The 56,340-nt window shown below is 61.6% G+C and carries 57 protein-coding genes (2 of these 57 only partly in view); 28 read left to right on the top strand and 29 right to left on the bottom strand.

Annotated features, from left to right (window positions below; translation table 11 throughout):
* From NCS03_RS20735 to NCS03_RS20745, 3 genes are all read right to left on the bottom strand, one after another.
* A protein-coding gene (locus NCS03_RS20735; RefSeq protein ID WP_250503623.1) for a peroxidase-related enzyme crosses the window boundary here: on the bottom strand, positions 1-106 show its 5' end (the start). The gene continues 482 nt to the left of window position 1, outside the view; only the first 106 of its 588 coding nucleotides appear in the window; the start codon lies at positions 104-106; its stop codon lies beyond the left edge, outside the window.
* A gap of 48 nt (positions 107-154) precedes the next feature.
* Entirely contained in the window at positions 155-2,764 is a 2,610-nt protein-coding gene (locus NCS03_RS20740; RefSeq protein ID WP_175980743.1) for a PAS domain-containing hybrid sensor histidine kinase/response regulator, read from the bottom strand.
* 230 nt (positions 2,765-2,994) lie between these two features.
* Entirely contained in the window at positions 2,995-3,180 is a 186-nt protein-coding gene (locus NCS03_RS20745) for a hypothetical protein (protein ID WP_175980745.1), read from the bottom strand.
* A gap of 178 nt (positions 3,181-3,358) precedes the next feature.
* Here NCS03_RS20745 and NCS03_RS20750 point away from each other — a divergent pair, with 178 nt between their 5' ends.
* The gene (locus NCS03_RS20750) at positions 3,359-4,465 is read left to right on the top strand and encodes an aldose epimerase family protein (protein ID WP_250529695.1); all 1,107 of its coding nucleotides are present in this window, start codon (positions 3,359-3,361) and stop codon (positions 4,463-4,465) included.
* 205 nt (positions 4,466-4,670) lie between these two features.
* Here the strand turns inward: NCS03_RS20750 and NCS03_RS20755 are convergent, their stop codons facing one another.
* Positions 4,671-4,967 (bottom strand): hypothetical protein, encoded by a 297-nt coding sequence (locus NCS03_RS20755; protein ID WP_008347927.1) that lies wholly within the window; start codon positions 4,965-4,967, stop codon positions 4,671-4,673.
* A gap of 272 nt (positions 4,968-5,239) precedes the next feature.
* Between NCS03_RS20755 and NCS03_RS20760 the strand changes: the two genes are divergently transcribed.
* On the top strand, positions 5,240-6,292 hold the full coding sequence (locus tag NCS03_RS20760; protein WP_250529696.1) for a helix-turn-helix transcriptional regulator: 1,053 nt from the start codon (positions 5,240-5,242) through the stop codon (positions 6,290-6,292).
* Here the strand turns inward: NCS03_RS20760 and NCS03_RS20765 are convergent.
* Positions 6,243-7,532 (bottom strand): MFS transporter, encoded by a 1,290-nt coding sequence (locus tag NCS03_RS20765; protein ID WP_250529697.1) that lies wholly within the window; start codon positions 7,530-7,532, stop codon positions 6,243-6,245. The genes NCS03_RS20760 and NCS03_RS20765 overlap by 50 nt on opposite strands.
* A gap of 145 nt (positions 7,533-7,677) precedes the next feature.
* Here NCS03_RS20765 and NCS03_RS20770 point away from each other — a divergent pair, with 145 nt between their 5' ends.
* From NCS03_RS20770 to NCS03_RS20795, 6 genes are all read left to right on the top strand, one after another.
* Positions 7,678-8,559 (top strand): RNA polymerase sigma-70 factor, encoded by an 882-nt coding sequence (locus tag NCS03_RS20770; protein ID WP_175980751.1) that lies wholly within the window; start codon positions 7,678-7,680, stop codon positions 8,557-8,559.
* A 117-nt stretch (positions 8,560-8,676) separates the two neighbouring features.
* Positions 8,677-9,156, top strand: a complete 480-nt coding sequence (locus NCS03_RS20775; RefSeq protein WP_008347936.1) for a carboxymuconolactone decarboxylase family protein — start codon at positions 8,677-8,679, stop codon at positions 9,154-9,156.
* 38 nt (positions 9,157-9,194) lie between these two features.
* Positions 9,195-9,602, top strand: coding sequence for a cupin domain-containing protein (locus tag NCS03_RS20780; RefSeq protein WP_250529698.1), 408 nt, complete (start codon positions 9,195-9,197; stop codon positions 9,600-9,602).
* Positions 9,603-9,678: 76 nt separating this feature from the next.
* Positions 9,679-10,692, top strand: a complete 1,014-nt coding sequence (locus NCS03_RS20785) for a LysR family transcriptional regulator (protein ID WP_250529699.1) — start codon at positions 9,679-9,681, stop codon at positions 10,690-10,692.
* A 117-nt stretch (positions 10,693-10,809) separates the two neighbouring features.
* Positions 10,810-10,983, top strand: coding sequence for an NAD-dependent epimerase/dehydratase family protein (locus NCS03_RS20790; RefSeq protein WP_250529700.1), 174 nt, complete (start codon positions 10,810-10,812; stop codon positions 10,981-10,983).
* A 39-nt stretch (positions 10,984-11,022) separates the two neighbouring features.
* Positions 11,023-11,556, top strand: a complete 534-nt coding sequence (locus NCS03_RS20795; RefSeq protein WP_250457311.1) for an Ohr family peroxiredoxin — start codon at positions 11,023-11,025, stop codon at positions 11,554-11,556.
* Here NCS03_RS20795 and NCS03_RS20800 read toward each other — a convergent pair.
* The 4 genes from NCS03_RS20800 to NCS03_RS20815 form a co-directional block, all read right to left on the bottom strand.
* Complete coding sequence (locus tag NCS03_RS20800; protein ID WP_250529701.1) at positions 11,538-12,902, bottom strand: MFS transporter; 1,365 nt, start codon at positions 12,900-12,902, stop codon at positions 11,538-11,540. The genes NCS03_RS20795 and NCS03_RS20800 overlap by 19 nt on opposite strands.
* Positions 12,903-12,973: 71 nt before the next feature.
* Positions 12,974-13,309, bottom strand: coding sequence for an NIPSNAP family protein (locus NCS03_RS20805; RefSeq protein WP_008347947.1), 336 nt, complete (start codon positions 13,307-13,309; stop codon positions 12,974-12,976).
* Positions 13,306-15,051: an FAD-dependent oxidoreductase gene (locus NCS03_RS20810; RefSeq protein WP_250529702.1), complete on the bottom strand. Its 1,746-nt coding sequence runs from the start codon at positions 15,049-15,051 to the stop codon at positions 13,306-13,308. The genes NCS03_RS20805 and NCS03_RS20810 overlap by 4 nt, the downstream gene beginning before the upstream one ends.
* A gap of 60 nt (positions 15,052-15,111) precedes the next feature.
* Positions 15,112-15,951 carry an SDR family NAD(P)-dependent oxidoreductase gene (locus NCS03_RS20815; RefSeq protein WP_250436487.1) on the bottom strand — a complete coding sequence of 280 codons (840 nt, stop codon included), beginning with the start codon at positions 15,949-15,951 and terminating at the stop codon, positions 15,112-15,114.
* Between the two features lie 136 nt (positions 15,952-16,087).
* On the opposite strand from NCS03_RS20815, the gene NCS03_RS20820 reads away from it, so the two are divergent.
* Positions 16,088-16,981, top strand: coding sequence for a helix-turn-helix domain-containing protein (locus tag NCS03_RS20820; protein WP_250529703.1), 894 nt, complete (start codon positions 16,088-16,090; stop codon positions 16,979-16,981).
* Positions 16,982-17,114: 133 nt separating this feature from the next.
* Positions 17,115-18,764: an alpha,alpha-trehalase TreA gene (treA, locus tag NCS03_RS20825; protein WP_175980770.1), complete on the top strand. Its 1,650-nt coding sequence runs from the start codon at positions 17,115-17,117 to the stop codon at positions 18,762-18,764.
* 60 nt (positions 18,765-18,824) lie between these two features.
* Here treA and NCS03_RS20830 read toward each other — a convergent pair whose 3' ends face one another.
* A complete protein-coding gene (locus tag NCS03_RS20830) occupies positions 18,825-19,061 on the bottom strand; it encodes a tautomerase family protein (RefSeq protein ID WP_008347957.1) in 237 nt (78 codons plus the stop codon).
* A gap of 69 nt (positions 19,062-19,130) precedes the next feature.
* Positions 19,131-19,841, bottom strand: a complete 711-nt coding sequence (locus tag NCS03_RS20835) for an SDR family NAD(P)-dependent oxidoreductase (protein ID WP_175980772.1) — start codon at positions 19,839-19,841, stop codon at positions 19,131-19,133.
* 186 nt (positions 19,842-20,027) lie between these two features.
* Between NCS03_RS20835 and NCS03_RS20840 the strand changes: the two genes are divergently transcribed.
* Complete coding sequence (locus NCS03_RS20840) at positions 20,028-20,750, top strand: haloacid dehalogenase type II (RefSeq protein ID WP_008347961.1); 723 nt, start codon at positions 20,028-20,030, stop codon at positions 20,748-20,750.
* A 33-nt stretch (positions 20,751-20,783) separates the two neighbouring features.
* On the opposite strand, the gene NCS03_RS20845 is transcribed toward NCS03_RS20840, so the two are convergent.
* Positions 20,784-21,077, bottom strand: a complete 294-nt coding sequence (locus NCS03_RS20845) for a DUF1330 domain-containing protein (RefSeq protein WP_008347963.1) — start codon at positions 21,075-21,077, stop codon at positions 20,784-20,786.
* Positions 21,078-21,305: 228 nt separating this feature from the next.
* Here NCS03_RS20845 and NCS03_RS20850 point away from each other — a divergent pair, with 228 nt between their 5' ends.
* Positions 21,306-21,605, top strand: a complete 300-nt coding sequence (locus NCS03_RS20850) for a DUF4148 domain-containing protein (protein ID WP_250457273.1) — start codon at positions 21,306-21,308, stop codon at positions 21,603-21,605.
* A gap of 48 nt (positions 21,606-21,653) precedes the next feature.
* On the opposite strand, the gene NCS03_RS20855 is transcribed toward NCS03_RS20850, so the two are convergent.
* The 3 genes from NCS03_RS20855 to NCS03_RS20865 form a co-directional block, all read right to left on the bottom strand.
* Positions 21,654-22,535 carry an isocitrate lyase/PEP mutase family protein gene (locus tag NCS03_RS20855; protein ID WP_008347967.1) on the bottom strand — a complete coding sequence of 294 codons (882 nt, stop codon included), beginning with the start codon at positions 22,533-22,535 and terminating at the stop codon, positions 21,654-21,656.
* A gap of 97 nt (positions 22,536-22,632) precedes the next feature.
* The gene (locus NCS03_RS20860) at positions 22,633-23,502 is read right to left on the bottom strand and encodes an amidohydrolase family protein (protein WP_250436492.1); all 870 of its coding nucleotides are present in this window, start codon (positions 23,500-23,502) and stop codon (positions 22,633-22,635) included.
* Positions 23,503-23,509: 7 nt separating this feature from the next.
* Entirely contained in the window at positions 23,510-24,793 is a 1,284-nt protein-coding gene (locus NCS03_RS20865) for an MFS transporter (protein ID WP_008347969.1), read from the bottom strand.
* Between the two features lie 126 nt (positions 24,794-24,919).
* Here NCS03_RS20865 and NCS03_RS20870 point away from each other — a divergent pair, with 126 nt between their 5' ends.
* The 4 genes from NCS03_RS20870 to NCS03_RS20885 all read left to right on the top strand — a co-directional run bounded on the left by NCS03_RS20870 (position 24,920) and on the right by NCS03_RS20885 (position 29,063).
* Entirely contained in the window at positions 24,920-25,801 is an 882-nt protein-coding gene (locus NCS03_RS20870) for a LysR family transcriptional regulator (protein ID WP_008347970.1), read from the top strand.
* A gap of 29 nt (positions 25,802-25,830) precedes the next feature.
* Entirely contained in the window at positions 25,831-27,003 is a 1,173-nt protein-coding gene (locus tag NCS03_RS20875; RefSeq protein WP_250529704.1) for an alpha/beta hydrolase, read from the top strand.
* Between the two features lie 144 nt (positions 27,004-27,147).
* A complete protein-coding gene (locus tag NCS03_RS20880) occupies positions 27,148-28,344 on the top strand; it encodes an acyltransferase family protein (protein ID WP_008347972.1) in 1,197 nt (398 codons plus the stop codon).
* A 14-nt stretch (positions 28,345-28,358) separates the two neighbouring features.
* Positions 28,359-29,063 (top strand): class I SAM-dependent methyltransferase, encoded by a 705-nt coding sequence (locus NCS03_RS20885; RefSeq protein ID WP_008347973.1) that lies wholly within the window; start codon positions 28,359-28,361, stop codon positions 29,061-29,063.
* Here NCS03_RS20885 and NCS03_RS20890 read toward each other — a convergent pair.
* On the bottom strand, positions 29,048-30,355 hold the full coding sequence (locus NCS03_RS20890; protein ID WP_235366221.1) for an MATE family efflux transporter: 1,308 nt from the start codon (positions 30,353-30,355) through the stop codon (positions 29,048-29,050). The two genes, NCS03_RS20885 and NCS03_RS20890, sit on opposite strands and share 16 nt — an antisense overlap.
* Before the next feature lie 357 nt (positions 30,356-30,712).
* Positions 30,713-32,086 (bottom strand): sigma-54 dependent transcriptional regulator, encoded by a 1,374-nt coding sequence (locus NCS03_RS20895; RefSeq protein WP_008347976.1) that lies wholly within the window; start codon positions 32,084-32,086, stop codon positions 30,713-30,715.
* Positions 32,087-32,492: 406 nt separating this feature from the next.
* Between NCS03_RS20895 and NCS03_RS20900 the strand changes: the two genes are divergently transcribed.
* Positions 32,493-33,404, top strand: a complete 912-nt coding sequence (locus NCS03_RS20900) for a response regulator (RefSeq protein ID WP_033536196.1) — start codon at positions 32,493-32,495, stop codon at positions 33,402-33,404.
* A 21-nt stretch (positions 33,405-33,425) separates the two neighbouring features.
* Here the strand turns inward: NCS03_RS20900 and NCS03_RS20905 are convergent, their stop codons facing one another.
* Positions 33,426-37,373, bottom strand: a complete 3,948-nt coding sequence (locus NCS03_RS20905) for a response regulator (protein ID WP_250529705.1) — start codon at positions 37,371-37,373, stop codon at positions 33,426-33,428.
* Positions 37,374-37,847: 474 nt separating this feature from the next.
* Between NCS03_RS20905 and NCS03_RS20910 the strand changes: the two genes are divergently transcribed.
* Together NCS03_RS20910 and NCS03_RS20915 are read left to right on the top strand one after the other, a co-directional pair.
* Positions 37,848-38,021, top strand: a complete 174-nt coding sequence (locus NCS03_RS20910; protein ID WP_235366224.1) for a DUF3563 family protein — start codon at positions 37,848-37,850, stop codon at positions 38,019-38,021.
* A gap of 25 nt (positions 38,022-38,046) precedes the next feature.
* Positions 38,047-38,871: an alpha/beta fold hydrolase gene (locus NCS03_RS20915; protein WP_081851823.1), complete on the top strand. Its 825-nt coding sequence runs from the start codon at positions 38,047-38,049 to the stop codon at positions 38,869-38,871.
* On the opposite strand, the gene NCS03_RS20920 is transcribed toward NCS03_RS20915, so the two are convergent.
* Positions 38,872-39,519 (bottom strand): VC0807 family protein, encoded by a 648-nt coding sequence (locus tag NCS03_RS20920; protein ID WP_250529706.1) that lies wholly within the window; start codon positions 39,517-39,519, stop codon positions 38,872-38,874.
* Between the two features lie 148 nt (positions 39,520-39,667).
* Positions 39,668-39,979: a hypothetical protein gene (locus tag NCS03_RS20925; RefSeq protein WP_250529707.1), complete on the bottom strand. Its 312-nt coding sequence runs from the start codon at positions 39,977-39,979 to the stop codon at positions 39,668-39,670.
* A 222-nt stretch (positions 39,980-40,201) separates the two neighbouring features.
* On the opposite strand from NCS03_RS20925, the gene NCS03_RS20930 reads away from it, so the two are divergent.
* Both NCS03_RS20930 and ppk2 read left to right on the top strand, forming a co-directional pair.
* The gene (locus tag NCS03_RS20930) at positions 40,202-40,423 is read left to right on the top strand and encodes an HP1242/YdcH family protein (RefSeq protein WP_008347983.1); all 222 of its coding nucleotides are present in this window, start codon (positions 40,202-40,204) and stop codon (positions 40,421-40,423) included.
* Between the two features lie 52 nt (positions 40,424-40,475).
* On the top strand, positions 40,476-41,567 hold the full coding sequence (ppk2, locus tag NCS03_RS20935; RefSeq protein ID WP_008347984.1) for a polyphosphate kinase 2: 1,092 nt from the start codon (positions 40,476-40,478) through the stop codon (positions 41,565-41,567).
* On the opposite strand, the gene NCS03_RS20940 is transcribed toward ppk2, so the two are convergent.
* The gene (locus NCS03_RS20940; protein ID WP_175980791.1) at positions 41,564-42,454 is read right to left on the bottom strand and encodes a LysR substrate-binding domain-containing protein; all 891 of its coding nucleotides are present in this window, start codon (positions 42,452-42,454) and stop codon (positions 41,564-41,566) included. The genes ppk2 and NCS03_RS20940 overlap by 4 nt on opposite strands.
* 82 nt (positions 42,455-42,536) lie before the next feature.
* On the opposite strand from NCS03_RS20940, the gene NCS03_RS20945 reads away from it, so the two are divergent.
* Positions 42,537-43,304 carry a sulfite exporter TauE/SafE family protein gene (locus NCS03_RS20945; RefSeq protein ID WP_008347988.1) on the top strand — a complete coding sequence of 256 codons (768 nt, stop codon included), beginning with the start codon at positions 42,537-42,539 and terminating at the stop codon, positions 43,302-43,304.
* A 223-nt stretch (positions 43,305-43,527) separates the two neighbouring features.
* Here the strand turns inward: NCS03_RS20945 and NCS03_RS20950 are convergent, their stop codons facing one another.
* On the bottom strand, positions 43,528-43,878 hold the full coding sequence (locus NCS03_RS20950) for a hypothetical protein (RefSeq protein WP_250503644.1): 351 nt from the start codon (positions 43,876-43,878) through the stop codon (positions 43,528-43,530).
* Positions 43,879-44,247: 369 nt separating this feature from the next.
* Positions 44,248-44,451 carry a cold-shock protein gene (locus NCS03_RS20955; protein ID WP_008347993.1) on the bottom strand — a complete coding sequence of 68 codons (204 nt, stop codon included), beginning with the start codon at positions 44,449-44,451 and terminating at the stop codon, positions 44,248-44,250.
* Positions 44,452-44,693: 242 nt separating this feature from the next.
* Here NCS03_RS20955 and NCS03_RS20960 point away from each other — a divergent pair, with 242 nt between their 5' ends.
* Positions 44,694-45,482 carry an aldolase gene (locus NCS03_RS20960; RefSeq protein ID WP_250529708.1) on the top strand — a complete coding sequence of 263 codons (789 nt, stop codon included), beginning with the start codon at positions 44,694-44,696 and terminating at the stop codon, positions 45,480-45,482.
* A gap of 109 nt (positions 45,483-45,591) precedes the next feature.
* On the opposite strand, the gene NCS03_RS20965 is transcribed toward NCS03_RS20960, so the two are convergent.
* A complete protein-coding gene (locus NCS03_RS20965) occupies positions 45,592-46,218 on the bottom strand; it encodes a DUF1349 domain-containing protein (protein ID WP_250529709.1) in 627 nt (208 codons plus the stop codon).
* A gap of 129 nt (positions 46,219-46,347) precedes the next feature.
* Between NCS03_RS20965 and NCS03_RS20970 the strand changes: the two genes are divergently transcribed.
* Positions 46,348-47,760, top strand: coding sequence for an HdeD family acid-resistance protein (locus NCS03_RS20970; protein ID WP_008347998.1), 1,413 nt, complete (start codon positions 46,348-46,350; stop codon positions 47,758-47,760).
* Positions 47,761-47,777: 17 nt separating this feature from the next.
* On the opposite strand, the gene NCS03_RS20975 is transcribed toward NCS03_RS20970, so the two are convergent.
* Both NCS03_RS20975 and NCS03_RS31360 read right to left on the bottom strand, forming a co-directional pair.
* Complete coding sequence (locus NCS03_RS20975; RefSeq protein ID WP_033536198.1) at positions 47,778-48,035, bottom strand: hypothetical protein; 258 nt, start codon at positions 48,033-48,035, stop codon at positions 47,778-47,780.
* Between the two features lie 38 nt (positions 48,036-48,073).
* Positions 48,074-48,526, bottom strand: a complete 453-nt coding sequence (locus tag NCS03_RS31360) for a Rossmann-fold NAD(P)-binding domain-containing protein (RefSeq protein WP_502801533.1) — start codon at positions 48,524-48,526, stop codon at positions 48,074-48,076.
* Here NCS03_RS31360 and NCS03_RS20985 point away from each other — a divergent pair.
* Entirely contained in the window at positions 48,434-48,889 is a 456-nt protein-coding gene (locus tag NCS03_RS20985; RefSeq protein ID WP_502801538.1) for a hypothetical protein, read from the top strand. The two genes, NCS03_RS31360 and NCS03_RS20985, sit on opposite strands and share 93 nt — an antisense overlap.
* A gap of 13 nt (positions 48,890-48,902) precedes the next feature.
* Here the strand turns inward: NCS03_RS20985 and NCS03_RS20990 are convergent, their stop codons facing one another.
* Both NCS03_RS20990 and NCS03_RS20995 read right to left on the bottom strand, forming a co-directional pair.
* Positions 48,903-49,964, bottom strand: coding sequence for a glycosyltransferase family 2 protein (locus NCS03_RS20990; RefSeq protein WP_144403691.1), 1,062 nt, complete (start codon positions 49,962-49,964; stop codon positions 48,903-48,905).
* Between the two features lie 692 nt (positions 49,965-50,656).
* A complete protein-coding gene (locus NCS03_RS20995) occupies positions 50,657-51,709 on the bottom strand; it encodes a LacI family DNA-binding transcriptional regulator (RefSeq protein WP_250529712.1) in 1,053 nt (350 codons plus the stop codon).
* 146 nt (positions 51,710-51,855) lie between these two features.
* On the opposite strand from NCS03_RS20995, the gene NCS03_RS21000 reads away from it, so the two are divergent.
* Positions 51,856-52,935 (top strand): fatty acid desaturase family protein, encoded by a 1,080-nt coding sequence (locus NCS03_RS21000; RefSeq protein WP_175980807.1) that lies wholly within the window; start codon positions 51,856-51,858, stop codon positions 52,933-52,935.
* A gap of 17 nt (positions 52,936-52,952) precedes the next feature.
* The gene (locus NCS03_RS21005; protein WP_008348011.1) at positions 52,953-53,261 is read left to right on the top strand and encodes a non-heme iron oxygenase ferredoxin subunit; all 309 of its coding nucleotides are present in this window, start codon (positions 52,953-52,955) and stop codon (positions 53,259-53,261) included.
* Positions 53,262-53,344: 83 nt separating this feature from the next.
* Here NCS03_RS21005 and NCS03_RS21010 read toward each other — a convergent pair whose 3' ends face one another.
* Positions 53,345-55,300: a methyl-accepting chemotaxis protein gene (locus NCS03_RS21010; RefSeq protein WP_175980809.1), complete on the bottom strand. Its 1,956-nt coding sequence runs from the start codon at positions 55,298-55,300 to the stop codon at positions 53,345-53,347.
* 401 nt (positions 55,301-55,701) lie between these two features.
* Between NCS03_RS21010 and NCS03_RS21015 the strand changes: the two genes are divergently transcribed.
* On the top strand, positions 55,702-56,340 hold the 5' end (the start) of the coding sequence (locus tag NCS03_RS21015) for an MFS transporter (protein WP_175980811.1). Its footprint extends 651 nt past the window's final position; the window shows 639 of its 1,290 coding nt (coding positions 1-639); the start codon lies at positions 55,702-55,704; the stop codon falls past the right edge of the window.

A 56,340-nucleotide genomic window follows, 5' to 3' on the forward strand; every position in this document is an offset into this window, starting at 1 on the left:
GCACGAACCCCGCCTTGTCCTGCACTTCGAGAATCCGTGCGCGGATATCGTCGGGCCATTCTTTCGGATCGGGAACGGGATAGCGGCTGATGGGCTTTGGCGTCATGACGTCCTCGAAGGCTTGATCGAACGCCCATTGTAGAGCGAGAGTTCGTCAACGCGTGACTGTGAGCGACGACAATAGCTTCAAGAGGCTCTCGACATTCACGGGCTTCACGAAGTGATAGTCGAAGCCTGCCGATTGCGCGCGCAATCGGTCTTCGGCCTGGCCATAACCCGTGATCGCGATCAGCAAAGGCGTCGTGTCTCCCTTGCGACGCAAACGACGCGCGAGTTCGTAGCCGTCGATATCTGGCAGGCCGATATCGAGCAGCGCCACATCGGGCTGCAAGAGCGGCGCGGCTTCCAGCGCTTCCGCCGATGAATACGCGACGCGCGCGACATGTTCCTCCGACTCGCACAGCATCGCGAGCGAATCGGCGGCATCGCGGTTATCGTCCACGACGAGAATGCGCAGCGCCGTGCGCGTCTCGCGCATGCTCGTCTCCGAAAGTGCGAGCGCGGAATGCCTTTCGTGATGATGCAAACGCGGCAGCCGCACGGTCACCGTCGTGCCGAGGCCCGGTCCCGGGCTTTGCACGGTGATCGTGCCTTTATGCATTTCCACGAGCTTCTTCACGAGAGAAAGCCCGATGCCGAGGCCGCCGTTCGAGCGGTCGAGCGTGCGCTCGCCTTGCGAGAAGAGTTCGAATACTTTCGGCAGAAGGTCGGCGGAAATGCCCGTGCCCGTATCGGCGATGACGATAGACACCGAATCGTCGGCAGCCTGCACACTGACGCTGATACGGCCTTGCTCCGGTGTGTACTTGCTCGCATTGTTCAGCACGTTGACAAGGATCTGCGAGAGACGCGTGGGATCGCCGCAGACCCATGTCGTCGCATCGGAAACATCGACTTGAATGTTTTGCGAACGCGACTCGACCATGCCCGCAATGGCTTCGACTGCGTGATATACCGCCGTGCCGACGAGAATCGGTTCGAGTTGCAAGGCGATGCGTCCCTGCGTAATGCGCGAAACCTCCAGCAAGTCGTCGACGATGCGCGTCATGTGCTCCACTTGCCGGCGCATGAGATCGATAAGATCGCGCGGATGCGTGTCGCCATCCTGATCCTTTTGCAGGAGCGCGATGGCCGTTCGCAGCGGCGCAAGCGGATTGCGCAGTTCATGCGCGAGCATCGCGAGGAACTCATCCTTGCGTCGTCCCGCTTCGCGCAACATCAGCTCCATATGCTTGCGTTCGGTGATGTCTATCACGCTGCCGATGATGCGCAGCGGCTCGCCGTCCTTGCTGCGCTGGAGCAGGGCGCTGCCTTGCATCCACTGTTCTCCGTGCATGTTGCGCACGCGAAACTCGAAATGTCCCTCGGCGTCTTCACCGGCCGCGATGCTGCGCACATAGCGATCGAGCATGGCGCTGTCATCGGGATGCACGCGTGCGAGCGCTGCCTCATAGCTGAGCGTTTCGGTGGTCTGACGCTCGCCGCCGGTTTCGAGCGACAACGTCCACGTCGCGAGTTCCAGCGACGCGATATGAATGTTCGCGGCCTGCATCGCCACCGTGAGGCGCAAGCTGCGCGCCTCGATTGCGGCTTGCGCTTCGAAGCGCGGCGTGACGTCGGTCGTCGTGCCGAACCATTCCTGCAAGCTACCCTTGTCGTCGTAGAGTGGCGCGGCGTGCGCCTGCACCATGCGATAAACGCCGTCGCGACGGTACATGCGAAAGGTGAGCGTGCAAGCGACGCCGTCGCGCAATGCATCGAGCCATGCCTGATGCGTGCGCTCGCGATCGTCGGGATGGATGTAATCGAGCCAGCCCCAGCCGGACAACACGTCCGGTGATGTGCCCGTGAACTGTTCCCACTCGCCGCCAGAAGGACGAATTTCGCCGTTTGCATCGGCGGACCAGACGAGCGCGCCCGTCGTTTCGACGAGCGCGCGATAGCGTCGTTCGGAAAGGCTCAGGCGATCTTCATCGGCGCGTTGCGTGCTGATATCGAAGCTCACGCCATAGACGCGCGTGAGCACGCCATGACGGTCGAACTCGGGATGCCCGCGCATGCGCAGCCATCGGCGTTGTCCTTGTTCGCTTTCCAGAACGAAGTCGAATTCGAATGGTCCGCCATCGCGCAATGCTTCGGTCAACTTGCGCTGAAACGGCTCGCGATGTTCGGGCGCGACGCGGTCCCACACTTCCGAAAGAAGAACCGCTTCGGTTCCGGGCGGAAAAGAATAGAGCGCGGCGAGCTGTGCGGTCATGCGTACGACGCGCGTCTTCATGTCCCATTCCCACGCGCCCATGCGTGCGCCCGCGAAAGCGGCCTGCAAGCGCCGCTCGCTGGCTTCATACATTGCCCATGCGTGACGACACTCATGAATGTCGATGGCCACACCGACCGTCTCGCCGATCTGCCCTTCCTCATCGCGCCGCGCCTGAAGATGGAGCGTATGCCAGCGGAACGCGGCATCGTTGCGTAACAGGCGCACATCGACGTTGCGAAGCAGCGTGCCGTCGCGCATCTGACGCAGTGCTTCGAGAACCGGCGGGATGTCGTCGGGGTGAACAAAAGCTTTCCAATGCTGCCCGACCAGTTCGGGAAACGGAATGCCGAGATACCGGCAAGCCCACGGATTGGCGTACTGGATTACCCCGTCTCGTGCCGCGCGCCACACAAACGACGGCAGGAAATGAGCAGGATCGTGCATGGCGTCCTTGCTTCCTTACTCCGGCGAAAAGCGTCGCCGCGCACGCCATCCAAGGCTTTGATAGCTTAGGGATACCATACAACAAAAGCGATGGGCTTCATCGCGATACGGCGATGCAGCCATCATCGCTCCGAAAGGTTATATGTAATTTATACGTATCAAAGAATGTTTCGTCTTATGAATCAGCGCGTCGCCTTATTGATTCATTGGACGATAACAAGCACGCAAGATCAGCCGGCCTCACCTACGTCTTTCGGATTCGGCAGCTTTTCTTCCTTGCTTTCATCGGTGCGCTTCGGCGGCTCGGGCTCATTTCTCATCGTGCGCTTTTGCTCGTCGGACAAGCGGCGGTCGGCCATGTTCGGATCTTCTGGCGTTTGGGTGGGCGGCGTCGGTCGATCGGTTTGCTGATTCATGAGCGGCTCCTTGTCGTGTTCGTCGGATGACATGAAGAGGTCGCATCCGACGTGCCCGCCGTACCGGGTACAGCCGATGCTCGATTCACACTCCGATGTATCGATCGAACGGTCTTCTCTCATTGCTCTTATGCAGTTCGCGAAAAACACGCTCATTCGTTTTGCCGCTATCGCATGCATGATTTTGTTATCGCCGCGCGGCTTCGCTGCTTCGATTGCCTCGGCGCCCTATGGCGCGACCCAACAAGGCCAGGCGGTCACGCAATTCACGTTGTCCAATGCGCGCGGCGTGTCGATGAACTGCATCACGTATGGCGGCATCGTCACGCGTCTCGATGTGCCGGACCGGCGCGGGCGTCGCGCGGATATCGTGCTCGGCTTTGGCTCGCTCAACGACTATGAGAAGTACAACGGCAAGATCCATTTCGGCGGTCTGATCGGGCGTTATGCGAATCGCATCGCCGATGGAAAGTTCGAACTTGATGGCCGCGACTACAAGCTGCCCGTCAACGAGCCACCGAATACACTGCATGGCGGTCCGCATGGATTCGACGAGAAAGTCTGGACCGTGGTGAAGACGTTTCAGGGCGCGCAAGGCGCGGGCGTGCAGCTTCGCTATGTGAGTCCCGATGGCGAGAACGGCTTTCCCGGCACGCTTACTGTCGACGTAACCTACACGCTCACCGACGATAACGAAGTGCGTATCGACTATCGTGCGAAGACGGACAAGCCGACCGTCCTGAACCTCACGAACCATAGCTACTTCAACCTCGCGGGCGAGGGCAGCGGCAATGTCGAAGGGCAGCTCATCATGATCGCGGGATCGAGCTATACGCCGACGCGCGCCGATTCGATTCCGACCGGCGAGATGGCGAGCGTCGAGAACACACCGCTGGATCTGCGAGCGCTGACGCCGATCGGCGCGCGTTTGCGTTCGTCGAATCAGCAGATGCGTTATGCGCGCGGCTACGACCACAACTGGAAGCTCAACAAGAACGGACAGCGCACTGGAGAACCCGGCTTTTCCGCGCGCGCCTACGATCCGTCGAGCGGCCGCGTGCTCGATGTCTATACGACGCAGCCCGGCTTGCAGTTCTACACGGGCAACGGTCTCGATGGCAGCGCGATCGGCACGTCGGGCGTGGCGTATCGACAAACGGATGGCTTCGCGCTAGAAACCCAGCATTTCCCGGACTCGCCGAACCGCCCCACGTTCCCATCGACCGAACTCAAGCCCGGCGACGAGTATCACGAAGTCACCGTCTGGAAGATCGGTGTGCGTTAGCGCATGTGTCGGGTGCGAATCGCACCCCGGGACGCGAAGCCACACGTAGAGGCACTTTTCGACGCGGTGGTCGGAATCGGCCCCCGCGTCGAGTGCTCCCTCTCAGGCTGGCCCTCGGAATTCGTTCGGCGCAAACGGAATTTTGCGTTTTGCATTCGAAATGCCTTGTCCTGTTTTGCATTTCGCATGCGTTGCTGGCGGAGCGCTAGGCGGCCGCCTTGTCGGAGTCTGCTGCTCGGTTCTGTTCGAGAAGATCGAGGAGCCGCAGCACGCGGGCGCGTTGCGTCGAGACGAGATCGCTTTCGTCGCCGACCGCGGCGAGCCGCCTTTTCCAGTAGGCATGATCGAACTGGTCGACCGCCTTTGAATTTCCCGATAGCGCGAGCGAACGGATCATGTGCTCGAGATGATCGAGCTGGGTGTCCGCGAGACGCGCGGGCTTGAGCATCGCTCGCGTGGCCTGCGCGGCGCGCCCGACTTGCACAATTTTCGACTTTTCCATGTGTGACGCCCCGAAACGTCTTTTCTCTCTTTATGTGCGGCTGAATTTTTTATCTTGACTAGCCGTAAACCCTAGGATGGGGAGTCAGCAATGTGACGGCGGGATGAAGGCAAGGAATCGCCGACCTGGCCGCCCACGACGCCGCACACGCTGCTCCTCGTCCAGCACGATATACCGGCATTCAAAATACGCTTTACCATGCGTCTCATTTGCTGGCCCGTATCGTGCGCGCCACAGCGCGAAGGACGACCCGACAACATCGACTGCCGCACATGCCCGCAGATTCCGATCCGCCGAAGATTTCCACGCACTTTTCGACGCGCGCCTGTCCGCGTGAGCGTCAATTGCTCGCATGGCGCGATCGGGTCGGGCATGTGGTCGATGTCGTGCCGGACAAGGATCAGATTGCACGCGGCTTCTCGGGCAGCATCGATCTGCATGCGGCGGGCGGCCTCGTGTTCACGGAAGCGCGCACCGACGCGCTCGTGCTCGAGCGATCTATCGCGCGCGTCTCCACTGACACGCGTCGCGATTTCGCATTTCACGTCTATGTGGAAGGCGAGACCGGTCACGTCAGCGGGCTGAGCGTCAAGCGCAGCGCGCCTGGCTCTGTGCGCGGCATCATCGCACTCGATCTGAATCAGCGCTTTCGCGTCGAACGTCCGGCGTGCCGCGTGCTGACGATGTTCGTACCGCGTGCAATCGTCGCCGCGCATATCGGCGACTGCGACGCGTTGCACGGTCGCGTGCTGCCCGATCACGCGCCGCTCGTGCATTTCGTGTTCGAACATTTCGAGGCCACCGCGCGAGAATTGCCGGTGCTCGACCGGCCCGACGCCGCTGACGCGCTCGATGCCGGCGCGCGGCTCCTGCTCGCGGCATTCGCCGACAAGCCGAATGCCGCGAGCGATTCACGCGCCGCACTGCAAACGGCCGTGAAGAGCCAGGTGAAGCGTTACATCGAAACGCGCCTGCATGAGGCCGATCTCACGCCGACCGCGATCGTCGAGGCACTCGGGCTCAAGCGCGCGACAGTCTATCGGTGGTTCGAGCAGGAGGGCGGGCTCGCCGCATATATTCGACTTCGCCGCTTGCGCGAAGCGGCCGACGAACTCGCGCTGTTTCCCAATCTGCAGATTGCGGATATCGCATTCGGTCTCGGCTTCAAGAGCGCATCGGATTTCACGCGCGCGTTTCGCCGCGCGTTCGACGTCAGTCCGCTCGAGATGCGCCTGCGCGCGCTCGAACTGTTGCGCGCGACGAGTGGCGATCCCGTCATGCGGATGCGCGCCGCGCACTCGCGCGGCCTTCCGGAAAGCGGCTGAGCGCAAGAAGCGTCAGGCAGTTCGCGGCGAGCAGATACCACGCGGGCGTCATTACGTTGCCCGTCGCGCCGACGAGCCATGCGACCGTCAACGGCGAGAATCCCCCGAAGATGACGACGCCGAAGGTATAGATCACGGCGAGGCTCGCCGCGCGCCGATCCCTCGGGAAGGCTTCGAGCATGAGCACCGAAGCGGCGCCCGCGCTGTTCAGCGCGACTGCGACATAGAGCAGGATGATGACGAGCGCGAGCGCATCCGGTGCGCCTCGCGTGAGCGCATAAAACGCGGGATAAGCCGTCGCGAGCGCGGCGAAGAGCGAGGCATATTGCAGCGTCTTGCGGCTCATCAGCCGATCGGCCGCAAGCGCGACGAGCGGCGTGACGATCAGAATAACGAGGCCGGAGAGCGACGCGATCAGAAAGCTGATGACAGGCGGCCGCTGCAGCGTATGCGTCAGATAGCTCGGCATGTACAGCACGGCGATGTAGATGCTCGACGATGGCGCGGCCATCATCAGGATGCCGCATGCGAGCGGGCGCGCGTGCTCGCGCAGTACAGTTGCGAGCGGCGTGCGCGCGGGTCGGGGCTTCGACGTGGATGCGTCGCCCGGCATGCGCCGCAGAAACCATCCGAGCGGCGCGATCAGTCCGCCGATGAAGAAGGGCACGCGCCATCCCCATTGCAAGAGTTGCTCCGGCGACAGAAGCGCCGATGTGCACGCGCCGACGAGCGCCGCCACGCACGCGGCCGCGCCCTGACTCGCACCACGCCAGCTGACGATGAAGCAGCGCCGTTCATAAGGCACGGATTCCATCAGCAGCGCCGATGCCGGTCCGATCTCGCCGCCCGCCGCGAGTCCTTGCAAAAGCCGCGCGACCACGATCAGCACGGTCGCGCTCGCGCCGATCGCCGCGTGCGTCGGCAAGCATGCGATCAGCCACGTACCCAGCGCCATCACGGCGATCGACAGCCGCATGCCGGCTTCGCGTCCGCATCGATCCGCGTATCGTCCGATGAGCACTGCGCCGAGCGGACGCATCACGAAGCCGGCGCCGAATGTCGCGAGCGATAGCAGCAGAGACGAGGCGGGATCATGCGCGGGAAAGAACAGCCGCCCGATGATCGCCGCGGAGAAGCCGTACACAGTGAAGTCGTATGCGACGAAGCCGTTGCTGATCACCGTCGCTACGATGATGCGGGTCAGATTCGCGGGCGCTTGTGGACGTTCGATTTCAGTCATGAATGAGATTGGCGCGTTCGATTCCGGCCATCGATATTAACGGCCGTATTATTCATATCTTTAAAGGAATATCGCGCACGCGTAATATACGATCTCCTTTCAAGCCGATGACTTCACAGACGTTCAGTAACGAGGAATCGCCTTCATGGATGACGCCACGCGCGAATTCGACCGCTTGCGCCCTCGTCTGCAGGGCATTGCGTATCGCATGCTCGGTTCGGTCGCCGAAGCCGAGGATATCGTGCAGGACGTATGGCTGCGCTGGCATGCGGCGGCTCACGAAGCGATCGAGAATGCCGAGGCGTGGCTCGTCGCAGTGACGACGCGCCATTCGATCGACCGGTTGCGCGCCGCGAAGTTGCAGCGCGAACACTACACCGGCATCTGGCTGCCCGAGCCGCAGATCACCGAGCCGCCGGCAACGCCGGAGGAAGTCACGGAGCGCGCGGACGACGTATCCGTCGCGTTCCTCATGCTGCTCGAACGCCTCACGCCCGAAGCGCGCGCGGCGTTTCTGTTGCGCGAGGTCTTCGACGCCGACTATGCGGAGGTCGCGAACATCATCGGCAAGACGGAGGCCGCATGCCGCCAGCTCGTGAGCCGAGCCAAGGCACAACTACGCGAAGAGCGTCCGCGACGTTCGGTGTCGCGAGAGATTCAAAGGCGCTTGCTGCATGCATTCGCGCACGCGATGGAGCTCGGCGATTTCGCAGCGATTCACGCGATGCTCGCGGAGGACGCCATGCTGATCGGCGATGGCGGCGGGCGCGTGCAGAGTTTCCCCAAACCGCTTTTGGGCGGCAAACGCATCGCGCAGCTTTTTTATGCGGCCTTTCTGCGGTATGGAAACGGCGTGTGTCTCGAACTCGTCATGCTGAATGAGCAATGGGCGCTGCTGCGTTTCATCGACGGCAAGCTCGAATCCGCGCAGACTTTCGATATCGAAGATGAACGCATCGTACGCATACAGGTGCAGCGCAATCCGGATAAGCTCGAACGCATTGCGGCTCGCCATGGCAATGCATGAACGCTCGCGATTCGATTGATGCGTGCGAGGCAACAGCGTGGGCACGTTCGCGTGTCTACCGCGACAAGCCGCGCAAACCTAGGATGACATCCATCTTCAACCAGACATGGAGTCATCATGACGCAGCGAGTCAACTACATTCAACAATCTCCCGAGCTTTTCCGGAAGTTCTATGAGTTCAGTCAGGCGGTGCGTGAATGCTCGATCGAGCAGACGACCCGCGATCTCGTGACGCTTCGCGCATCGCAAATGAATGGCTGTGCGTTTTGCGTCGATATGCATGTGAAGGAAGCGAAGATTCATGGCGAGCGCGAACTGCGCACGCATCACGTTGCGATCTGGCGTGAATCGCCGCTGTTTTCGCCGCGCGAACGTGCCGCGCTCGCGTGGACCGAAGTGCTGACGCGCATTCCCGAGCATGGCGTGTCCGACGATCTCTTTGCACGCGTGCGTGAGCAGTTTTCGGAGAAGGAGTTGTCGGATCTGACGTACATCATCATCGAGATCAATGGGTGGAACCGTGCGAATGTCGCGTTTCAGACGGTTCCGGGTTCGTCGGATAAAGCTTTCGGCCTGGACAAGGCAAACCTGTCGTAGTGCGTTCGCGCCGTCGTTCGATCATGGGAGAACGGATCATGCACAGCATCAAACGCGTGGGACTTGCACTCGTCTTCGGATGCGCGGCGCTCGCGGCGAGCACGGCGCACGCGGCGCCGGAGGCCATCGTCAAGGAACTCATGACGAAGCCGCTTCCGGAATATCCCGGCAAGGAGGCGCTGATGATCAGCGTGGAGTATCCTCCGGGCGCGGTCGATCCCGTGCATCGTCACGACGCTCATGCCTACGTATATGTCCTGGAAGGTACGATCGTCATGCAGGTTCGCGGCGGCAAGGCCGTGACGCTCAAAGCCGGCGATACCTTTTATGAAGGCCCTGACGACATTCACACTGTGCGACGCAACGCGAGCAACACGAAGCGCGCGAAATTCATCGTGCTGCTTCTCAAAGACAAGGACAAGCCCGTTCTGACGCCCGTTAAATAAAAAATTCGGCATGGCGCGTCACAAACCGTGTGGCGCAAACGTCTTGTTGGACAGAGCCACTACGTTTCGTGCCGCCATGCCATCAGACCTTGTGTGTCATTCCGACGATTCTCTCGCGTATAGCTTCGTAGCGAGTTATGCGGGCGTCGTTTCTTTTCTTGCCGTCGCCAACGAAGGCAGCTTCGCGAAAGCGAGCGACCGCCTGGGCATCGGCCGTTCCGCCGTCAGCCGCAACGTGCAGAAGCTGGAAGCACAGCTCGATGCGCGTCTCTTCCTGCGCACGACGCGCAGCACGTCGCTCACACGCGAAGGCGAGCTCTTCTACAAGAATTGTCAGCCAGGCGTGGAGCGCATCGTGCAGGCGCTGGAGGACATGCGCGAGTTGCGCAACGGGCCGCCACGCGGTCACTTGCGCATCGCGTCGGCACCGGGCTTCGGCCGCAAGGTCGTCGCGCCGCTTCTAGCCGGCTTTAATGCACGCTATCCGGACATCGCACTCGAACTGCTGCTGAACGATCGTCCGTGCGATTTCACGGCAGATAGGGTGGATGTCGCGTTTCGCGATGGTCACATGGAAGATAGCGAAGTCGTTGCAAAGCAATTGATTCCGATGCAGATGATCGTCTGCGCATCGCCGGCGTATGCGCGCGAGCACGGCCTGCCGCGTCATGTCGACGATCTCGACGACCATCGCTGCATCAATTTCCGCGCGCCGGCGGGGCGCATCGCTGAATGGGAATTCAAGGTCGACGGCCTTGCGCGAAAGCGCTCGCCTGCGGCCCGGCAAACCTTCAACGATATCGACCTGATGCTGCAAGCAGTGCTCGACGGGCAGGGCATCGCACAACTGCCTGCGTATCTCGTCTGCGATTCGCTCAAGGCGGGGCGCCTCGTCACCTGTCTCGCGCAATACGCGCCCGACGATGGCGGCCACTATCTTTGCTATCTCAGCCGCAAGCATTTGCCCGCGCGCGTGCGTGTATTCGTCGATTACATGACCGAGCAGACGCGCGCGCTTGATCTGCATTGCCTGACGACGTTCATCACGAACCCACGTGCGGGCGTGCAGCAGCTCATCTCAACCGATTGATGCATCGAAGGCAACACTGCGCATCCGTGCGAGGCGCTACCGGATGCACGCCTGCACGCCTACGATGCGTCATCATCGCGCATTCGCGCATTCGCGGATCGTTTCGAGGAGGAAATCATGAACATCGTAGTCATCGGCGGAAGCGGACTCATCGGCAGCAAGGTCGTGGAGCGTCTGCGTGCGCGCGGGCACGAAGTAATCGCGGCATCGCCGGCATCTGGCGTCGACACGATGACAGGAAAGGGCCTGCAAGAAGGGTTGCAGGACGCGCGCGAGGTCGCGGCGCGTTGAGCGATCGTGCAACGTTCGCGCGAAGAATGGATGACCGCCATGGAGCATATCGATCCGCCGCCCGTCAGCCTGCTCGACAGGTATCAAGGACGCGACGTGCAACCCCTGTATTCGACGACCGTCGCGGTGACGGGTGGCGATGCGGGACATGGCCGCGCGACGGGCGAGGCACGATCCGACGACGGCAATCTCGCTCTTGACCTGCGTATGCCCGAGGCGCTCGGCGGTCCCGGCGGCGGCACGAACCCCGAGCAACTGTTCGCCGCGGCCTACGCTGCATGTTTTCATGGCGCGATGGTCCTGCTTGCGGCGCGCGCCGGCATCGTTGTCGAGGCTGCAAGCGTGTACGTCACGGTCGAATTCAGCCGCGATCCGATGGACGGGCTCTTCGTGTTGACCGCCCACACACGCGTGCAGATGCCCGGCATCGAACGCAGCGTAGCTGAGGAACTCGTGCGCAGCACGGAACGCTTTTGCCCTTATACGAAGATGGCGCGTCAAGGCATCGTCAACATAGTTGCGCTTGCAAATACCGACGATGCCTCGAAAGCACATCAAGTCATCAAACGTTGAGTGGTTTCACTCGCTCTATCGCGCCGGCTCAACGCGCCCAACGCGAACGCGGCGATGATTGCGGGAATCGCGAGCAGCGTGAAGACCGCGCCAAATTGCAGCCCCATGCTCATGAGCACGCCGCCGGTCATTGCGCCCGCGACCGCGCCCATGCGGCCGATGCCAAGCATCCATGCGACGCCGGTCGCGCGGCTTCGCGTCGGATAGAACGACGCGGCGAGCGCCGACATCGATGTAACCGCGCTCGTCACCGCTGTTCCGGTCAGGAAGATCAGCACAGCAAGCCAGAACTGATCCGCGATGCCGCGTCCGATTGTCAGCACCATCGCCGCTGCGAGCACATAAGCGCACGCGTTCACGCGTCGCGGATTGGCCTTGCCCATCACCCAGCCAAGGCACAGGTTGCCGAGAATGCCGCCGAGCGGAAAGAGCGATGTCGTGAGCGCAGCGCGCTCGGCGGAGAAGCCTGCATCCTTGAAAAGCGTAGGAAGCCAGTTCGTCAGCAGATAGAAGATCATCAGCCCCATGAAATAGGCGAGCCATAACATGGACGTGCCAAAGCGATAGGGACGCGAGACGATGATGCCGAGCGAAGATTTGTCGGCGCCGGCCGTGCGCGTATCGGCAGAAGTGAACATGACGCGCGCGCCTTCCGCGAGACGCGGATCGTTCGAGATGCGGCGCAGGACGCGCCCGATCTTTCGCGTAGGGCGTTGTCTCACGACCATGAACTGTGCGGACTCGGGCAACAGAACGAGCAACAGCACGGTGAGCCCGATAGGACCGAGTCCGCCGGCGACGAGCACGCTTTGCCAGCCGAAATGCGGTATGAGCCATGCGGCGCAGAGCCCGCCAAGCGATAGTCCTACGGAGAAGCCGCAGAACATCGCATTGACGGCGATAGCACGAACGCGCGCCGGTGCGTATTCGGACATCAGCGTGACCGCGTTGGGCATTGCCGCGCCGAGACCCAGGCCGGTGAGAAAGCGCCACGCGGTTAGTGTTTCGACTGAGCTTGCTTGTGCCGATGCGAGGCTCCATACGCCAAAGAAGAACACGGAAATGGCAAGCACCGCCTTGCGTCCGATACGGTCGGCGGCCGGCCCGGCCACGAGCGCGCCGATGCCGAGACCGACGAGCGCCGCACTCATCACCGGACCTAACGCGGCGCGCGTGATGCCCCAGTCGCCGATCAACGACGGCGCGATAAAACCGATTGCCGCGGTATCGAAACCGTCGGCCGCGACGACGAGAAAGCACAGGATCAGAATGACCCATTGATAGGGCGAGAAGCGCTCGCCGTCGATAAAGCTCTGGACCTCGATGGTCCCGACGTTCTTTTCCATGCCGTTATGTCTCCATTCATTCATGTGCAAGCGGAAGAATGCGGCCTTCGTCGTGCCGCTATGCCGCGCGCTTATCGAACTGCTGGCGAAAGACTCTTGAACTCGACGCGCCTGATGATGCGGCTTTCCTGGGCGACGATGAGATGCGCCGACGCATGCAGATAAGCGGGCCATTCGGGGTCGTTGTCGCGCGCGGTGCGCCGCTGGTCGTAATCCGCGATGCTCTCGTAGCCCCACAGATGCACGACCTGATTCAACGCGCCGATATCGCTCATATAGAAACCTACGGGCGCGCCGAGATATCTGGTCTGAATAGGCATCGCTAGACGGTCGAATACGTCGATGAATTCCGACATGCCGCGCGGCTTGATCGTATAGATGCGGTGATCGATGAAAGGCTTGCTCATGCTGCGCTCCTCAATTCGCTGGACTTCGCGTGCGCGTCGACGCTGCCCGCGAGATGCAATCCGGTGAGATAACCGAACGTCATGATTGGACCGAGCGTGATGCCCGCGCCGGGGTAGTTGCCGCCCATGACGCTCGCGCGGTCGTTGCCGACGGCATAGAGCCCTGGTATCGGCTCGCTGCCCTTGAGTACCTGGCCATGCGGATTCGTCGCGATTCCGTCGAAGGTGCCGAGATCGCCCATAACGACCTTGAGCGCGTAGTACGGACCGTCGCCAATCGGTGCGATGCAAGGATTCGGCTTGTGAGCGGCATCGCCGAGATAGCGGTTGAAAGATGTCGTGCCACGGCCGAAAGCAGTGTCCTTGCCCTGCGTGGCATCGCGGTTATAGTCGCGGACCGTCGCTTCGAGCGCTGTGGCGTCGATGCCTGTCCGCCGTGCCAGTTCCGCGAGCGTGCGGCCTTTGACGAGATATCCGTTCTTCAGATGAGGACCGACCGGTAGCGGCGCGGGCTTTGCAAAGCCGAGGCCGTATTTGCGAATCGTCGCGTGATCGCAGATGAGCCACATGGCTGTTTCGCTTTCATCGCGACAGGCTTCGATCATCGCTGCGCCGACATCGTGGTAGGAATTCGATTCGTTCGTGAAGCGCACGCCGCTGCGTGTCACGCCGATCACGCCCGGCTTGTAGCGATCGAGCAGATGCGGGAACACGCCGTATTTGCCGCCTTTTAGCGGCACGCGCGAGACCGGCATCCACGCAGCGGGCTGCGGATAGCGAATATCGACACGTCCGCCCACGCGCTCGGCCATGCGCGCGCCGTCGCCGGTATTGCATGCCGGCACAGGCGATACATGTTCGCCGCCGCGCCGCACATGCGGATAGGCCTTTGCGATGCGCGCGACATCGTGAGAGAAGCCGCCACACGCCAGCACGACACCGCGTCGCGCAACGATGCGCGTTTCATGTCCGTTCGCAATCACGATCGCCCCGGTCACGCGGCCCTTCACCGTAATCAGTTCTTTCGCGCCCGTTCGCGTGTGAATCGGAATGCCGAGATCGAGCGTGGATTTCGCGAGGCGCGCGGCGAGTGCGTTGCCGCTCGTGATCTGCACGCCGCGCTTGTATTGTGCGAGTTCCCGGATATGGCTCGCGAGTCGCTTCGCGACATACCACGCGGATTCGATCGATTTCGTCGCGTTAAAGAAATGCTTGAGATCCGCGCTCGACGAATTGAACATCATGCCGATGAAAGTTATCGTCTTGAGCGGCGGGCGCAGGCGCACGATGTCCTTGCCAAGCGCGCGTGCGTCGAACGGTTTTGCAACGACGGAACGTCCCACGTCGACACCGCCCGGCGCATCGGGATGATAGTCGGGGTAGAGCGTCGGCAGAAATTCGACCGAGGTCTCGCGCTCGAAGAATTCGATCATGCGTGGGCCGCTTTCAAGGAACGCTTCGACGGCTGCTTCGTCATACATCGCGCCCGTTTCGCTGCGCATGTATCGAACTGCGGCTTCGCGCGTATCCTGCACGCCCGCTTCTTTCGCGTGGCGATTTCCCGGTATCCACAAGACGCCGCCCGAGAACGCGGTCGTGCCGCCGAAGTATTCCTCCTTCTCGACGACGATCACGTCGAGCCCTTGCTTCTTCGCTGTAATCGCCGTGGAAAGGCCGCCGGCGCCCGAGCCGATCACGAGCACATCGCAAGCGAGATCGGACGACCGCGTTACGGTAGTCATGATGAAGTCCTTTGATTGAAGCCGGGCGCTTCGCACGCCCGTGAGATGAGAAGCAGCGTGTCAGGCGTTGCGCGGCGCTTCGAAGCCGGGACGTGGAACGAGATCCATCAACATGCATTCGAAGCCGCCGTCGACGGCAAGCTCCGCGCCGTTCACATAGGCCGCGCGCTGGCTTGCGAGGAATGCAACCACCTCGGCGATATCGCGCGGTTCGCCGATGCGCCGGCTTGCGATCATTGCGCTGCGGCGCGCTTCGACATCGCCTTGCTCATAGAACGCCATCGAAAGCGGCGTGCGGATCATGCCGGGGCAGACCGTATTGCTGCGCACGCCGCGCCCGCCCCATTCGGCGGCGATCTGACGGGATAACATTGCGATGCCCGCCTTGCTCGGGCTATATGCGCCGCTCCACGTCTGCGGATGATGCGCCGCCACCGATGCGATATGCACGATGCTTCCGGCGCCGCGCGCGAGCATGTCGCGCCCGAATGCCTGCGCACATAACATGTAGCCGGTGAGATTGACGGCGAGCATCGCATTCCATGCATCGAGGCCGATATCTTCGATGCCGCCCGCGCGCAACAGGCCTGCGTTATTGACGAGCACATCGACCTGACCGAACTTGCGTGCAACTTGATCGCGTGCGCGGTTCACGCTCGTTGCATCGCCGATATCGCAAGTTATGGCGATAGCATCGACGCCAGTTGCGCGCAATGCTTGCGCCGCATCGTTGCAGCCCGCTTCATCGCGATCGAGTAGCGCGAGCCTTGCGCCCGCATCGGCGAATGTCGATGCAATGGCGCGCCCGATTCCGCCGGCCGAACCCGTCACTACACATACGCTCGATTCGAGGCCGAGCCAATGCTGCGCGGTGTGATCCCGCGCGGCCTGATTAGTCATCCTTGTCTCCTGAGTTCGTTCGATGCAAAGGCGCCGATAGCCTTGCCTGTGAAAAAAGTATATTCACGGCCATGCACGAAAGATTGGACAAAGGACGCAGACGACAGGACAATTTGTGCATCAGGAGACGCAGGATATGAGGAAAATCCCTAACTACAACTTGTACGGGGAATCGGCGCGTCCGCCGTGGTATGACGCGTTCAACTTCGAATGGATCGTCGAGCGCAGCGCGCCCAACGACTGGCATATCGACGCGCATCGCCACGATGCGCTCTTGCAATTTCTGTACATTCGCGGCGGCGGCGGGCAAGTGCTGATCGAGAACAGCATGATCGATCTCGTGCCGCCGTGCGTCATCATGCTGCCCGCGCAAACGGTTCATGGATTCAACTTCGCGCCGAACGTGGATGGTCTCGTCGTGACCGTCGCGCAAAGATCGATCGAGGCGCTGGCATCGATCGCGGCGCCGGGACTCGTTCCGGTGTTGCAACGCGCAGGCGTCTCGCGCATGAGTGCCCACTCCGTGGAGGAAAGCGCATTCGTGCCGATCGTCGAATTGCTCGAGAAGGAATTCCGCGCGACGAATCGCGGTCACATGGCGGCGGGCATGTCGCTATTGATTGCACTCTTTGTGCATGTCGTGCGCCTATGCGAAAGCGCATCTGCGCCGAGTGTCGCATCGACCGAAAGGCGGGCGCAGCAGATCAAGCGCTTCAGGGAACTGGTGGCCGCGCATTTTCGCGAGCATCGACCTGTCGAGTTCTATGCGCAGAAGCTCGGCATGACGGTCACACAACTCGGGCGGATATGCCGCGAAGAGATCTCGAGTTCGCCGCTCGCAATGATCAACGAGCATCTTGTGCGCGAGGCGCAGCGCGATCTCGTTTATTCCAGCATGTCGGTCAAGCAGATCGCACATGGACTGGGCTTTGCCGATATCGCTTATTTCAGCCGCTATTTTCGCAAGCAGACCGGCGTCACGCCGACCCGATTCCAGGCGGAAGCGCACAAGGCGCTGGCCATTCAATAGCCCGTTCGCTTCCTTCTTCGAGGGTTGCCAGCTTCGTACAAGCGTGCGATGCTTCGCCGTGCTGTAAATCGATAACAACAAGAAAGGCCCGAGCGAGACCAGTCCGGTTTAATCACCCTTCGAAGGAGTGAACATGATCGTACTGTCATCGGATCCAGCGGCGCACGACGCGTCGCGGCGCTTCCGCATAAAGGCACGCGGAATGCTGTGCGCCTGGCTCGTCATGAGCTCGGCTGCCAATGTCGCCTATGCCGACGCACAAACGGCGTATACGCTTCTGCCGCCACCCAGCGAGTTATACGGTGACCTTTTCGTCGCCGTGCAGACGCAGGGCGTCTATCCCGATCAGAAGACTTTCGTCGATGCCATACCCAAGATTGACCCCGCGCAGATCGTGCAGGCTTATCATCAGCAGATGTCGGTGCCGGGCTTCTCGCTCGCGACGTTCGTCGCACAATACTTCACGCCGCCAACGGATCAGGTGATTACGCCGCCGCCGAATCAGAGCCTGCGCGAACATATCGACTGGCTTTGGCCCGAACTCACGCGTCTGACGACGACCGCGAACGTACCCGCCAACAGTTCCCTGATTCCGATGCCAAAGCAGTACGTGGTGCCTGGCGGACGCTTTCGGGAAGGTTACTACTGGGATACCTATTTCACGATGCTCGGTCTGCAGGAGGCAGGCCGCGAAGATCTCGTCGACGATATGCTCGATAACTTCGCGTATCTGATCGACACGATCGGCCATATTCCGAATGGCAATCGCACATACTATGTGAGCCGTTCGCAGCCGCCGTTCTTCTCCTATATGGTCGAACTTGCCGCGCACAAGGAAGGTGGACGTGTTTATCAGAAGTATTTGCCGCAATTGCGCCGCGAACATGATTACTGGATGCAAGGAGCGGATACGCTGCGGCCAGGCGGCGCGGTACGCAACGTCGTGATGATGCCGGACAAGACCGTGCTCAATCGGTATTGGGACGAACGCGATACGCCGCGCGACGAGTCCTACTCGGAAGACGTGGCGACCGCCAAGCTGGTCACGAACCGTCCGGCGAACGAGGTGTATCGCGACTTGCGTGCGGCGGCCGAAAGCGGCTGGGACTTCAGCTCGCGCTGGTTCGGCGACAATATGACGCTTGCGACGATCCGCACGACATCGATCATTCCCGTCGATTTGAATAGCCTGATGTTCCACCTCGAAACGACGATCGCAATCGGTTGCGGCGAGGCGCGTGATTTCCGTTGTGTCGGCGAATTCGTGGGGCGTGCGGCCAAACGCGCGATCGGCATCAACAGATATCTCTGGAACAAGAACGGGTATTACGGCGATTACGACTGGAAACTCGGTCAGCCGCGCAACAACCCATCGGCTGCTATGCTCTATCCGCTCTTCGCCAACGTGGCGTGGCCGGAGCGCGCGCACAAGACCGCGGAAACCGTCGAAGCGATCTTGCTCAAGCCGGGCGGACTCACGACGACCACGTACAACACGACGCAGCAATGGGACGCGCCGAATGGCTGGGCGCCATTGCACTGGATCGCCGTGCAAGGATTGAAGCGCTATGGGCGCAGCGATCTCGCGCAACAGATCGGCACGCGCTTTCTTGCCGACGTGAATAACGTCTATAACACTCAACATAAGCTCGTTGAGAAGTACATCGTGGAAGGTAGTGGAACGGGCGGCGGAGGAGGTGGGGAATATCCGTTACAGGATGGTTTCGGATGGACGAATGGCGTGACGCTGAAACTGCTCGATCTCTATTCGCCGGGGCAATGAGCCGATGAAACGGCGGGCATCGTCAAAGGTCATGTAGCGATGCCCGCGTTTCGGTTCGCGTCAATCCTTCTTCGCCTGCTTTTGCCGCCGATATTCCGGTACTGTCATGCCGCCCACGCCCCAGTTCTCCATTTCCACTTCCTGGATGACGACGAACGTGGTATCGAGCGGCTTGTTCAATACTTCGAGAAGGAGTTGGCTCGCGCCCTCGATGAGTTGCTTCTTTTCCTCGGCAGTCACCGCGTTCGTGCCGGGCTTGTTGCCTTCGCGTGTCACCTGAATCGTTACGATCGGCATGACGATCTCCTTGAGTGGGAAACGACGAAGCGCCTGCGAGAGGCGCATCGTCAACGGGCAAAGAATCGATCAATGTCCCGCGCTTTGACCGCCGTCGACGTGCAGGATCTCGCCCGTCACGAACGGCGCCGCATCAAGATACAGCACCGCGTTCGCGATGTCGCTCATTTCGCCCATGTGTCCCATCGGATGGAGTGCGCCGAGCGCGTCGTGCGTTTCGGGCGCATGCATCGGCGACTTGATGATGCCGGGCGACACTGCATTCGCGCGAATGCCTGACTTCGCATACTCGATAGCAAGCGACTTTGTCGCGGAATTCAGACCGCCCTTGGTCAGCGACGCCAATACCGAAGGCACGCCGCTTACCGCATGATCCACGAGCGACGTCGTGATGCTGACGATGTGGCCGCTCTTGTTCTTTTCCATTTGCTCGATAGCCAGTTGCGTGATGTGGAAGAAGCCATTCACATTCACGTTCAGAACCGCGGCATAGTCTTCCTGCGTATATTGCGTGAAAGGCTTTGCGACGAATATGCCGGCGTTGTTGACGAGCGTATCGATGCGGCCGAACTTTGCGATTGCCGCTTCGACCACGCGCTGCGCGGTGGCGCGATCGCCGATATCACCGGCGACAGCGACGACGTTCGGATCGTCCGGTTGCTGAATTGAACGGGCGGTCGCGACGACGCGATAACCTTGCGCACGGAATGCCTTGACGATTTCAGCGCCGATGCCTTGCGATGCACCGGTAACGATAGCGACTTTGCTTGCGTTGCTCATGATGAACCTCGATGAATGTTGGTTTGGGCCTGTTGCGGATCGGACCGACGGCTCCGATGGCTCGTAATCTAGGCCTTTCGAGATTCCTTGCGTACACCCGTGATGGACAATCAGTCTTGCGTGCGAGGAACAAATGGGCCGCAGCGAAATCGATCAGACGAATGAATCACCGATAGGAGAAACGACGTGACGCTGCAAAACGTAAAGGCCTTCGTGTTCGACGTATTCGGCACGGTAGTGGACTGGCGCGGCGGAGTTGCACGCGAGGCTGCGCCATTTCTTCAACGCCACGGCGCAATCGACGCAACGCCCGAAGCGTTCGCCGATGCATGGCGAAGCCGCTACGTGCCTGCGATGCGCAAGGTGATCAACGGGGAGCGGCCATTCGTGCGGCTCGATGTGCTGCATCGCGAGAATCTGCTCGACGTGCTGCCGGAGTTCGGCATCGATCCGAATGCCGTGGCTGCCGAAGCGCTTGAAGAGTTGAATCTTGCATGGCATCGGCTCGATCCGTGGCCGGATTCGATAACGGGTTTGCAACGGCTCAAGGCGCGCCATATCATCGCGCCGCTTTCGAACGGCAATATTCGATTAATGGTCGATATGGCGAAGCGCGCCGGTCTGCCTTGGGATGCGATTCTCGGCGCGGAGATTGCGCAAATCTATAAGCCCGATCCGCAGGCGTATCTACGCACGGCCGAAGTGTTGATGCTGACGCCGGAAGAAGTATGTCTCGTCGCTGCGCATAACGACGATCTCGCGGCGGCAAGAAGGTGTGGGTTGCGCACGGCGTTCATCGCACGGCCCTATGAACGCGGTCCCGCTCAGACAGTGGATTTAAAAGCCGAAAGCGATTGGGATGTCGTTGCCAAGGATATGAACGAATTGGCCGATGCCGTGGGTGCGTGAGCGCTGCGAGCATCGGCCAATGACGAGCTGGATTTAAGCGACGCCTTCGACGATGCGGAAGTCGCGCACGACGGAATCGCCCAGCACTTCCAGTGCGCGCTTATACGTTGCACTGTTATAGGCGGCGACGGCTGCTTCGAGTGAATCGTATTCGATGACGACGGTGCGCTCGAGCACGCCTTCGCCTTGCACCATCGACGCAACGCCGCGCACGAGCGGACGGCCGCCGCCTTCTGCAATAGCCTGCGTTGCGATCTTCGAGTATTCCGCAACCTGATCGGGCTTCATGATTTTTGTGTACACACTGACCCAATATCCCTTTGCCATCTTTATCTCCAGTGTTTGAAGGGCGCCTTGCGCCATGAGGCGAACGCACTGTGCATTTGCATTCAGTCCGGCGGACAGCATAGCAAATTCTCGATTAAGCGCGTTTCGGTGAAAGGTGCTTTCTTGCGCTAGGGGTTAACCCGAGAGCACCTGCGTCATAAACTGCTTTCACTGCTTCGAAAGGCACTGTGTTCGAAGCCGGGCACCTCATAACACTGGAGTTTCATCATGAAGTCGATCATCCGCGCAGCACTCGTCGCAACCGCTCTCGTCATTCCCGTCGCTTCGTTCGCGCAAAGCCAGATCACGCGCGCTCAAGTGCGCGCGGAATTGGCGGCATTGGAGAGCGTCGGCTACCACGTCGGCGACGGCGATCAGGCGCACTATCCCGAAGCCATTCAAGCGGCCGAAGCGAAGCTCGCCGCACGCGATGGTGCGACGGCCTATGGCGGCGCGGCCAACGGTGCATCGCAATCGGGTAGCGCACGTGTGTCGCAGTCCGAGTGGAACGCAATGTACTCGCGCTAAATGCGTGAATGACTGAAGCGGTCTATATGACCGCCTCAGGCGATGCATTCAGTCCGCAGCGTATTTGCGGTCGAGTGCATCGAAGAGCGGCTTGTTCACGAGCCGTTGACGCTCGGCGAAAGGCGCAACGACAGCGGGATTTTCGTCGAGACGTCCCTGCGATTTCAAGGCGCCGAGCGCGGTCTGCATGCCGCGCACGGCGCTTTGCAATGCCGCATTTGCATAGAGCACGAGGCTGAAGCCGAGGCGTTCGAGATCCGCGCGGTCGGTAACAGGCGTCTTTCCGCCGATCACGATGTTGATCAGTTGCGGCGCGTCGAGCAGCTTCGGCAGTGACGCGATTTGCTCCGGCGTTTCGATCGCTTCGACGAAGAGAATGTCGGCGCCCGCTTCGACGAATGCGCGTGCTCGTTCGATCGCTGCATCGAAGCCCTCCACCGCGCACGCATCGGTGCGCGCGATGATCAGAAAGTTATCGTCTTCGCGGGCATCCGCCGCTGCGCGTATCTTCCCTACCATTTCATTCGTCGATATCACGGCTTTGCCCGCGAAGTGCCCGCATTTCTTCGGCATAACCTGATCTTCGAGCTGAATGGCGTCCGCGCCCGCGCGCTCCAGCGTGCGTACCGTGTGACGCACGTTGAGCGCATTGCCGAAGCCCGTGTCCGCGTCGACGATAAGCGGCAGGTCCACTGCATCGCGGATGCGCGACGTATGCTCCGCGATTTCCGCGAGTCCCATGAAGCCGAGATCCGGCAGGCCGAGCGACATGTTGGTTACACCTGCACCGGTGATGTAGATCGCCTCGAAGCCGAGATCGGCGGCGACTTGCGCGCTCATTGCGTTGAATGCGCCGGGCAGCAGCAGGGCGCTGCGAGCGTTGACCCGTTCGCGAAAGGCCGCGCGGCGGCGCGAGGAAGAAGTGGTCATGGCTAAGGTTCCGGAAAGATAGTTCGTGTTCGGCGTCGATGCATGCGCCAGCGTCTGCAATGCTAACGCGCGATGCGCTTCGGCGCTCGCACGAACGTCATTCGAAGCGGAACAGCGCACGCGCCGAATCGCGCAACACGATGGTACGCAGCGATGCGTCGGGAATCCAGCGGTCGAGCGCATCGCGCGATGCGCCGTAGTCCATCAGGCTTTGATGTTGCGTGTGCGGCCAGTCGCTGCCCCACACGAGCCGCGCTGCGCCGAATGAATCGAGCAAGGCGGACGTGAGCGTCTGACCGAGCGACGTGCCGGTTTCGCCTTCCACGCTGCGGTAAGCCGCCGATAGCTTGACCCACACGCGGCCGCATTGCGCCGTCGTCAGCAGATAGCGAAAGCCCGGATCGTCGGCGCCAAATGCCGGATCGGGACGGCCGAAATGATCGATCACGATTGTGCAGGCTTGTTCGAGCAATGGCGCGATAAGCATCGGCAAGTCCACGGCATCGCGATGAATCTCGACGTGCCAGCCGAGCGCGTTGACGCGCTCGAATAACGCTCGCCAACGCGCTTCACGCAGATCGGGCAACGCAAGCCCGATCAGATTGAGCCGCATGCCGACGACGCCGAGTGCCGCTAGGCGATACAACTCCGCGTCGCTGATCGAAGGATCGATAACGGCCACACCGCGAAAGCGTTGCGGATAGCGCTGCAGCACATCGAGAAAAAACGAATTGTCGGTGCCGAGAAAACTCGGTTGCACGAGCACCGCATGAGAGACGCCGTTGGTGCGCAAGTGTTCCGCATAGGCATCGAGCGTTGCGTCGTAGTCGGGTGCGTGTCGACGATGCGGTGCCAGCGGCAGGCCGCGCACGAAGACATGCGCGTGACTGTCGATCGCTTCGATGGCGGCAGGCTTCGATTCGAGCCATTGCTCATCGCCGAGCGTGGAATGAAGTGAACGCGTCATGGAAAGTTCAGACATGCTTGGGCGAACGCTCGTTCGACGCAGCTTGACCAGGCACAACAGCAATGCGACGGCCTTTCGTTTCAGGCAAGAGCAACGCGGCCACGACGACGAGTCCATAGGCCGCGCCCGCGTCGATGCCGATTGCCTGTCCGATCGGCATCGAATTGCCCATGTGGCCGACGAGCACCGGAAACGCCGCCGACACGACGCGTCCGAAGTTGTAGCAGAAGCCGACGCCCGTACCGCGCACGCCTTGCGGATAGAGCTCGTTGAAGAGCGCGCCGAGCGTTGCGGGAATGCCCGCGGAGAACAGACCGAGCGGGAAGCTCAATACGAGCATGGCAATATCGCCGATGGGCAGGAACACATAGACGTTGACCGTGACCGCGCAACAGACAGCGAAGAGAATCACGTTCTTCCTGCGACCGATCTTGTCTTGCAGCCATGCACTGACAAAGCATCCGATGATGAATGCCGTAATCACGACAGCCAGATAGCCGCCCGTGCCGAGCACCGACAAATGCCGCTCGGTTTTCAGGTAGGTGGGCAGCCATGTGGTAATGGCGTGATAGCCGCCGTGCGCGCCGAGGCCGATCAATCCGCCGACGATCGTCGTGCGCAGCACAGAAGGATGAAAGATTCCAGCGAGAATGGCGAGAGCGCTCTGACGTTGTGCATGTTCCTTTTCGGCAGGTTTCGATTCACGCGGCGGCTCTTCGATATTGCGGCGCATATAAATGACGAGCACAGCCGGAATGAGGCCGACGGCGAACAGCACGCGCCAGGCCCAGTCGGGTGATACCCATGAAAACACGATTGCATAGAGCAGAACCGCACCGGCCCAGCCAAAGCCCCATGCGCTTTGCACGATGCCCATAGCTTTGCCGCGATGTTTCGCGCGAATCGTTTCGCTCAACAATACTGCGCCCGCCGTCCATTCGCCGCCGAAGCCGAGTCCCTGAAGCGACTTGAGCACGAGCAACTGTTCGAAATTCTGCGCAAAGGCGCTGAGAAACGTGAAAAGCGAAAACCAGAGAACCGTGACTTGCAAGGCCTTGACGCGTCCGATTCGATCGGAAAGCACGCCCGCGAAGAGTCCGCCCAATGCGCCCGCGACGAGCGTCGCGCCGCCGATCAGACCGGCTTGTCCTTTTCCGATGCCCCATGTCGCGATGAGTGTCGGAATGACGAGACTGAATAACTGCGTATCGACGCCGTCGAGCGCCCAGCCTGCAAAGCATCCCCATAGCGTGCGTCTTTCCGCCGTGGAAATTTCACGGTACCAATTCATCTCGCGTCTCCTGTGCTGGCCTCTGGCCGGCTCTTGTTCAATATGCCACTGAATTCTAAAAACGAATCGCGGCCGCGCATACTATGGATACGTTCATCTTTCATAGCATTTTGATATGCTCGCAAGATGGAGACGCGCAACCTCAAATACTTTCTCGCGGTAGTCGATGCAGGCAGCGTCACGCGCGCGGCCGAGGTACTCGATATTGCGCAACCCGCGTTGAGTCAGGCGCTTTCGCGCATGGAGCGCGATCTTGGCGTGAAGCTTTTCGAGCGCACGCGACGTGGCGCGCAATTGACTCCGGCGGGCGACGCAATCGTCGAAGACATTCGATTGAGCGTGGCGCGCATTGACGCGGCATCGCATCGTGCGCGTGAAATCGGTGCGCAGCGCGGCGGGCGTCTGACGATAGGCTTTGCATCGGCGGCACTTTTCAGCCTGTTGCCTCGCGCGATTGCGGCGCTGCGCGAAGAGGTGCCGAACGTCGAACTCATGCTAAGAGAAATGAGCAATGCGGAGCAGGCAAGCGCGTTGGAGAAAGGAACGATCGATATCGGCTTGCTGCATACGCCTGTTGCCGTGGGCGGGCGCATGCGCGAAAAGTTGATCGTGAGAGAGCGCTTGCTCGCGGTACTGCCGATGTCTTTTGTTATTGGCGACGATGGAAAAGTCGGTTTGAAGGAGTTATCCGATGCAGGCCTCGTATGGTTTCCGAGCGATCAATTGCCGGTAGTTCGCGCGGGCATCCTCAGTGCTTTTCGTAAAGCGGGTTGCGAAGCCAACGTCGTGCAGGACGCGAATCGTTCTCTGACGGTATTGGCTTGCGTCGCGGCCGGATGCGGCGCATCGCTCCTGCCGCAATCCGTGACTGCGTTGCAGTTCGCCGGCGTGCGCTTCTGCGACGTGCGCGACGGCGATAACCTGCCACCATTCGAACTCAGCGCAATATGGCCGATGCGTTCCCGCCCGACGCTCGCGGATCGCTTCGCGGCCTTGCTCGAAGCATGAGCGCATGATCGCATCGCAAGGAGACACGCATGAATGAAACATCGAACGATCTGCCGCTACCGGACGGCATTCGCGCGCGCATGATCGACAATGGCAATGGCCTTTCGATGCATGTGCTCGAAGCCGGATTCGATATCCCCGGTCGGCCTTGCATCGTGCTCCTTCACGGCTTTCCCGAACTCGCTTATAGCTGGCGCAAGATCATGAAACCGCTTGCCGATGCGGGCTTTCATGTCGTCGCGCCGGATCAGCGCGGTTATGGGCGCACTATCGGCGGTATTGCTTCATTCGATACCGATCTCGAAGAGTTCACATTTCCGAATCTGGTCCGCGATGTACTGGGTCTCGTGTCGGCGCTGGGTTATCGCAGAGTCGCATCGGTTATCGGTCACGATTTCGGCTCGCCCGTTGCCGCGTGGTGTGCATTGATTCGTCCCGATATATTCGCATCGGTCGTGATGATGAGCGCGCCTTTTGCGGGGCCGCCCGCATTCGCCTTCAATACCGCGAACGACGATGCAAGGCTCGCGCGCGTCGAGACGGCGCAATCGCTCATGGCCGAAGCGGTCGCCGGGCTCGCGTCGCTCGATCCGCCGCGCAAGCACTATCAATGGTATTACTCGGGCGCGCAGGCGAATGACGACATGTGGCACCCGCCGCAAGGACTCGCCGCGTTCTTGCGCGCGTATTACCACATGAAGAGCGCGGACTGGCCGGACAATGATCCGCATCCGCTCGCATCCGTTTCTGCCGATCAACTGGCTTTGCTGCCCACGTACTACGTAATGAACGCGGATGCGACGATGCCGCAAACCGTCGCCGAACATTCGCCCGACGCCGATCAAATCGCCGGATGTGCCTGGCTGTCCAACCGCGATTTGAACGTCTATGCGAGCGAATACGCGCGCACGGGATTTCAGGGTGGACTGAACTGGTATCGGTGCGGCACCGATCCGAGTCTTGCTGCTGCACTGCGGATGTGGTCGGGGCGCACTATCGACGTGCCGTCATGCTTTATCGCAGGCGCGAGCGACTGGGGCTATTACCAGCGGCCGGGCGATTTCGAAGCGATGCGCGTGCTGGCCTGCACCGATTTTCGCGCGACGCATCTGATCGAAGGCGCAGGACATTGGGTGCAGCAGGAGCAGCCGAGCACCGTCGTCAGCCGCATACTGCGGTTTCTCCGTCAGAATGCGCCATAGAAATGTATCCATACGTGTATGAAGTTTCTTGTTGTAAGAGTGTCATCTGAATGAGTTGTCCGGCGGAACTTCATTGAAATCGCGGCTGTCCACGAGCCTCGCGGCCTTTTTTGTAGGTCGGCATGAACCGCGAGGAGAGTATCGATGGATAAAGGACGTGTTGCCGCGCTCGACGCTGGCCGGGCGCTCGCGATCGTCGGGGTAGTCGCAGTACACCTGTCGTTTCAGTTTCCCAATCTGCCGGGCACCGTCACGCTCATTGCGCGCATGGGCCAATACGGCGTGCAGTTGTTCTTCGTGATCAGCGCGATCACGATCTTCATGACGCTCGAAGTGGATCACGCGCGCTGCGCGGATGCGCGTCATGTCACGTTGCGCTTCTATATCAAGCGTTTCTTTCGCATAGCGCCGATGTACTACGCGGCGATCGCGGTCTATGGACTCATCAGCTATGGCGCGACGCGCTCGGGCATCGAACGCGCATGGATTCTCGGCGCACATGGGCCGATGGACGTGCTGCTCAACCTGGTCTTTCTGCATGCGCTTTCGCCGACAGCGATCAATAACGTCGTGCCAGGCGGATGGTCGATCGGCGTGGAGATGCTGTTCTACCTGATTGCGCCACTTCTATTTTTTCTCGCGATGAATCGCGCGCGCCTCTTGCTGGCTACGGTGTTGTTGCTCGGCCTCTCGTATGCCGTGATGTCGATGGCCGATTGCAACGGCACGCTCGATTGCAATGTCGCCAATAACACGTTCAGCTATTTCTGGCCGCCCGTGCAGGGTCCGTGCTTCATCGTCGGCATGTGGGCGTGGTATGCATTTCGCTCGCATCTTCTCGGCGCGTCCGACGTGACGGCGCGCGTGTCTTTACTGTATTTTTCACTGGCGCTGGCTTTTGCGCTCACGACCGCAGCGCTCGGCGTGTGGCTCGACAAGGCGCATGCGCTCGCGCCCGTATTCGCGGCATGCAGCGCCGTGGCCTTTCTGCTCTTCGTGTGTTCACGTCATGCCCGCAAGCATCGCGATAACAAGCATGCCGTGCCGCGCATCACACTCGTTCGACGCGCCGCCGCCGCGCTCGGCCGCGAAAGTTATGGTATTTATCTCTGGCACTTCATCTGCGTCTACGTGACGTTTCATTTCTTCGATCGCTCATTCGGACAGAAGAATGGAGAGACGTCGCTCGCGTTGTTCGGCGCGACGCTGATCGCGGTGCTCGTCGTCTCTTATGCATTGTCGCGTGTGTCGGACCGGCTGATTCAAGGGCGTGCTACACGCTTGTCGAGACGCCTGCTCGCATCGGTCGATCGACGCTTTCATCTGACGCGCGACGCCTGATCGCGAGGATAAGCATGAGCGCAGAACGCCTGACGGAAAGCCGGCATGGCTCGGCTTTCCCGCTGTCAAAGTACACGCGCGCGTTCATTCGATTCGCTCGCAAGCGGGGTGGCGTAGTGCTGGATATCGGCGCAGGTTATGGAACCGCGTCCCTGCCTACGTTAAGCAAACGCACGCGCGTGATCGCGAACGACATTTCCCGGGCGCAACTGGAGCAAATCCGGCAGGCTGCACCGGCCGCGTACGTCAGTAATCTCGTCTTGCTGGAAGGCGCGTTCCCGCACTACGAACTCGAAGCCTCTTCTCTCGACGTGATTCTCGCGTCTCACGTACTCCATTTCCTCGCGCCCGATGATTTCCGCACGGGCGTCGCCCGGCTATTCGATTGGCTCAAACCCAACGGCAAGGCATTCGTGCTGTGCTTCACGCCGTATCATCGTTTCATGGCGAAGATGATTTCCGACTACGAGCGGGCGATCGTATCGGGCAATGCATGGCCAGGATTGACGGAGGACTCGGATCGCTATGCACTCGCGCCAAAGCTATTGCCCGCGACAGTCAACCTCATGGACCCGACGATACTCGCCCGCGAATTCATGCTCGCGGGTTTTCGCATCGAGTGCGTGGAATTCACGCCGTGTCCTCGGGGCGTGAATCCGGAATACTTCCCTCTCGATGGCCGCGAGTGGGTCGGACTCGTTGCCTACAAAAGCGCCTGATTCGTCGTCGCTGGCGCGGGCAATTCGAACCGCCTTCCGCGCGTGCGATACAGCACGATGCTCAGAGCCAGCGTCGCAAGCTCGGTGATGGCGACGGTCATCCAGATGCCGCGCGGCCCGAACCATTCGGTCAGAAGCCAGAGCATCGACAAGAGCAGCAGCCAGCTTCGCAACAGGGCGACGATCATCGACGCGAGCGGCGCTTCGATGGCCGTCAGATAGCCGCTGATCGCTACGTTGATCGCGGCAGGCAGGAACGCGAGCGCGCACCACGGCAATGCGTCGCGCAGAAGCGCTTGTGCCGCAGGACTGTCGGGCACGAAGAGCGCCCCGAGCGGTTGCGCGAGCGCGAGGATCGCGAAAGCGGCGGCGAGTGCGAAGCCTGCCGTAACGATGACGCCGATCGAAAACGCGCGCGACACGGCATGCGCGTTGCCCGCGCCGCGCTGAAAGCTCACGATAGGCTGCATGCTCTGTACGAGCGCGACCATCATGACCGACGCGATCATCGTCATGTATTCCACGACTGCGAACGCAACGAGGCCGGTGTCGCCGAGCCAGCGCAATACAGCGTGATTGAACGCGAAGAGCGTGACGCTTGGCGCGATCTCGCCGAGAAACTCCGATGCCCCGTTATAAGCCATGCGCCATGCGTGATCGAGCCGCGTGAAAGCATGGGCAACAGGCCGAACGTGCCGGGCCTTGACGAAGTGGTAGGCGAGCATCGGCATGCAGGCGAGCGCCTGGCTGATGCCCGATGCGAGCGCCGCGCCACGCATGCCCCATTGCATGTGGCTCACCATCCACCATGTCAAGGCGACATCGGCGGTGCCGCCCGCGATCAGGCAGACGAGACCGAACTTCGCCGCGCCTTCGATTCGCAAGAACAGTTCGAGCGCATAACATGCGGTCGGAAACAGAACGAAAGGCGCATAGGCGTGCAGGAAGTCTTTCGCGAGCAGCGCAAGCTCGCCGCGCGCGCCCGTCCATTGCACGAAGGTATCGGCATAAAAATGGATCGCCATCGCGAATGTCACGCCGCATAGACCGAGCAGCCAGAGCGCCTGTGTGAATGCTTCGGCGGCATCGCGTTCGCGCTGCTCGCCGAGCAATCTCGAGACGAGCGTCGATCCGCCGACGCCGATCATCACGCTGAATGCGTAAGGCAGATAGAGCAACGGAACGAGCACATTCAACGCGGCAAGCGCATCTGGGCCGACATGGCGTCCGATGAAGATGCCGCTGATGACCGAGTGCATGCAGTACACCCATGCAGCTAGCACGGTGGGCACTGCATAGTTCGAAAATTGACGAATGAGAGAAGCGTTGTTATTGAAAGCCATGACTGACAACCAGACGTTACTCGCTAGGCACGCCCATAAGAATTCGCGACGCATCATGCGTGCGAATGAATGTTATGGCATGGCGCATTAGCGCAGAATGAGCGCGCCGAAGATACGCAGGCGGGCCGCAAATGATTGAAACGAGACTGCGTAGCGCGGGAGCGCTACGAGAGGAACTGCGACGTGCGTGAGGTACGAATGCGGTGTGAATGCCGCTTCACGCTTTCATGACGCCGTGATTGGAGCGGCGAAGGCGAATGAAGGTTCCTTATTGCCCTTTTAAGCGAATCATGATTCGCGCACCGGTCAGCCGCCTGATGCCTCCAGCGGCCTGTCGGCCTTGGCACGCAAGCCATAGGCAGTCAACATGCGATACAGCGTGACGCGCGAGATGCCCAGTTCGTCCGCCGCTTCGCCGAGACGTCCGCGATGACGCAACAACGCCACGTCGATAGCCTGTCGCTCGGCTGCTTCGCGCGCTTGTGCGAGCGTCATCGGCGCGGCTTCCGCATATTCGCCCAGTTCGAGATCGCTGGCGAGAATCTGCCTTCCTTCCGACATGACGATTGCGCGACGCACGCGATTGATCAACTCGCGCACATTGCCGGGCCAGCCATAGTTATGCAGCGCTGCAATCGCGCACGGCGCGAAGCCGCGAAGCCGCCGGCTCGCGTCCTTTCTGAAGCGATCGAGCATGTGATTCGCAAGCAGTTCGATATCCTTGCCGCGCACGCGCAGCGGCGGCTCGTCGATCTGCAATACGCACAGGCGATGGTACAAGTCCGCGCGGAAGCGTCCTTCGAGCATGGCCGTCTGCATGTCGACGTGCGTCGCCGAAATGATGCGTACATCGACGTCCGTCGAACCTTGTCCGCCGAGACGCTCGATCTTGCGCTCTTGAAGAAAGCGCAGCAGACTCGCCTGACTTTCGAGCGGCAGATCGCCGATTTCATCGAGAAAGAGCGTGCCGCCGTCGGCCGCTTCAACGCGACCAATCTTGCGTTGATTGGCGCCGGTAAATGCGCCGCGCTCATAACCGAAGAGTTCCGACTGCAACAGATGCGCGGGAATCGCGCCGCAGTTGATCGCGACGAAAGGCCGCTCGCGCCGCACGGATCGCTCGTGAATCGCAACAGCGGTGAGTTCCTTGCCCGTGCCCGATTCGCCGGAGATGAAGACGGGCGCATCGGTCATCGCGACTTTTCGAATCGAGCGATAAAGCGCCTGCATTGCATCGCAGGAACCGACCATGCTGCCTTCCTTGCATTCGTCCTTGCGCGGATCGTTGCTCGCGGCATCGTGCAGCGAAACCATGCCGTATGCGTGTCCCACTGCATCGACGATTCGATCGGCGGTGGACGGCACGGTCACATAATCGAAACAAAAATCGCGAATGAGGCGGCAGATATCGGGGTTATCGACATGCTCGGCGTCGACCGTCGCGACCCAGCCGATCTGATAACTTGCGAGCATCGCGGTGAGCGCGGCCGCGTCCTGTGCAAAACCGCGACTGGTGAGATCGACGATACCCGCCGCTGCGCGTTTGCCGTGTTTGGCGGACTTGGGCGGCTTGGCCGGGTCGATGCGCTCGACGGTCCAGCCACGAGCGCATAAACGCTCGGAGACATCGTCCGATAATGCGCGGCCCACGAAGTAGAGCGTTCTGGCTTCCCCGTACATGGCTATTCCCGGCTTTTATAGATATTCCGGCAAGTATGCGCCCTGAGGTCGCAATGTAAAAAGCCTCGCAAACGATAAGCCGTTTTTGAATGTTTACATTGATCGGCGGATTCGATTAAAAACGTCATAGCATTTTTTTCGGGACGCCCGTGCGAAAATCTGCGGAACAAACGTGCTTTATCCGGCCGTGCCCTACGTGACACGGCCGGGCGCGCGCGGAGCGCTCGGAACAAGTTACTTATTCACTTATGAATATGTCCATGCACGAAAGTATTTGCGGAACAGAAATCTGCGAGCACTGAAATATCAGATAATTAATACCTCCACGCATTTCACTTTGCGGCGCACGCATTGCGGGCGTAGAGTTCATAAAGGTGCATCTCGTCTGATGAATGACCGTTCGAATATGGATAAAGCAGAGAACTCCACCTCAACGTACCAGCCGCGTTTGCTTCTCGTCGACGACGACCCGGCGATGATTCGCATCATTGGGGACATGCTCGCGGAGTTCCCCAACCAGCGCTTTGCCACCACTGGCGAAGCGGCACTCGCGCTGGCGCGCGAGTCGACGCCAGATCTGATCCTTCTCGACGCCAATCTGCCCAACATGACGGGCTTCGATGTCTGCGAAATCCTCAAGCGCGATGCGAAGCTCGCGCGCGTGCCGGTGATATTCGTCACCAGTCACGACGCGCCCGCGCTCGAAGTCGACGCCTTCAACATCGGCGCGGCGGATTACGTCATCAAACCGCTGGTCGCGCCGCGCCTGCAGGCACGTGTGCGGGCACAGCTTCGTCTGCGGCATCGCGTGATGGAGGCGCAGGCGCGTCGGCACGAGCAGGGTAAAGCGGCGGCGTCGAAACCTACGGGCGTGCGCGTGCTCGGCATCCTCGGGGACGACACGATCGAGGCGCATCGGCATGCGCTCGAAGGCATCGGCGCACTCGATCTCGCGAAGGATTGCAATGCCGCGCTAGGTCTTGCGCAAAGCAAGGAGCCGGATGCGATCGTGCTGGATGCGCGTTGCTGCGATAACCCTTGCGCGGCGGTGCGCGCATTGTTGTCGGAACTGGCCCACGTACCGATCGTCGTGCTGGCCGATGCGCGCGATGTCGAAACGGAGCAATGCACGCTCGATGCGGGCGCGGCGGATGTCATTGCAAAGCCGGCCAGGTCCGCCGTGTTGCAGGCGCGCGTGCAGGGCGCGCTGGCTTCTGCGCGCAAGGCGCGGGAAGAATTGCGCGCGATGCTGGACTCGGCATGCGGCGCGAACGTCCATCCGTTTCCGGTGTATGTTCGCGATGCAAATGGCCGCTAGCGTCTAGCGTTCTCGTTCGGCTCAAACCTGTTCGAGCATATCGCGCGCGATCTCCGATGCGCGCGCGAATTCGAGTGCGCGCACGCACGCGAGAAACTGCTCGAAGTGCTCGCGATACGCGCTCGGCGCATAAGGCGACAAGTTCTCGGATAGCGCGATCGCCTGCAGATTCGATGCATCGAGCAATTCGACGATAGCAGTGAGGCGTGCGCGCCAGTCGTAGTCTTGCAGCGGTGAAACGTTGGAAGTGTTCCGTGCAGGCGATCGGGGCCGACCGAATTCATCGACGAGTTGCGCCACGCTCGATGCAAGCAACTGCTGCATGCTCGGCAACGCCACGCGCGCAGCTTCCAGAAGATGCGCGTCCTTCTCGAGCGTGCTCGCGAGCCGCGCGAGCGCAGCAGCGCCGATCGTGCCCGCGCTGCCTTTGATCGCATGCAGCATCGCCGCGGCGCCGCGCACGTCGTGCGCCGCGAGCGCCGAGGCGAGCATCGCGAGTTGCTTGCCAGTCTGCGCGTCGAGGCCGTCGATCGCCTTGCGGATCAGATCGACGTTGCCGCCGAAACGCGCGACGATCGAATCACGCGGCTCCATGATGGATTCGATATCGGCATTCGCGTGATGTGCATCCGGCGCTTGCAGCGTGCGTTCGGTGTGCGCGCGCAGCACCGCGACCAGCCGCTCCACATCGATTGGCTTGCCTACATGTTCGTTCATGCCGGCCGCTATGCATGCATCGCGATCCGCGCCCGATGCATTGGCCGTCATCGCGATGACGGGCAGCGCGGCGAAGCGGCCGTCCGCGCGAATGAGGCGTGTCGCTTCGAGCCCATCGAGATCGGGCATCTGCACGTCCATGAGCACCGCGTCGAAGCAGGCGTTTGCTGCGATGACCCGATCGACGCCTTCACGGCCGCTTTGCGCAAGCGTGACGGATGCGCCTTCAGCGAGCAGCACGCCTTCGGCAACCTGGCGGTTGAGCGCATTGTCTTCGACGACGAGCAACGCGAGTCCCGCAAGGCGGCGCGCTTTCATTGTCGGCAGCGGCGTGACGGGCCGCGTCGTTTCGGTGTCGCGAGGCAGCGCGGCACGGATTGCCGCCGCGAGTTGCTTCGGCGTCACGGGCTTCGTCAGGAAGCCGGCGAAAGGCGCGTCGCCGCCTTCCTGCGACTCCTTCAACACCTCGCGGCCGAATGCCGTGACGAGCAGCACGAGAGGCGGCGCAGCGCGGCCTTTCATCGCGTGAATCTGCCTGGCGGCGTTGAGCCCGTCGAGTTCCGGCATGCGCCAGTCGAGGAGGGCGATGTCGTAGGGCGCATCGTTCAGCGCAGCTTCGCCGATGCGTTCGACCGCTTCGCGTCCGCTCGTCACGATGTCCGCGCGCCAGCCGAGCGAGCGCACCGTGCGCGCCATGATCTCGCCTGCGATCGCGTTGTCATCGGCGATGAGAATGCGCGCGCCATGTCCGAGGTTCGCGCTTTCGTCATGCGTCAACGCGCTCGCCGTTTCGACGCCAAGCGTGATGTCGAACCAGAAGCGGCTGCCTTCGCCCACGCGGCTTTCGACTTCGAGCTGCCCGCCCATCATCGCGACAAGCCGCTTGCTGATGACGAGCCCAAGGCCCGAGCCGCCGTAACGGCGCGAAGTCGATGCCTCCGCCTGCGTGAAGCCCTCGAAGATGCGTTCGAGCTGTGCCTCGCTGATGCCGATGCCGCTATCGCTGACCGTGATACGCAAGCGCACCGCATCGCCGGATGCATCGGGCGAATCGTCGAGCCGATGCACGCTCACGACGATCTGCCCCGCCGACGTGAACTTGAGCGCATTGCCCGCGAGATTGATCAGCACTTGCTGAAGGCGGAAGCTATCGCCGACGAGCACAGTCGGCACGGACGGATCGAGATCGAACAGCACTTCGACATCCTTCGCGCCCTGGTTGCCCGAGAGCACGATGCCGAGCTCTTCCATCAGTTTTTCCGGCTCGAACGGATGGCTGTCGAGCTGCAGCTTGCCCGCTTCGATCTTCGAATAATCGAGAATATCGTTGAGCAAATTCAGCAACGATCTGGCCGCGGTTTCCGCCTTGCTCACATAGTCCTGCTGGCGCGCATTGAGCGCCGTCAGCTGCACGAGATGCAACATGCCGAGCACCGCGTTCATCGGAGTGCGGATTTCGTGGCTCATGTTCGCGAGGAACGAAGACTTCGCCGCGCTCGCGGCATCGGCCTGCTCCTTCGCATTGCGCAGATGGAACTCCAGTTCGTACTGGTCGGTGACGTCGTAGTTCACGCCGGTCATCACGACGGGCGTGCCATTCGCGTTGCGCTGCGTGCGCAGCCCGCTCTCGATGCGCCGCGTCGTCCCGTCTGGCAGGACGATCCGGAACGGCTGCAAGGTCTCGGTCTCTCCTGCAGCGGCCGCGCGCAGGTTCGCCATGATCGCGTCGTGATCCTCGGGATGTATGCGCAGGCGCCAGTGCTCGAAGTGCAGCCCGTTATCGAGCATCTCCGGCGGATATTGATAAATCTCGAACATGCGCGCGTTCCAGTGCAGCTTGTCCGTCACCAGATCCCACGACCAGATGCCCAGTTCGGCAATGTCGGCAGCCAGAAGCAACTGGTCGCGCGCGTGCGCCAGTTCGCTGCGTTCCTTCCGCTGCCTGGAGATATCCGTAATTACGGATACAAAATGCAAAGCGCCATCGAGACGCATCGCGCCCGTCGATACATGGGCAGGAAACGACGTGCCGTCCTTTCGCTGTCCGGCGAGTTCGCAGTCGGCCGTCGCGACGCCGCTTTCCCCCTTGAATTGCATTATGTATTCGTTATACAAATCCAGATGGGGCGGCGGCACCAGCATCCGGATGTTTTGCCCGATGACTTCGCTCGCCTTATAGCCGAATACCTTTTCGCCGGCCGAATTGAAGGAGCGGACCGCGCCGCGCTCGTCCACGGTGATGATCGGGCTGATCGCGGTGTCGAGGACGGTTTGAGTCGTCGCGAGGCTTCGAGCGAGCGCCTGCTCGATGTGGGTGCGCGCCGTGACCTGACGCACGAGCCGTGCGCCGAACATCGCGATGACGAGCGCGAGCACGGTCGTGACGAAGGCGTGCCAGAGCGTGTCGCGCCACCACGGGCCGAGGATTTCATCTTCCGAAAGTGCTGCGGCGACGAAGAGCGGATAGTCCTGCAATTCCCGCAGGCTGTTCAGACGCGTGACGTGATCCTGCGACGATTTAGTCGTGAACACGCCCGAGCGGCCGTCCAGATGCGAGCGATAAAGCGCGGTGTCGCTCACGTTCTTGCCGACGAAACGATCCTCGAAAGGGCGGCGCACGATCATCGTGCCCGAGTTCAGCACGAGAACCGCCGCGCCCGACTGGCCGAGATCGAGGCTGTCGTAGAAGCGCGAAAAGAAATCGATGTCGATGGTCGCGAGCGCGACGCCCGCGAAGCTGCCGTCGGGCGCGTCGATGCGGCGTGATACTGGCACGATCCACTTTCCCGTCGAACGGCTCTTGACCGGCGGCCCGATGTGCGAGCCCTGATCGGTATGCGTGCGGTGATATTCGAAGTACTCGCGGTCCGAGTTATTGAATCGCGAGTCGAGCTTCGCCTGCGAATTGACGATCCACGCGCCGTCCCTATCGAAGATGAAGAGCCCGTTCAATTGCGGCAACTGCTGCACGCGTGACACGAGCGAGCGGTGCAGGCGCGCGAGGTCGGCCGGCGACGTGCCGTCCTCCTCGACGCGCTCCACCATGCCGATGAGCGTCGTATCGGCTTCCTTGAACGCGTCGTTCGCGTGCTGCGCCATCGCGCGCGCGAGGTTGGACGTCGCCGTCGTCATCTCGTCGATCTGCGCGCGGCGTGCGGCGACGCTGCGCCAGAGATCGGTGCCGATGAGGAGCACGCAGACGACGCCGATGAACACCGTCATCCTGAAAGTGAGCGAGTGGCGACTGTGCAAGCCGTTTGCCTCCGAATGAGCGATTGCGGGACGCAAAGATCGAACGCTGCCGTATCTTATCGCGCCATCCGAAGCGGGCCGGTCTACGGGCAGGCGCGCCGGGCGAAGCGACTTTCGCGGCAATCAGCCGTATTAACGGCGCGGCGGCGCGAAAGCTTGATCCCATGCAAAGGGAATATTTTCGCGGCCTTTTCCGTATCTCACGCAAGGAGTCGCTTCCGACGAGGTCCGGCGACGTGTTCGACGTCCGCCGTCTTTCCGAAGACGAAGCGTTGGCTCGCGCCCGACACTCGCGTCGGCCTGCGCGCGGCTGATTTCGCCCCGAGCCTTGACTGGCAAGGCATCGGCGAAACTGGCACGGTCGCTGCATTGCATCGACACCCGCCGCCTCAGCGACTCTCCGATTCATCCGTCTTGCACGTTCGCTCAGCCGGCATTTCATGGAAGGTCTCGTTGGTGCAAGTGGAGCGAATCATGTTGGGATACCTAATCAATGTCGGAAAGGACTTCATGCTGCCGCATCTGATCTGCTGGACCGGGATGCTGCTGGAACGTGCGGAGCATAGCCGCCGCGACGCCTATCTCGGATCGTGCGCGGATATCGGCGAGCTCGAACGCCGTATGCGCGCGTGCGACGGCGACGCCTGATCACTCACGAAAGCGAGAACGAACGATGATGGATTCGAACGACGAACACACCGCCGCAGCGGTCATCGCGCTGCACTGCTCGGGCGCGGGCGCGAATCAATGGCGCCAGCTCGGCGAAACGCTCGACGCACTCAACGCGGATCACGCGCGCTACACGTTGATGGCGCCGGAGCACTATGGTTGCGACAGCGTCGGACCGTGGAGCGGCGAGCGCGCCTTCACGCTCGCGGACGAAGCAGCCCGCACGATCGACATCATCGATCGTCAGCGCGGCAAGGTGCATCTCGTCGGACATTCGTATGGCGGCGGCGTCGCGTTGCGCGCCGCGCTGGAACGGCCGCACGGCGTCGCGAGCATCACGCTTTACGAGCCGTCGGCGTTTCATCTGCTGAAGAGCATGGGTGCGCGCGGTGCGACTGAATTCGCCGAGATTCTCGCGATCGCGGCGCGCACGGCGGAGGGCGTCGTCGCCGGCGATCTGCGCGGCGCGGCGCGTTCCTTCGTCGATTATTGGGGCGGACATGGCGCATGGTCGGCGTTGCGGCCGTCCGTACAGGCGATGCTCACGCGCTGGGTGCCGAAAGCGCCGCTCGATTTTCGCGCGCTGATTCACGAGCCGACGCCGGCGAGCGCGTATGCGAAGCTGCGCATTCCCACGCTCGTCATGCGCGGCGAGCACGCGCCCGCGCCGACGCGCCTGATCGCGGAAACCTTGCCCGATCTGATGCCGGCGGCGAAGCTGATCGTCGTGCCGGATGCGGGACACATGGGGCCGCTCACGCATGCCTGTGCGGTGAACGCGGCGATCGCGGATCACATCGCGATGGCGACGTGCGCGCCGCTGGCCTAGCTAGCCGAGCAGACCGTCGCGCGACGACGCGCTTTCTCCCTGACGCTCGATGAGCCGCGCGCGGAACCAAAACGTCCACGCGAGCAATCCGCCGTAGATCACGTAGCTCACGACCGGCGAGACAACCAGATAACGCTCGACCGGCCACGTCCACGCGAACCAGAAGCGCAGCACGGTCTCGAGCGAGAGCCCGACGCCCCACACGAGCGTCATCAGCCGCAACGACATGCGCAGCGAAGCGCTCTCGCTCCAGTACGCCTCGAAGCGTTTCGCGCCGTCTTCCTGCTCGCGAGTGACGGTCGCGCGGGCGAGATAGAAGACGAGCGGGCGCTCGAAAAACAGCGAGATCAGAAAAACGATGCCCGTTGCGCCCGCCGCGAGCGATTCGCGCACGAGCAGGATGCGCGGGCTGCCGCCCATCGCGAACATGACGATCGATAGTGCGATGCCGAACAGCACGAGCGCGGAAAGCGCATCCACGCGGCGCGAGCGCGCGAATTCGGCGACGCTCCACATGAGCGGCGGCGCGGCCGATGCATACAGCGCGCCGACATCGCCCCAGTAAGGCAGCGCGAGCCGGTACGCAAGCCACGGAAGCAGCAGGTTAGCGACGAGTTCGAGCACGAGACCGGGTTTGATCTTTTTCATGGACTCAGGAATGTGCGCTTTGAATGGCAATGCCTGAGCCAAGTATAAGAGATCGACAATGCGCGGCCGTGCGAACGCGCGCGCCGGTTCGCTGGGAAGGGCTCGGGCCGCTCCCGATCCAACGAGCGGCCCGACGCGCACATGTCGCCTACTTTCTCGGGGGCGCGCCCGCGGCGGCGGGCGTTCCGGGCACGGCGCCGTTTGCCGTATTGCCCGCGTTGGGGTTGTAGTTCGAGTTCGCGTTGTAGTTCGGCGTCGTCGTATTCGCGTTCGGCGTGTTCGGCGTCGCCGGCTTCAGGGGCTTCGGCTGCAGTGTCTGGTTGATGACGCCCATCTGGCCCATCTTCTTCGCGGCTTGGCTGTCCGCGCTGGCCGCCGTGGCGAAGCACAAGCCAGCAGCGCCGGCGATCAACGCAAGGTGCAGGGCGCGTCCCTGCGCGCGATTGCGGCTTTTCTTCATGTCGGCCTCCTTGGCTCACGCCGGCCGCGCGGATGCCCGGCCGGCGACATCATTCTGTGCAAGGACGATACCCGGGCGAAAGAGGGTTTTGCCTAGGTGCTTGCAAATGCAATCCGCGGCGGTCTGACACAGCATCGCTTGATATTTGTCTAAGAAAAGGCCCTCTCCGGTCGGTAATATGTACTTCGAATTGCTAATTGTTTATCAACCGGAGGATCAAGCATGTTTCCCGAATATCGCGATCTCATCTCGCGCCTGAAGACCGAAGACGGCCACTTCTCGCGGCTCTTCGAGCGCCACAACGAACTCGATCATCAGATCCACAACATGGAGACCGGTGTCACGCCTGCGGATGGCTTCGCCATCGAATCGCTGAAAAAAGAAAAGCTGCTGCTGAAGGACAAGCTCTACACGGTCTTGCGAAAGGCGCACGAAGCCGCCTGAAGACAAAACGACGTGAGAGACAGAGACTCCGAGCAACAACATCGAGGAAGGAATGAAGTTGATATCGCCAGGTAACACTGCCGAATCGAGCGACGGCGGCGTCGCGGCGCGAACGAAGCCGCCGTCCATCGAACAGGAAGAAACGGGCCGCGCGGTCGAAGCGGCGCATGACCTGCTGACGAGCAGCCTGGACGACATACTGAAGCGCTTCGACGCGCGAGACGGCGCACAAGCTGAATCGCTGGTCGATACCGTCCGAACCTTGATCGGCGGTATGTCGCCGGACGAAGTATCGGCGTTGCGCGCCCATCTTTTCGATGGCGACGCGATGCTGCGGGCCGCCAACGGCACGCCTGATCCCGACGACGAGCTGTCGCCGTCGTGGAGAGATGGCGGCTATCCGTATCGGAACCTGATGTCGCGGCGCGCGTATGAGAAGCAGAAGTATCGCCTTCAGGTGGAGCTGCTGAAGTTGCAGGCGTGGGTGCGCGACACGGGTCAGCGCGTCGTCATCCTCTTCGAAGGGCGCGACGCGGCGGGCAAGGGTGGCACCATCAAGCGCTTCATGGAGCATCTGAATCCGCGCGGCGCGCGCGTCGTCGCACTGGAAAAGCCGTCCGAGCGCGAGCGTGGTCAGTGGTATTTCCAGCGCTATGTCGAACACTTGCCGACGGCGGGCGAAATCGTGCTCTTCGACCGCTCGTGGTACAACCGCGCGGGCGTCGAGCGCGTGATGGGCTTCTGCTCGCCGCGCGAATACGAAGACTTCATGCAGCAGGTGCCCGCGTTCGAACGGCATCTTTCGCAGAGCGGCACGCATGTCATCAAGCTTTGGTTCTCCGTGAGCCGCGCCGAGCAGCGCCGACGCTTCAAGGAGCGCGAGATTCATCCGCTGAAGCAATGGAAGCTGAGTCCGGTCGATCTCGCGTCGCTCGACAAGTGGGATGCGTACACCGACGCCAAGGAAGCCATGTTCGCGCATACCGATAGCGCGGACACGCCCTGGACCGTCGTACGCTCCGATTGCAAGAAGCGCGCGCGCCTCAACGCGATGCGCTATGTGCTGCACAAGCTGCCCTACGCGAATCGCGATCTCAAAGCGATCGGCGCGGTCGATCCGTTTATCGTCGGGCGTCCGTTCTAGCTTGCGGTTGCGCCGTCCATCAACGTTTCGGCGAGCAAACGCGCGTGCGGCGTGAGCGCGCGGAAGTCGCGGGCACACAGATGCAGACGGCGTGTCGCCCACGGCTCCGATAGCGGCACGACCGCGAGCGTCGGCCGCTCCAGCATCCGCGCCGATGCCTCGGACAGAATCGCGAGTCCGATGCCCGATTCGACGAGCATCCCGACGTTGTCGATACTGCGCATGCGGATTCGGTAGCCGATCTGCCGGCCAAGTCGCGAGGCGCGCTCCGCAAGATGCAATTCGAGCGCGGCATCCGACAGCCCGACGAATGCCTCGCCGACGATTTCCGCGAACGCCACCTCGCTTTCTCCCGCAATCCGATGCGCGCGATTCGCCACGACCACGAGTCGATCCTTTGCGAGCAGATGCGTCTCCAATTGTCCAAGATCGGTCGTGTCCGAGACGACGCCGAGATCCGCGCGCCTCTCCGCGAGCGCCTGCACGATCTCCACACTCGGGCGTTCGTCGAGATCGATCGAAAGATCGGGATAGGCGACGAGAAAACGCGAGAGTCTCGGCGGCAGGAAGGCGGCCAGCGCCGCCGTGTTGGACATCAGCCGGATGCGGCCTTTGAGGCCGGTTGCGAACGAGCGCAGCTCGCCGCGCATCTGCTCGACCTGGCCGAGAATCGCGCGCGCGTGACGCACGAAGGCATCGCCGGCGGCGGTCGCCTGCACGCCGCGGCGGTTGCGCTCGAGCAGCGGCGCGCCAAGCGCGGCCTCCATGCCCGCGATGCGCTCGCTCGCCGAGGCCAGCGCGAGGTGCATCGCCTGAGCGCCCGCCGTGATGCTGCCGCGCTCGACCACGGTCAGGAAAAGCCGCATGTCGGTCAGATCGAAACGCATCGCGCTTCCTTCGGATTGGCCGAAGCCTCGCATTGGAAATGCCAGATTGTAAGGGGACGGCCGCGTCGCTAGCATCTGTCGCATGGAACCCTTCATTGTCGTTATCGGCGCCGGTTTTCTTGCGGGCGCGATGAATGCGCTGGCCGGCGGCGGCTCGTTCGTGAGCCTCCCCGCGATGATCGCCGCCGGCTTGCCACCGGTTCAGGCGAACGCTTCGAGCACCGTCGCGCTGTTTCCGGGCGGTGTCGTGAGCGCGTGGGCCTATCGCGACGGGCTCGGTCCGGTCGGCTCGGTGTCGATCCGCAAGATGCTCGTGACGACGCTCGCCGGCGGGCTCGTCGGCGCAGTCTTGTTGCTGTCCACGTCGTCGCGGACGTTTTCGTTCGTGCTGCCGTGGCTGCTTCTGTGCGCGAGCTTCACGCTTGCGTTCGGCCGCAAGCTGGGCGAGATGTTGCGGCGGCGCTGGCATATCGGCGCGGCGGCGGTGCTGTCGATCCAGTTCGCGCTCGGCGTGTATGGCGGGTATTTCGGCGGCGCGGTCGGCATCATGATGATGGCCGTCTGGGGCCTGCTCGATTCGCGCGACCTGAAGAGCCTGAACGCGCCGCGCACGTTGCTCGTGAGCGCGGCCAACTCGGTGGCCGTGCTGACGTTCGCGGCGGCGCAGGCGGTGCGCTGGCCGGAGACGATCGCGATGCTGCTCGCGGCGATCGCCGGCGGGTATGGCGGCGCGCAGATCGGCCGGCGCGCGCCGCCGCAGTGGGTTCGCGCGGGCACCTTGATCGTCAGCGCCGGTATCACGATTGCATTTTTCGTAAAGACCTACGGGCCGATGCTCTCGCATCGATGATCGAGTGCGTCGACGTTCAGGGAGACCGACATGATTCCCGCCTTGCTTGAGACCATCGGGGCGCTATCGCTGCTCGTAAGCATCGCGGCGAAGGTCGTCCTGCTGCACGGATCGCGCGAGGAAGACGAGCCCGAAACGCCGAAATCCGCATCGATCAGGCGCGCGCGAATCGGATGTTTTCGCTCGAGAATCCGCGACGAAACACATCGCGCCCGTATGCCGCTCAGTGCGCGTTGCGTTCGATTGGCGGCAGGCCGAGCGGCTTTCTCGCGGACTCGTAGGCACGGATGAAGCGCGGATCGTCGTCGAGTTCTCGCGCCATCCACTTGGACAGATCCGCGCCGCAAGCCGGGTCGGCGATGTCGCGGAAGCACGGCGAATTCGCCGGCATCATGCTGGCGGCCCAGTAGAAGCCGAAGAGCGCCTGCTTTTCCGCTGGGTCCATGGCGATGGCCTGGGGATCGGCGCCCGAAAACCAGCGATCGAGCCTGGCAGACAAGGACGCTTCGGTTTCGCGGCTATCGTAGGAAAACACGTAACCGCCGCCCGCCTGGGCGGTGCGAAAGTCGTTCATCACAACCTCCGAGACGAAACGCGCGGCATTTTGATTCGCCGCGAACGATTGCGCGCGCGCATCGCAAGTCAGGAACCAAACGAAGACGAGCAATGCCTTTGTTTTGTGCCGAACCAGCGGACGGCATTTTTTCCGATTGCTTGCCGAGTTCACGTGAATCAGAGGAAAGAATTTCGCATTACCGTCAATGAGAACGGCGCTGCAAATACAGTATTTATTCTACTGATTTATTCAAAGGACATGCGCGCCGAGGTCAGTTTGCGCTGGCGCGAAAATCCCGACCATCCGGTAGATAAATAATCTCCGCGTGCACCAATGCAAAAACGGCCCATACGGGCCGTTTCGTGCCTGAGACGCCAGCGTTGAAACTTACAGCGGCTGGATCGTCGAAGCTTGCTTGCCCTTCGGGCCTTGCTTGACTTCGAAGCTCACCTTTTGATTCTCCTGGAGAGACTTGAAACCCTTGGACTGGATTTCGGAGAAATGTGCAAACAAGTCTTCACCGCCGTCGTCCGGCGTGATGAAGCCAAAACCCTTTGCATCGTTGAACCACTTCACAGTACCTGTTGCCATTTTTCCAAACCCTATTGAGACGAATTACGTTGAAGATGCGCTTCGAATTTCGAGCGGCATAGAGTTTTACCATGCCACAAGTCGGAGTTCAAATAAGCGTTTCTGCTAAGAGACATGACATACACGCGTCATACTCCGCGCTCAGGCGCCGGTCGCGCTGATTTTTTTTGTCGGACATAATGCACGCGTCCGTTCGATTATCCTCGCCTTCACGGTCACGCAAACGACAAAGGCAAGCTCATATGGCACATACGCTTTCCAGCGGCGCACCGCGCGCCGCGTCCGCTTCCGCACGGCTCGACGCGCCCGGGATCGCCGAAGCGCGCCGGCAGCTTGCAGCCTGCTTCCGGCTGGCGGCGCTGAACGGGTTCGAAGAGGGCGTCTGCAATCATCTTTCGGCGATGGTTCCAGGGCATGACGATCTGTTCTTCGTGAACCCCTACGGCTATGCGTTCGGCGAGATCACGGCGTCGCGTCTGCTGATCTGCGATTTCCACGGCAACGTAATCGACGGCGAAGGCGAGCCCGAAGCGACCGCATTCTACATTCACGCACGCGTGCACAAGCTGATGCCGCGCGTGAAGGCGGCTTTTCATACTCATATGCCGAACGCGACCGCACTGTGCCTGCTCGACGGCCCGCCGCTTCTGTGGCTCGGGCAGACGTCGCTGAAGTTCTACGGCCGCACGGCGGTCGACGAGGACTACAACGGTCTCGCACTCGACAACGCGGAAGGCGATCGCATCGCGCGCAGGATGGGCGACGCCGATATCCTGTTCCTCAAGAATCACGGCGTGATGGTTGCAGGCGCAACTATCGCGGAGGCTTGGGACGATCTCTACTATCTGGAGCGCGCGGCCGAAGTGCAATTGCGCGCGATGAGCGCGAACCGGCCGCTCAAGCCGGTGCCGCACGAGATCGCGCAGCGCACGTACGAACAGATGCGCGCGGGCGATGCCGAAAGCGCGCGGGCGCATCTCGCGAGTGGCATGCGCCAGTTGCGCGCGCGAGGCATCGATTTCGAGGCGTGATGACTCCTTCGCGTCGAAGCGCCTGAACCAGCCGCGTTTGCCCATGTCGGTCTGCTGGAGGAAGCGCGGCCTGGCCCTGCAAATGAGTGTTTTTGCGAGCCGGTGTGCCTTACATCGAGATGTCGTGCAGGTCTTTCACGATGGGCGGCCCGATCGTGAAGTCTGAGAAATGGACCGTGAGACCGCCGCGCTCGGGCGTGCAACACATCGGGCCGACGAGCCATCGTGCGTTCGCGCTGCTCGATGAGAAAGGCGCGAGACGCATGAGCGTCCAGTTGCGTTCATCGGCGCTGCATTGCACTTTCAGCACGCCTTGCGCGATCGTCACGCGAAGCCGGAAGCGGTTTGCGCCGGCACGCGAGCCGAGCGACCAGTCCGAGAGGTCGTTCGTGAGTACGGTGCTGAACGTGAGCGCGCCGTCGTTGTATTCGGCGCCGGCCTTGATCCAGCGCTCGGGGCTTTCGCGGATCATCAGGCCCGCCTGATCGTATAGCGCGGAGAAATCGCCAGCGACGGCGACTTCCGCCGTAAAGTCGCCTTCCACGCTCGCCGCGAAAACATGGCCGTTGTCGCGCACGAAGCCGTAATGCGTCTCGCGCCAGAAGTCGGTGTTCGTGTCGGTGGTGACGATGAGCGTGTCGTTGTCGACGCGCCATTGCGCGGGCTCGTTGATCCACCGGCATTGCTCGAACATGGCGTCTGGCGTCGCGTGAAGATGGCAGCGCAAGTATTTCACGGCGCGCAAGCCGTCATGCTGCCGCGCGTGACACAGTGCAGGGCAACGAACGGTCGTAGGAAAACGGTTTTCTGTGTCGACTGCATTAACATACGAACACTTACCGTCACGCTTTGAATCGAGAGAACGATGGTCAAGCTGATGATGATTCTGCTGGGCGTCGACTATTTGCGCAATCGTTGGCGCAGCCTGACCGTCACGGGCTGGTTGCTTCTGGCCGTCGGCATCGGCGTCTTCATCGATGCCCTCGACGGCGCGCTCGGCTTTCCGGTCGCGTTCGTCGGCTGGCTGCTGCTGATCGAGGGCGCGCTGACATTGTCCGTCGCGTGGGCGGGCGTCGGCGGACAGCGCAGACTGCGCTATGCGAAGGGCATTGCATTCGTTCTTACTGCCGCGTTGATCTTCGAAGGCGATCATCACGGTCACTTCATTCTTTCGATCCTGATTGGTCTCGCGTTTATCTTCGACGGCCTGTTGCAGGCGACATCGGCGCTTGTCGTGCGTTACCGGCGCTATCGTGTCGCACTCGGCTTCGCCATCTTCGAGATCGTCCTCGGCATCTTCATGATTCAACCGTATCCGACGCATTACAAAGGCACGGTGCCGTATTGCATCGGTGCGTTCTTTATCTTCGCGGGCTGGAATCTGATCATGATCGGCATGCGCGTGCGCAAGCTGACGAGCAATCCGGCCGTATGGGGCGATGCAAGCGCGGAAGCGGCGAGCGTTGCGGACAAGGCGCCCGATAACGAAGCGCGCGTCTTGCAAGCCAGCGAATGGGACGGCCCACCCGCCGATAACGAACCGGCGCTCACCGTGCATGTGTGGACGCCGGTCGGATCGTCGAAGGCCGAAACGCAATGGCACCCGATCGTCGATCGTTATATCGCCGCGGTGGATCGCAATGGCGTGATCTCGACGGGACACGCGGCGCTCGAATCGCCGGAAGGCATCTATGTGAGTCTCTATCCCGCGGTTGAAATCGACCGCTCGCCCGATGACTTCGCGCGCCTGCTGCGTGCCACGCGCGAGAACGATGTGCCCGGCGTGTTCCAGCCGAGTTATGCGATCGAATCGAAGGCATGGTGTCCATCGACCGTGCGCGTGCGTATCCGCAATTACGACCCGGCGCGGCTCGATAGTTTCTGGCGCAACTATCGCGCGGATACGACTTATAACCTCACGCACCGCAACTGTTCGAGCAGCGTGTCGCGCGCACTCGACGCCGCGCTCGAAGGGGCGGCAGGGCGCCTTTACGGTTCGCGCGCGGGTTGGGGCGCGCTCGTCAGGATGATCGTGACGCCGGAACTGTGGGTCGCGGCGCAGATACGCAAGCGCGCGGTGACGATGGCCTGGACGCCCGGCCTCACGCTCGACTATGCGCGCGCGCTCAGCATGGTTGCCGATCCGCGTCCCTATGGCTGGCTGAAGGTCGCGCGCATGGCGCTTACGAAGATGCGCAAGTCGCGGCGTGCATGGCGCGAGGAAGGTGCGCTTGCGCAGAACGGCGGATCGAATGCCGATCCGCCCGCACGCGTTTGATGCGCTGCGCCGCTACGCTATAGATCGAGGTCTTCGGCTTCCTTGCGTGCGCGGCGTTCCTCGTTCGCGCGCCGTGCGCGCAAGCGCTGACGCGATAACTGAGCGATCACTTCGCCCGTCGACGCGCCCGGCGGAATTTCATTGCGAATGACCTTCGGCACCATCGGCAATCCCATGCGTTGTCGACGCAGCGCGCGGGCGATGGCGGTGCGGCATTCCTGACCGTGACAGTCCCATTCGTCACGGATTCGCTCGCAGTAGGGACATTTTTCCATCCCTCAAGTCTACCGCGAAACAGTGGCGGCTTCGTGCGTCACACATCCCATACGCCGCTCGCCGCGGCTCGCGTGGCGTAGTCCTCGAACGAGCAGGCTTCGCGATGCAACGCGGCGCGCACGCCATCGGCGGGCTTGTCGTTGGGGCCATCCATCACGGTCGTGAAGAGATGGAGAATCAGGTCGGTCTCGGGCTTCGGCACGCCAGCCGCGAGCAGAGCGTCGCGAAATGCATGGGGCGGCACGGGCACGAGCCGCATGTCACGTCTCGTCGCTTTCGCGATGCATGCGAGCGCTTCGGCGAAAGTGATCGCGCGAGGTCCGGTGAGTTCGTAAAGCCGCTTTTCGTGGCCTGGCTGCGTGAGTGCGGCGACGGCTGCATCGGCGATATCTTCCGCATCGACGAAAGGCTCTTTGATATCGGCGACGGGCAGCGCGAGCGTGCCCTCACGGATCGGATCCAGCAGAAAGCTCTCGCTGAAGTTCTGCATGAACCAGCTGCAACGCAGGATGGTCCAGCTCGCCCCGGAGCGTTGCAGCGCTTCTTCCGCCGCCTGCGCTTCTTCTTCGCCACGTCCCGACAACAGCACGATGCGTTCGGCGCCGCTCGACAACGACGCGTCGAAGAATACATCGAGATCGCGGAGAGCCGCGCGTGCGGCGCATTGCTGGCGGTGGCGATCCGGCGCGTGATGCCGCGTGCGGACAGCAAGCGCGTCAATGCGCTCGCGTTCCTGATCTGGCAGCCAGGCGAAGAAACAATGCGCCTTGCCGTCGCGCACAAGCGCGGTGAGGGCGCATTGCTCGTCGATGCCTATAAGCGAATGAGCTTGCGCGCCATCGAAGAGGCGTGAAAGGGGGGCCGCGTCATCCGCTCAACTGATTGGACGTGCTCGGCCGCCGCGCCCGCTGATGATGATCGAGGCTGCGGCGCAACACCTTTTTCACGAGGCCCTTGAGGAAGTGGATCGAGCGGTCCGCGCGTACGTTCAGATCGAACGGCTTCAGCTCGACAACCTGACGCTTGCCGCCTTCGGTGAGTTTCTCGCGCATCTTCCGATGATCGACGGCCATGGCCGTGAGCGTCTCGGACGCCTGCTTGAACGAAGCGCGATCGACGCGCGCGCAAACGTGGCACGCACGCTGAAAGAGCTTGTCGAAGACGGTGAGCCAGAAATCGTCCATGTCACTGCCGTCGCAACGTGCGAGCGCTTCCTGCCCTGTGAGGCGCAGATTGTGCATGTCGCGCAGCTTGGCTGTCTGCGTGATGCTGCCGAAGCGCCGCCGATAGCCGATCAGCGGCGCGGGAATCCGATAGATGCTTTTTGCGCGCAGATAAGTCGAGGGCACGAGGGCCATGTCTTCGTAGTTTCGTCCTTCGGGAAAGGGCGCTGCGTCGAACAGGTCGGTGCGATAGACGCGCGCCCACGCAAAGGTATGGAATCGATCGGCAAACTGCTGCAGCGCCGCGCGATCCATCGGATGACCGCCGCTCGTCGCATGGTCGACGAGTTCGATGTTATCGAGCTCGCGGTCGTCGTCATCGATGATCTTGACGTTGTACTCCACCACATCCCACTTGCGCTCGGCGAGCACCGGGATCATCGCTTCGGTGAAGCCCTTCAGATAGATATCGTCGCCGTCCAGGAAGCCGACATAAGGCGTTCGCACCGCCGCGAGGCCGGTATTGCGCGCGGCGCTCAGGCCGCGATTTTCCTGGTGTATCAATTCGATGTGCACGCCGCGATCGCGCTCCACGACCGAGCGCGCTGCCGCATAGGTCTCATCGCGAGAACCGTCATCGACCACGATGATCTTCATCGCGTCGATATGAGGTTGGGACAGGAGGGATTCGAGCGCTTCCTCGATGTATCCCTCGATGTTATAAGCCGCCACGACGATGCTGAGCAGCGGACTGGTGTCTCGCAAGGAGTCACTCTCAAACGGCATGGATGACGCTCTCCGTCGATTGATTGGGCTCTGTCTCTCCGCACGCACCATGCGAAGAGCCGTTGTCGATGTCCCGCCGTGCCGCCGCGCGCAAACGCGCATCACCTTGTGATTGATTGCGGCACGACCGGACATGCAGCTGGTCTGATGGATGAGGCTGGCTCGATCACCGTACAAGACGGGAAGCTCTGGCAGCGCATTATTGTTGGAGCATGTCACGTCATATGGCGGGCCCCGGACACCCCGGCCTGACGTGCATGTCGATGGAACAATCGTTAATAGAGCCGTTTTTGCCGGGCGGGTTCCCCGAGCAACTGCATGCTAGTCCTTCAAAGCAACGAAGCGATGACACTCGCCTCTTTCAGCGTGCAGGCAAATGCAGTCCACCGGGACATACTAGTGGAAAAACGGCCGCGTGAAGCTGGGATTTCATCGCCTCCGCTTCATATCGTCGACGCAGGATGGCTCGCAAACGTTATCGTCCTGAGTCGATGGTCGCAGTTCGGTGCGCTCGGCCACATGCCCGAGCATCTTCAGCATTCAGTCGTGACAAACGGTTTCTGCGTGCAAGCGACTGTAGCAATGCACTGCATATTTTTCTCATGACTTTCGCGTCGTGAGGTCGAAGAAGAAAATAATACGCATTCGGTTGAAGCGGCACGCTATCAAGCTCAGACGTTCTCCGGCGTATAAAGCTGCGCCGACAGCGGATACTGGCTGGCCTGTGCTGCTTCGCCCGGCAGCGCTTGCAACGCGCGCAGCATTGCCTGAATGGCCGTCTCGGCGATGCGCTGAAGCGGCGTGTCGATCACGAGATCGATGACGCCTTCGACGAGCGCCTCGTACCGGTCGGGCATCAGGTCGCTGCACACGGTGACGATGCGTCGTCCCGCGGCCTCTTCGCGCAGCGCGCGTATCACGCCGCCCACGCCGCCGCCGGGGATATAGAGGCCGGCGAGATCGGCATGACGCGCGAGCATCGCGAGCGTCGCCTCGTAAGCGAGTTGCTTGTCTTCGAGATTGATCTGCGTATCGAGCACGCGCAATCCGGGCGCATGTTCGCGCAAGTACGAGCGAAAGCTGATCTCGCAGCTTTCCTGACCGAGATAACGCGGCGTGCCGACGAACACGCCAACAGTGCCTTCGTCGCGACGCGTGAGGCGGCTCACGGCCCACGCGGCCGTGCGTCCGCTCTTGCGCGGATCGACGCCGATATAACCCGCGCGTAAGGGCGCACTCAGATCCGATAGCAACGTGACCGTCGGCTTGCCCTGCCCGTGAAGCGTTTCGATTGCGGCGGTCACATGCGGGTGGTCCACTGCGACGACGCCGAGCGCATCCACCTGCTCGCCGAGCGTAAGCAGCGTGCGTGCGATGGAAGCCGGATCGAGTTCATCCATGTACTCGATGACGGCGTTGCAATGCTCCGGTTCGTGGCGCGCGGCGGCATCCGTCAGAATGCGCGCGAACGTCTGATAGAAAGGATCCGCACGTTTCTGCAGACAGAAGCCGAGGGCGTAGCGTTCATGGCGCTCGCCGCGTTGCGCGCGCAGACGTTCGCGCATCAAGCCTGCGCCGTGATAGCCGATGCGCTCGGCTGCCTCGATCACGCGCAATGCAGTGCCTTCGCGCACGCTGAGACGTCCGTTGAAGACGCGATCCACTGTTGCCGCACTGACGCCGGCAGCATCGGCCACGGATTGAAGCGTGGGACGCTTGCTCATCTTTGATGTAATTGATGGGTTTTCAATTCGCTCGATGATGCCTAAAGATAGCAAATGCGCGTCAACATTGCGCGGGCGATGTATCCGCTTTTATCATCGAATCAGCAATGACGAATGATGCAAATCCAATCATCGCTTGAGGTGACATGATGGATTCCGAGCAGGCGCAAGGTGCGGGCGCGCGGGACGGCTATCGCGATTACCGGCTCATCGGCGGCGCAGGCGAGCGTGCGAAAGCGTCGGGCCTGGTCAATGCGGACTGGTACAAGTGCGCGGTGCCGCGGCCGGTCATGAAGAGCCTGATGCAGCGTGGCGATGCACGCGCCATCCGCGACACCTTGCTCTGGTATGCGTCGATCATCGCGAGCGGCGTGCTGGCGTGGTTCGCATGGCAAGCGCATTCGCTCTGGGCGATTCCCGCATTTCTTCTTTACGGCACGCTCTATTGCAGCCCCGCCGATTCGCGCTGGCACGAAAGCGGTCACGGCACCGCATTCAAGACGTCGTGGATGAACAAGGCGCTCTATCAGTTCGCGTCGTTTCAGGTGTTTCGCCGGCCGACGATCTGGCGCTGGAGTCACGCGCGTCATCACACGGATACGCTGGTCGTCGGAAGGGATCGCGAGATTGCCGTGCCGCTGCCGACGGACTGGCTGAGTCTCGCATTGAACGTCTTCGCGCTGAAGCACGCAGCGGGCGAAGTGCCGAAGATCGTTTCATCCGCGTTCGGCAATATCGGCGACGAAGAAAAGACCTACGTGCCGGAATCGGAATGGCCGAAAGTCATTCTTGAAGCGCGCGTGACGCTCGCGATCTATGCGGCGGTGATTGGCGCATGCTTCGTGTCTCATTCGATCCTTCCCCTGCTTTATATCGGCTTGCCGAGTCTGTACGGCGCGTGGCTCTATCTCTTCTTCGGCCTCACGCAGCATGCGGGGATGCCTGAGAACGTGCTGGATCATCGCAAGAACTGCCGCACGGTGATGATGAATCCCGTGTTCCGCTTTCTGTATCTGAACATGAACTATCACGTCGAACATCACATGTTCCCGATGGTGCCTTATTACGCGCTGCCGCGCCTGCACGAAGCGGTGAAGCATGACATGCCGCCGCCTTACACGAGCACGATCGCGGCATATGCAGAGATCATTCCGGCGCTCGTGCGGCAAACGCGCGATCCGTCGTATCACGTCGAAAGACCGATGCCCGCCGCGACGCAGGCATGACCAAGGAGGCCGTTCCGATGACGCAATGGATCGATGCAGCTGCGATGGACGATATCGAAGACGAAGACGTGATGCGTTTCGATCACGATGGCCGCACCTTCGCGATCTATCGTGTGAACGATGCCGTCTATGCCAGCGATGGCCTATGCACGCACGAGCACGTTCATCTGAGTGACGGATTCGTGATGGACCACGTCATCGAATGTCCGAAGCACAACGGACGCTTCGACATTCGCGACGGCCGGCCGCTGTGCGCGCCTGTTTGCGAAAAGCTGCGGACGTATCCCGCGAAAGTCGAGGATGGCCGCATCTTCATCGAGGTCTGATGCCCCGTCGACGATCGACGTCGGTATGTGGCGCGCACGACGACGCGCCACGTCCGCTTGAACCGCTATGAATGCGCGAAGGCTTAAACGCGGAACATGCTGACGACGCGCGCAAGCCGCTCGGCCTGATCGCGCAGTTCGGCGGTGGAATGCTCCGCTTCACCGACGAGCGCGGCGTTCTGTTGCGTCGCTTCGCCGATCAGCATGACCGCGCTGTTCACCTGCTCGATGCCGCTTGCCTGCTCGCGTGACGCAACGCCGATTTCATCGACGATGGCATTCACGCGCGAGACTTGCTCGACGATGCCGCCCATCGTGCTGCTCGCTTCCTCGGCGATCTTGTAGCCGTGCGAGACCTTCGCGGCCGATTCGGCGATCAGCACTTCGATCTCTTTGACTGCGCCCGCGCTGCGTTGTGCGAGCGCGCGCACTTCCGATGCGACGACCGCGAAGCCCTTGCCGTGCTCCCCCGCGCGCGCGGCTTCGACGGCAGCGTTCAACGCGAGAATGTTGGTCTGGAACGCGATGCCTTCGATCGTCGCGGTGATGTCGGCGATGCGTCGCGCCGATGCGTCGATCTCGCCCATCGTCGCGACCACGCGCCCGACTGCATGACCGCCTGCGCGCGCGGCATCGGATGCGGACGCGACGAGCGTCCCCGCCTGCGCCGTATTCGCAGCGTTCTGCTGCACGGTGCTCGTGATTTCTTCCATGCTCGCAGCGGTTTCTTCGACGCTCGCGGCCTGGGTTGCGATGCGCGTGGCGATATCGCTGCTGCCCGATGCAATGCGCGCCGTCCCTTCGTTCATGTCCGCCGATGCGCTGCGCACCTGCGCGACGATGCCCGCGAGTCCGCGCGCGATGCCGTCGATCGCACGCATCAGCCGGCCGATATCGTCCTCGCGCGCGCTGTCGATCCGCACGGTCAGGTCGCCCGCGGCGATGCGTTCCGACGCGCGCGTCACGTCGTCGATGGGACGGCCCACGAGTCGCGTGACCGCATAGAGCAGCACGCCGACGAGCAGCGCCACGATGACGAGCCCGAGAACCAGGAAGCGATTGCGGCTCGCGTGAACGTCGGCGAGCACTTCGTCGCGATATGCAATGCCGCCGATCATCCATTGCCATTGCGGCACCGTCATATAGATGATTTCCTTGTTGCCGCCATGCACGCGCGAATCCGCGCCCGCGATATCGGGGCCGTCGAACGAGAGCTCGCCTTCGTGCGTGTCGAGCATCTGCTTGAAGGGCGCAACGCGTTCATCGGCCAGTTCGCCTTTCGAACCGGGATGCACGAGCAGCTTGCCGCGGTTCGGGCCAGTCGATGCATCGACGACGAAGTGATAGCCGCTCGCGCCGATCGCGAGCTTCGCGATGGTGTCCTGCAACGCTGCGAATTCGGATGTCACGTCGACGCCAACGAAAAGTGCGCCGATGATGCGTCCCGAGGCATCGGTGACGGGCTTGTACGCGGTGATGTACTGCTTGCCGAAAAGCGCCGCGATGCCGATATAGGGCTTGCCTGCAAGGATCGGCGCATACGCGGGGCCCTTGCGGTCGAGCAGCGTGCCGATCGCGCGCGTGCCGTCCTGCTTCTTGAGCGACGTCGTCACGCGCACGAAATCGTCCCCGGTGCGGGCGAAGATCGTCGCGATGGCGCCGCTTTCCTCGAGGAACGCGTCGGGAATCGTGAAGTCGTTGTTCAGCGCCTTGTCGCCCGCGAGGAAAGTCGGCGTGGCTTTACCGTCGATGTCCACGGTGCGGGTTTCATCGAGCGCGAACGTCGAAGGCAGACGATGCGCGAAGATCGTCATGAAGCGCGTGACTTCCGCGCTCACGGCCTTGTCGAAGAGGCCGATCATCGTCGCGATCGAGCGATTCTCGCTTTCGACGCGCGCGAGCGCATGCGTATCGACTTGCTCGCCCGCGCTGCGCGTGACGGCGATGGTGAAGAACGCGACGACGACTGCCGTGAGCGCGCAGGCGAGCACGGCGAATTTGGTCCCGACGTTGGTCCGGGCCAGAACATTACGAAACATGGGGAATCACTGGGCGATAAGAGTTGTGATGATCCTTATCGGCAGATGCTTAAGAAACTTTAATTTGCCGCAGGCATGAAAGCCATTGCGATGGCTTCGCGTGCGCCGAGCGGCTCCTGTTTACCAAGACAAATCTCAGAAAACGATTAACTTTTCGTACGCGTCGATACGGGTGCTGAAAGGGCTTCCAACTCGCCCGTCAGCAACAGTTCTGTCACAGCTTAGGGCAAATACTAGGATAGCCAGTAGGCAGCAAACCCACTATTCTTCGAAAAAACGTTTTCCAAAACCTCGGCGAGCTTGCGCTTTTAACCGGCGCAAAGCCATCGCCCACGGCGCTCGTCGCCGTTCACGCAACAAGAAACGCGGCACGACGAGCGCCGCCGCGTCCGGAGACTTACATGAACACTGTCGTTGCCGGCGTCGTGCGTACCGCCAGCCGCTATCGCTGGACCGTGTGCGCGCTGCTGTTTTTCGCCACGGTCATCAACTACATGGACCGGCAGATCCTCGGTCTGCTCGCCCCCATGCTGCAGCACGACATCGGCTGGACGCAGGTGCAGTACGGCCGCATCGTGATCGCGTTCTCGGCTTTCTATGCGATCGGCCTGCTGTGTTTCGGGCGTATCGTCGACTGGCTCGGCACGCGCATCTCTTATGCGCTCGCGATGTTCGTCTGGAGCATCGCCGCGATGCTGCACGCGGCCGTCGGCTCGGTGATGGGCTTCGCCATGGTCCGCGCGCTGCTGGGCATCGGCGAGGGCGGCAACTTCCCCGCGGCCATCAAGACAACCGCCGAATGGTTCCCGCGCCGTGAGCGCGCCCTCGCGACTGGTATTTTTAATTCCGGCGCGAACATCGGCGCGGTCTTCGCACCGGCACTCATTCCCGCGCTCGCGGTGGCCTTCGGGTGGCGCGCTGCGTTCGTGATGGTCGGCGCGATCGGCCTCGTGTGGCTCGTCGTGTGGTTCGTGATGTACCGCCAGCCGGACGGCCGCGCGCACGACGACGAAATCGCCGACGAAGGCGATGACACCAAC

The sequence above is a fragment of the Caballeronia sp. ATUFL_F1_KS4A genome, from assembly GCF_023630905.1.
In the GTDB taxonomy this organism is placed as follows: domain Bacteria; phylum Pseudomonadota; class Gammaproteobacteria; order Burkholderiales; family Burkholderiaceae; genus Caballeronia; species Caballeronia zhejiangensis.

Coding starts and splice junctions, on each gene's coding strand:
- NCS03_RS20800 (WP_250529701.1), bottom strand. CDS start 12,902: ATGGAAAAGAACGTCGGGACCATCGAGGTCCAGAGCTTTATCGACGGC.
- NCS03_RS20755 (WP_008347927.1), bottom strand. CDS start 4,967: ATGGAAAAGTCGAAAATTGTGCAAGTCGGGCGCGCCGCGCAGGCCACG.
- NCS03_RS20790 (WP_250529700.1), top strand. CDS start 10,810: ATGAACATCGTAGTCATCGGCGGAAGCGGACTCATCGGCAGCAAGGTC.
- NCS03_RS20915 (WP_081851823.1), top strand. CDS start 38,047: ATGATGGATTCGAACGACGAACACACCGCCGCAGCGGTCATCGCGCTG.
- NCS03_RS20995 (WP_250529712.1), bottom strand. CDS start 51,709: ATGAGCAAGCGTCCCACGCTTCAATCCGTGGCCGATGCTGCCGGCGTC.
- NCS03_RS20955 (WP_008347993.1), bottom strand. CDS start 44,451: ATGGCAACAGGTACTGTGAAGTGGTTCAACGATGCAAAGGGTTTTGGC.
- NCS03_RS20780 (WP_250529698.1), top strand. CDS start 9,195: ATGCACAGCATCAAACGCGTGGGACTTGCACTCGTCTTCGGATGCGCG.
- NCS03_RS20815 (WP_250436487.1), bottom strand. CDS start 15,951: ATGACTAATCAGGCCGCGCGGGATCACACCGCGCAGCATTGGCTCGGC.
- NCS03_RS20775 (WP_008347936.1), top strand. CDS start 8,677: ATGACGCAGCGAGTCAACTACATTCAACAATCTCCCGAGCTTTTCCGG.
- NCS03_RS20880 (WP_008347972.1), top strand. CDS start 27,148: ATGGATAAAGGACGTGTTGCCGCGCTCGACGCTGGCCGGGCGCTCGCG.
- NCS03_RS20895 (WP_008347976.1), bottom strand. CDS start 32,086: ATGTACGGGGAAGCCAGAACGCTCTACTTCGTGGGCCGCGCATTATCG.
- NCS03_RS21010 (WP_175980809.1), bottom strand. CDS start 55,300: ATGTTTCGTAATGTTCTGGCCCGGACCAACGTCGGGACCAAATTCGCC.
- NCS03_RS31360 (WP_502801533.1), bottom strand. CDS start 48,526: ATGCAGAACTTCAGCGAGAGCTTTCTGCTGGATCCGATCCGTGAGGGC.
- NCS03_RS20950 (WP_250503644.1), bottom strand. CDS start 43,878: ATGAACGACTTTCGCACCGCCCAGGCGGGCGGCGGTTACGTGTTTTCC.
- NCS03_RS20820 (WP_250529703.1), top strand. CDS start 16,088: ATGAGGAAAATCCCTAACTACAACTTGTACGGGGAATCGGCGCGTCCG.
- NCS03_RS20810 (WP_250529702.1), bottom strand. CDS start 15,051: ATGACTACCGTAACGCGGTCGTCCGATCTCGCTTGCGATGTGCTCGTG.
- NCS03_RS20960 (WP_250529708.1), top strand. CDS start 44,694: ATGGCACATACGCTTTCCAGCGGCGCACCGCGCGCCGCGTCCGCTTCC.
- NCS03_RS20970 (WP_008347998.1), top strand. CDS start 46,348: ATGGTCAAGCTGATGATGATTCTGCTGGGCGTCGACTATTTGCGCAAT.
- NCS03_RS20930 (WP_008347983.1), top strand. CDS start 40,202: ATGTTTCCCGAATATCGCGATCTCATCTCGCGCCTGAAGACCGAAGAC.
- NCS03_RS20785 (WP_250529699.1), top strand. CDS start 9,679: ATGCCATCAGACCTTGTGTGTCATTCCGACGATTCTCTCGCGTATAGC.
- NCS03_RS20945 (WP_008347988.1), top strand. CDS start 42,537: ATGGAACCCTTCATTGTCGTTATCGGCGCCGGTTTTCTTGCGGGCGCG.
- NCS03_RS20740 (WP_175980743.1), bottom strand. CDS start 2,764: ATGCACGATCCTGCTCATTTCCTGCCGTCGTTTGTGTGGCGCGCGGCA.
- NCS03_RS20745 (WP_175980745.1), bottom strand. CDS start 3,180: ATGAATCAGCAAACCGATCGACCGACGCCGCCCACCCAAACGCCAGAA.
- NCS03_RS20795 (WP_250457311.1), top strand. CDS start 11,023: ATGGAGCATATCGATCCGCCGCCCGTCAGCCTGCTCGACAGGTATCAA.
- NCS03_RS20805 (WP_008347947.1), bottom strand. CDS start 13,309: ATGAGCAAGCCTTTCATCGATCACCGCATCTATACGATCAAGCCGCGC.
- NCS03_RS20830 (WP_008347957.1), bottom strand. CDS start 19,061: ATGCCGATCGTAACGATTCAGGTGACACGCGAAGGCAACAAGCCCGGC.
- NCS03_RS20910 (WP_235366224.1), top strand. CDS start 37,848: ATGTTGGGATACCTAATCAATGTCGGAAAGGACTTCATGCTGCCGCAT.
- NCS03_RS20920 (WP_250529706.1), bottom strand. CDS start 39,519: ATGAAAAAGATCAAACCCGGTCTCGTGCTCGAACTCGTCGCTAACCTG.
- ppk2 (WP_008347984.1), top strand. CDS start 40,476: ATGAAGTTGATATCGCCAGGTAACACTGCCGAATCGAGCGACGGCGGC.
- NCS03_RS20875 (WP_250529704.1), top strand. CDS start 25,831: ATGAATGAAACATCGAACGATCTGCCGCTACCGGACGGCATTCGCGCG.
- NCS03_RS20760 (WP_250529696.1), top strand. CDS start 5,240: ATGCCCGCAGATTCCGATCCGCCGAAGATTTCCACGCACTTTTCGACG.
- NCS03_RS20865 (WP_008347969.1), bottom strand. CDS start 24,793: ATGAATTGGTACCGTGAAATTTCCACGGCGGAAAGACGCACGCTATGG.
- NCS03_RS20845 (WP_008347963.1), bottom strand. CDS start 21,077: ATGGCAAAGGGATATTGGGTCAGTGTGTACACAAAAATCATGAAGCCC.
- treA (WP_175980770.1), top strand. CDS start 17,115: ATGATCGTACTGTCATCGGATCCAGCGGCGCACGACGCGTCGCGGCGC.
- NCS03_RS20750 (WP_250529695.1), top strand. CDS start 3,359: ATGATTTTGTTATCGCCGCGCGGCTTCGCTGCTTCGATTGCCTCGGCG.
- NCS03_RS20770 (WP_175980751.1), top strand. CDS start 7,678: ATGGATGACGCCACGCGCGAATTCGACCGCTTGCGCCCTCGTCTGCAG.
- NCS03_RS21000 (WP_175980807.1), top strand. CDS start 51,856: ATGATGGATTCCGAGCAGGCGCAAGGTGCGGGCGCGCGGGACGGCTAT.
- NCS03_RS20870 (WP_008347970.1), top strand. CDS start 24,920: ATGGAGACGCGCAACCTCAAATACTTTCTCGCGGTAGTCGATGCAGGC.
- NCS03_RS20900 (WP_033536196.1), top strand. CDS start 32,493: ATGGATAAAGCAGAGAACTCCACCTCAACGTACCAGCCGCGTTTGCTT.
- NCS03_RS20940 (WP_175980791.1), bottom strand. CDS start 42,454: ATGCGTTTCGATCTGACCGACATGCGGCTTTTCCTGACCGTGGTCGAG.
- NCS03_RS20925 (WP_250529707.1), bottom strand. CDS start 39,979: ATGAAGAAAAGCCGCAATCGCGCGCAGGGACGCGCCCTGCACCTTGCG.
- NCS03_RS20835 (WP_175980772.1), bottom strand. CDS start 19,841: ATGAGCAACGCAAGCAAAGTCGCTATCGTTACCGGTGCATCGCAAGGC.
- NCS03_RS20765 (WP_250529697.1), bottom strand. CDS start 7,532: ATGACTGAAATCGAACGTCCACAAGCGCCCGCGAATCTGACCCGCATC.
- NCS03_RS20850 (WP_250457273.1), top strand. CDS start 21,306: ATGAAGTCGATCATCCGCGCAGCACTCGTCGCAACCGCTCTCGTCATT.
- NCS03_RS20885 (WP_008347973.1), top strand. CDS start 28,359: ATGAGCGCAGAACGCCTGACGGAAAGCCGGCATGGCTCGGCTTTCCCG.
- NCS03_RS20860 (WP_250436492.1), bottom strand. CDS start 23,502: ATGACGCGTTCACTTCATTCCACGCTCGGCGATGAGCAATGGCTCGAA.
- NCS03_RS21005 (WP_008348011.1), top strand. CDS start 52,953: ATGACGCAATGGATCGATGCAGCTGCGATGGACGATATCGAAGACGAA.
- NCS03_RS20855 (WP_008347967.1), bottom strand. CDS start 22,535: ATGACCACTTCTTCCTCGCGCCGCCGCGCGGCCTTTCGCGAACGGGTC.
- NCS03_RS20975 (WP_033536198.1), bottom strand. CDS start 48,035: ATGGAAAAATGTCCCTACTGCGAGCGAATCCGTGACGAATGGGACTGT.